Genomic DNA, 57671 nt, shown 5'->3' with positions numbered 1-57671 from the left:
ACCCTCTATTCATCATCTGTATCCGCCACTGGGAAGGAGTTCTAGTCAAGCCATGCTTGTTGGTAATCCGCCTCCGCCTTGATTCACGGGATGACGCTGGCTGAACAAGGGATTAAACTATGGATAATGTCAAGCAATTGTTGCTTTTAACACCACTTACATAAATTTAATTGTTAAACCTAACATCTCATCCTGCTATATAAAATACCAGTTATGTCAGCGTATCAAGGAAGTTGTGGGGAGACCACCGATTTGATTATTGGTGTTCACAACCAAGAAAACCGCGAATTACCAGTAAATTCTGCTCCTGTGGGTGCTCTTGCCACAAGACAAGGAACCTTTTCTACGTTTCTTGCTCCCCTGACTCAGGATACTTTTAAACAGGTGGTTCAGGATGTCGAGCAAAAATTACAGATTGTCCATCAAACCCTGTCAATGCTGGATTCTCATGGGTTTGAAACTATTCTGCAAGAAATGTTGCATTCCATTACCTTAAAAACCGGGGAATTACTGGGGGCGGATCGAACAACGATATTTTTATTGGATGAAGAAAAACAAGAACTCTGGTCAATTCTCGCTGAGGGTGAGGGCGGTCGCTCTTTAGAAATTCGCATCCCCGCCAATAAAGGTATTGGGGGTGAAGTCGCTACTTTCAAGGAAGTGATCAATATTCCCTTTGATTTTTATAACGATCCGCGATCGCACTTTGCCCAAGAACAAGAAAAAAGAACTGGCTACCGTACTTACACCATGCTGGCTTTGCCACTCTTAAATGAACATGGGCAATTAGTTGCAGTAGTACAATTACTGAATAAATTAAAATCTGGAAATAATCACGACGCTCTACTTGCACAACGGATTGATACCAAAGGTTTTACCTGTGCTGACGAACAATTATTTCAAGAATTTGCCCCTTCAATTCGCCTGATTTTAGAATCCTCGCGCTCTTTTTACGTAGCTACCCAAAAGCAAAGAGCAGTGGCGGCGCTAATGAAGGCGATTAAGTCCCTCTCTCAAAGCAGTCTCGACTTAGAAGACACCCTAAAGCGGGTGATGGATGAAGCCAAAGAACTGATGAATGCCGATCGCAGTACACTATGGTTAATAGACCGCGATCGCCATGAATTGTGGACGAAAATCACCCAAGATGATGGTTCAACCAAAGAGTTACGAGTCCCCGTAGGTAAAGGCTTTGCTGGGATAGTAGCGGCTTCTGGCAAAAAGCTAAATATTGGCTTTGATTTGTACTACGATCCTGACTCAGAGACAGCCCAAAAACTAGACCAGCAAAATGGCTATCGTACCTGTAGCTTACTTTGTATGCCAGTATTTAACGCCGATCAACAACTGATTGGTGTTACCCAACTTGTAAATAAAAAGAAAACTGGTGATTTTCCACCTTATAATCCAGCTGATTGGCCCAAAGCTCCTGACTGCTTCCAAGCTAGCTTTGACCGCAACGATGAAGAGTTCATGGAAGCTTTTAATATTCAAGCCGGAGTGGCGCTGCAAAATGCCCAGTTATTTGCCACAGTCAAGCAACAAGAACAAATGCAACGGGACATTTTGCGTAGTCTTTCCAATGGAGTGGTCTCCACTGATAAAACTGGGTTAATTATCGCCGCCAATGAAAGCGCCCAACGTTTGCTAGGACTGGGAGTAGATGAACGATTAGAAGGTAAATTAGTTAATGATGTCATTGCCATCAAAGAAGGTGACTTTAGCAAGTGGTATCAGGATGCTTTACATGCAGTTGACTTAAAAGGCCGCCAGCAATATTACCCCGATCGCACACTCATAACCACTGGTACACAACAGCACAGTATTAATTTATCAATTAACACAATTGCCGATGCTAGCGACCAAGAACAAGTCCGGGGGGCGCTGGTGGTGATGGAAGATATTAGTGATGAAAAGCGGCTCAAGAGTACGATGTACCGCTACATGACCCAGGAATTAGCCGAAGAATTGCTGAAATTAGATGATGCTAAACTAGGAGGCGATCGCAAAGAAGTTTCGATATTATTTTCGGATATTCGCGGTTACACCACTTTGACAGAAAACTTGGAAGCAGAAGAAGTGGTGAGTATGCTCAATGAATATTTTGAATCAATGGTGGAGGCAGTCTTTAAACATAAAGGCACCCTTGACAAATATATCGGCGATGCCATCATGGCTGTCTTTGGTTCTCCCCTACCATTAGAAGAACACGCTTGGATGGCAGTACAAACAGCCTTAGAAATGCGCGTTCGCTTGCACGAATTTAATCAACGTCGCTATGTAGATGATAAGCCCAGAATTAAAATCGGCATTGGCATCAATTCTGATACCGTGATTAGTGGGAATATTGGCTCTAGTAAGCGAATGGAATTTACCGCCATTGGCGATGGCGTTAATCTTGGTTCTCGATTAGAAAGTGTTAGTAAACAGTATGGTTGCGACATTATTATTAGCCATAACACTTTTAAACCGTGCCAAGATCATATTTGGGCTAGAGAATTAGATTACATTCGTGTCAAGGGCAGAAATGAGCCAGTAGCCATATATGAATTACTGGGTTTGCGTTCTAATGCCATTGAAAGCGAAAAATTGCAAGTGATTGAGCATTATCATAAAGGGCGCGAATATTATCTCAATCGGCAGTTTTCTCGTGCCAGAGCTGAGTTTGCTAATGTTTTGGCAGCAGACAGCCAAGACAAAGCGGCGATGTTGCATCTGTTACGTTGTCAGCATTGGTTACAATCACCCCCAACAGAATCAGATTGGGATGATGGAGTTTGGACATTTCTGGAAAAATAATTGACGTGTCATAATATCCATTCTGAAGAGCGATCGCCCAAATCTAGAGGAATACTCACAGCTTTGCCGAGGCGGGGGCGATCGCGTGTTTGGACAATAAAAGTTTGTACCTGTATTGACCCACCCAAGGCATGAAGATAATTGGCAATGCTGTCGAGATGCTCTTGGTACTCCACCTCGCTCAAGGGAAAAGAAGCTTGCTCTAGATACTTCCACATTACTTGCAAAAATATCTTTCCCTGTGCCCGCCGCAACTGGACATCGTAAGAATATCCCCACTTATCAAGCAACATCTGGCGTAATTCCTGTCCTGTCATAGCTTTTCTCAGTCAGATTTTACATTTAGTTATGATGTTAAGTTCCGTGACTCCAGTATGATAAGGATATAAAGAAATGTAATGCTAACAGAAAAGATGCTTGATATATCTTGCAACAAAGAAGTATAGCATCGTTGTGAGCGCTAGCATTTCGACTTAGACAAGAGTTGCTCAAGTACTAGTACTTTTGTCAAAATGCTTAACAAAATACACAAAGAGCGCGTAGATTATGGCTCAATTTTCTGAATCAGCAGACGTGCCCGATATGGGGCGTCGTCAGTTCATGAATCTGCTCACTTTTGGGACTGTCACTGGAGTAGCTCTGGGTGCATTGTATCCCGTTGTCAACTACTTTATTCCACCTGCTAGTGGTGGTGCTGGTGGCGGTGCAACGGCAAAAGACGAGCTAGGTAACGATGTTAGCGTCAGTAAATTTCTCGAAACCCGCAATGAAGGCGATCGCAACCTAGTCCAAGGACTCAAGGGAGATCCCACCTATATTGTGGTAGAGAGCAAAGAGGCGATCAAAGATTATGGCATTAACGCCATCTGCACCCACTTAGGTTGTGTCGTCCCCTGGAACATTGCTGAGAACAAATTCAAGTGTCCTTGTCATGGTTCCCAGTATGACGAAACTGGTAAAGTTATTCGGGGGCCAGCACCACTGTCTTTGGCTTTAGCCCACACGAAAGTAAACGACGACAAAATCGTTTTGACCCCTTGGACTGAAACCGACTTCCGCACAGGTGATTCGCCTTGGTGGTCTTAATAATTTTGTCCTTTGTCCTTAGTCATTTGTCCTTTGTTCAGGGCTTAATGACTAATGACTAATACTTCGACTACGCGGTAGTTGAGCGCAGTCGAAACTCAGTACAAGTGACCAATACTTCGGCTCCGCTCAGTACAAGTGACTAATGACTAATTCAATCGTCGCCCTTATAGAGATGAGAAATGTTTTCTTAACAGCGAGGTTAACTCGCAGTGCTAGAGTAATTGTCAAAACATTGCTCATAGCGATCGCTACTGTGACATTTTACTTCACCAGCGATCTAGCTCTTCCCCAATCTGCTGCCGCCTACCCTTTTTGGGCACAGCAAACCTATCCCGAAACCCCCCGCGAACCAACAGGGCGAATTGTTTGTGCCAACTGTCACCTAGCCGCTAAGGTTACAGAAGTGGAAGTTCCCCAATCGGTGCTACCTGACACTGTATTCAAAGCCGTGGTGAAAATCCCTTACGATCTAAGCGCCCAGCAAGTTGGTGCCGATGGTTCTAAGGTTGGCTTGAACGTCGGTGCTGTACTGATGCTACCCGAAGGCTTTAAGATTGCTCCTGAAGACCGTCTTTCCGAGGAACTTAAAGAAGAAGTTGGCGACACTACCTTCCAACCCTACAGCGAAGATAAAGAAAACGTCGTCATCGTCGGCCCTTTACCTGGTGAACAGTATCAGGAAATCGTCTTCCCAATTCTTTCTCCCAACCCCGCAACCGACAAAAATATCCACTTCGGTAAATATTCAGTTCATGTAGGTGGTAATCGGGGACGCGGACAAGTTTATCCCACTGGCGAAAAGAGCAACAACACTGTTTACAACGCTTCCGCTACTGGCACAATTACCAAGATTGCCAAAGAGGAAGATGCAGATGGTAACGTCAAATATCTAGTAAACATCCAACCTGAGTCTGGTGATGTTGTCGTTGATACGATTCCTTTAGGGCCAGAACTGCTTGTTTCCGAAGGGCAAACAGTTAAAACTGGTGATGCTTTGACCACCAACCCGAACGTCGGTGGATTCGGTCAAAAAGATGCAGAAATCGTATTACAAGACGCCTCTAGAGTCAAGTGGATGATTGCGTTCACCGCTCTTGTAATGTTAGCTCAAGTTATGCTGGTGCTCAAGAAGAAGCAGGTTGAGAAAGTTCAAGCTGCTGAGATGAATTTCTAAATTCTCTGCTAAATCATTACTTCCGAGACAGGCAAGTTGCCTGTCTTTTTTATATGTTATGGTTCTAAATCTGTATATAAAACTCAGAAAATGATATTCAATTTTCTTTAGAAATATATCTACTTAATCGTAATCGACTATGGGGCGATCGCTACCTTAATTCGATTAATTTTATATCTTACAGTTTACAAGTCTCAACGCGAGAGAAGAGATCCAGTCCCACCCATGAAGATTACCCCAATCCACCCCACCAGCATAGGGGCTATTAAAATTAGCTACAGAATGAATATATAATGTCCACTTCCACACTGGGAGGTGTCCTTTTGGTGCTTTTATGTCAAAAGTAATAGCAGTGTAATTAACCCACCCACATCTCCATAACCCGCTTCTTTTCTTCCAACCTACAGCCTCGCCAAAAGCATTCCAAATCTCAAATGAGTGCGTCCTGGTTCCACCCAAACCTTGATAAATTTGCTTTTGCACAGAGAAACCAAAGCGCCCGTTGCTGTATTCTACCCATAGCTGGTTAATAGTGCGGAGGTCTCCACAGAGAAAGTTGTTAATATCTTGAACACGCAACCAACCTTCTTCTTCTCTTTTCGCTACTATGAACATCACTCGTTCTGTTTCTTGATTAGCTAATTTCCACTTCCCGCTTGCCAGTAAGTCTCGTAATCGGCTATAGTCCATCCCCACAGCTGATTTTAATTGCATCCCTCGCTGTGTTGATGCTGATACAGATAATTGCAGTGGTGATGATAGCTGTTGAGCAGCCAAGTCATTGATAACTTTATCCGCAAAAGTTATGGCGATCGCATCTTAGTTACTTAACCATAGTCAAATGTTAAATTAAACTTAGCCCTAGTTGAGGTATTTGGCCATGACAGCCTCAGTAGAATATATCCCCGTTACTCCGATTGAGTACCCAGATGAGGACGGTAAGCCGATGGCTGAAGGTGATTTACAATGCAGTTACTTGACTTATGCAAGAAATGCGCTAAGAATTTATTTTCAAAATCACCAAGATGTATACGTCGCTGGTAATCTATTTATTTACTACGAAAAAGGTTATCCAGAATCGGTTGTCGCCCCAGATGTATTTGTGGTCTTTGGAGTGGAAAACCGTGACAGACGCTCTTACAAAACCTGGGAAGAAAATAATCAAACCCCTAATTTTGTTCTAGAGATTACCTCAAAAACTACCCGCAGCAAAGACCAAGGTGCAAAAAAAGGAATCTACGCCTTTCTGGGAGTGCGTGAATATTTCCAATATGATCCCACAGGCGATTATCTCAATCCCCAACTCCAGGGTTTACACTTGGTCGAAGGTAATTATTTCCCAGTGGCAACCAATACCCTGACAGATGGTACAGTGTCCCTAGCGAGTCAAGTTTTGGGGCTAGAGTTGCGTCTGGAGGCGGGAAAACTGCGTTTTTACAATGCAGTTACGGGTAAAATACTCCTAACTCATGAAGAAGAAGCATTTGCACGACAAGCCGCAGAAGAGAAAACACAAAGATTAGCTGCTAAACTTCGAGAATTAAATATTGATCCAGATAACCTTTAGAGCGCTCATGTTGCCCACCCCACAAAATAGATAATTTATTTCTTGTCAGTCCCTAGAGTACTAGCTGAAATTGCTACTTTTGATCTCGTTGACAAAAGTCTGTGAGGGAACTGACTTTTTTGGTTGATTACTTTGTCCTAGTATCACAGACTTGATTGCAAGATTGATGGTAGTTTATTTTTGGACAAACTTCTTGATCCCAATTGCGATACTAGCTATGACACTCAATTTATATTTACTGCGACATGGAGAAACTACTTTTAGTCAAAGTGGTAATTTCTGCGGTGAAACTGATGCGGAGTTGACAACAGAAGGGATGCAGATGGCATCTGGTTTTGCCGATGTTTATCAAAAATTGAAGTGGGAAGCTGTTTATGTTAGCCCGATGAAGCGGACAATTGCAACTGCCAAGCCATTTTGTGATGCTATCGGTATGGATATGCAGTTGCGTGAGGGACTTAGAGAAGGTAGTTACGGCGAATGGGAAAGGAAGAGTAAATCGTTTGCCCAAGAGAATTACGCAGAAAACTATGTAAAATGGTTGACAGAACCCGCTTGGAATGCACCACTAGGTGGAGAAACTGCGGTAGATATTGCTAACCGTTCTATGCCTGTAATTGCTGAAATTCAAGAAAAACATCTCCAAGGTAATGTTTTAGTAGTTTCCCATAAAGCCACGATTCGGATTATGCTTTGCAGCTTACTGGGAATTGATTTGGGACGCTATCGCTATCGGGTGAATATTTTGGTCGCGTCGGTAAGTATGGTTAAATTTGACGTTAATGGTCCTTTGTTAGAAATATTAGGCGATCGCTATCATATACCCGATCGTATTCGCTCTCGTCCGGGAACATAATAGACATAGGAGTGAAAATCAATGTAGAGACGTAGCAGTGCTACGTCTCTACAAGGGTTATAGGTGATGCATATTTAATTTCTGGAGATGTCTAGTGTAGTTATTTAATTAATTATTTGAGGGCGATGGCTGCGGCGGCAAGCAGGGCGGGTGCATCATATCAATAAGCAAGGTATATTCTCAATAGAGTTAAAAAATGTCATTAACTTTCCATAAAATATACTGACTCTAATTCAAGCTGATTCCTCACGGATGATCGTCAAACCTAAAGCTTTGTAAGAAGCTAGCATTGGCTCAGATACAGTCGGTGCCGTTACCAGGTAAGTTAGTGCATGAATCGACTGCACAACATAAGGAGCAGCAGTATCTAACTTCTCTTCTGTGACTAATCCCACTACCTCCGCAGCTCCAGCAATCATCGCTCGTTTGACATGGGCTTCATCCAAGTTCGGTACACTAATCCCAAATTCTGGATGTAGACTACATACCCCCAACATGCACAAATCTGCGCGAATCATCCGTAATGCCTCAACTGTTGTAGTACCAACGTTTACCAAGGCTTTTTTGTAGAGTTGTCCGCCTAACATGACAACTTCAATATGGGGATGTTCTGCCAAGGCGATCGCAATGGGAGGGCTATTCGTCACAATTGTTGCTTGCAAATCTAAGGGCAAATGACGGGCTACTTGGAGAGTTGTCGTACCTCCATCTAAAATTACTACTTGCCCTGTACAGACTAATTTTGCAGCTGCACGAGCGATCGCTTCTTTTTCTTTCGGTGCTTGTTTTTGGCGATCGGCATAACTTGCAAGAGCTGGAGAAGCCAGAAGCGCCCCTCCATGAACGCGCTGCAAAAAACCGGACTCAGCTAGTTCTCGCAGATCCCGACGAATCGTATCCTCGGAAACCTTGAGAGCAGCGCTAAGTTCAGACGACAGCACCTTTTTGTCACGACGTAGAATTTCCAAGATAAATTGTCGTCGCTCCGCAGTTAGCATAGTTGATTTTCCTGAAGTTGCATATTTAATCTTGAAATTGCGCGTTTGTGAGTTTATACTCATAGCTATGCAGGTTTCTGCATATTTCTGAAAATTCCAGCACATTCACGCAAGCGGGATTTAACAATCTTAGCTGCATTTTCAATTACTTTTCACACCCTGCTTTGTTGAGAGAAAGGCGTTAGATTACTATTGCCCGAATTTCAGATATAGCTTTTTCCAGAGTTTGCAAATGCCGTTGTTCTGTCTAAATCTGACAATTCAGGTCATCTGGAAAACCTCTCTCTAAATCTCTCTCCTAATAGGAGAGAGACTTTGAATTTTCCCCCTTCCCGCGACGAGTTGGGGGTTAGGGGGTTAGGTTTTTGGTGGACTTTTCCACATAAAGTGAAAAGTCAGCTGTCTAAATCGGTTTAAATCCAAGGAATAATTTATGACTGTTACAAAGATTCAATTTCCCATTGATTTGAGTGCTTACAAGCCTCCGGTTCTGAATGCAGCCAATGCAACTCTTACCCCAGAGCAACGAGAGAGCCTAAAAGCAAATATTCAACTTTGCCGTGATGCGATCGTCTTTTTTACAGCCACCGGAGCGGCTAGAGGTGTGGGTGGTCATACTGGAGGGCCTTATGACACAGTACCAGAGGTGGTGATACTTGATGCTTTGTTTCGGTCAGCATCAGATCAATTTGTGCCGATTTTCTTTGATGAAGCCGGACATCGAGTTGCAACCCAGTATCTAATGGCAGCCTTGCATGGTGACTTACCAAGTGAGAAACTTTTACACTATCGAGAAGCCCACTCCGGCTTACCAGGACACCCGGAATTGGGGTTAACTCCTGGTGTAAAATTTAGTTCTGGACGACTAGGGCATCTGTGGCCTTATGTTAATGGTGTAGCGATCGCAAATCCAGGTAAAGTTGTTTTCTGTCTTGGTTCCGATGGTGCCCAGCAGGAAGGCGATGACGCTGAAGCTGCTCGCTTGGCTGTCGCTCAACATCTTAATGTCAAGCTAATCATCGATGATAATGATGTGACAATCGCCGGACATCCTTCAAAATACCTGCCCGGTTTCACCGTCGCCAAAACCTTAGAAGGGCATGGGTTGAAGATACTCCAAGGAGATGGAGAAGACTTAGACGACTTATACCGTCGGATTTGCGAAGCTGTAACTACTCCTGGTCCAATTGCGATTATCAATAAACGCCCCATGTGTCCTGGGATTAAAGGGTTAGAAGGTTCTACCCACGGTCATGATGTGATTTCTGTAGATTTAGCAATTCAATATCTCGAATCACGCCAACAAACTGCTGCTGTTGAATACCTCAAGAGCATTGAAAAACCAAAACAAACCTACACCTTTCTTGGTTCCAGTAGTAACAAATGGGATGCTAACCGCAATGTCTTCGGTGATGCGGTGGTTGCTGTCTTAAGTCGCATCAGTGAAGCAGAGCGCAAGGAAAAGGTCAGAGTCATCGATAGCGATCTTGAAGGTTCCTGCGGTCTGAAGAAGATTCATGATGCATACCCGGAAATTTTTATCTCCTCTGGCATTATGGAGCGGGGTAACTTTTCTGCGGCGGCGGGATTTGGCATGGAGGCAGGAAAGCAAGGTATTTTCGCAACCTTTAGCGCCTTCTTGGAAATGTGTATCTCCGAGATTACAATGGCGCGGCTAAACTACTCCAATGTACTTTGCCACTTTTCTCATTCAGGTATCGACGATATGGCAGATAACACCTGCCACTTCGGTTTAAATAATATGTTCGCTGACAACGGTTTAGATGATGGCTACGAAACACGTCTTTACTTTCCATCTGATGTTAATCAAATGAAAGCCTGTGTAGAATCTGTATTTTTTGATCCAGGATTGCGGTTTATTTTCTCCACCCGTTCTAAAGTACCTAATATTCTTGACAAAAACGGGCAAGACTTTTTTGGCGGCGATTATAAATTTGTCCCAGGCAAAGATGAGGTGATTCGAGAAGGAACCCAAGGCTACATTATCAGTTTTGGTGAATCTCTGTATCGTTCTCTCGATGCTGTTGAGCGTCTCCAGCAAGAAGGGTTGGATGTAGGTTTGATTAATAAACCAACCCTGAACGTTATTGACGAAGAGATAATGGTGAAAATCGGCAATGCTCCTTTTGTACTTGTGGTGGAATCCTTCAACCGTAAAACTGGATTAGGTAGCCGTTTTGGTAGCTGGCTGTTAGAGCGTGGGTTGACTCCCAAATATGCTTATCTTGGTACTCATAAAGAAGGTTGCGGCGGTTTATGGGAACAATTTCCGTATCAAGGTATTGATTCAGTGAGTATTATGAATAAGGTGAAAGATTTAGTTAAATAAATCCCCTTCTATACCTTTCATCCCTGAGTTACAGCTTGAACTACATCTCTCGTAGGGGCAATTCATGAATTGCCCCTACCGCGTGGTCTATTTACCTGAAAATAGTTGTAAAAGACGTTTAATCCTAAAAAGTTTTTGGGTTTTTAGGATTAGATTTCGGGGTTTTCAAGCAACATTATTATAAAATGTAATGATCGAAACTTTCCTATTAAATTCTTTATTATTACTTTCTCAAGCATCCACCCCTGACCGAAAATTTATAGATTTAAAAAATAAATTAGAAAAGTTTGGATTTCAGGTAGTAATTGAGCTACCACCAAGGCGAAGTGCTTATGGTTTATTACAAGAAGCCAACAAAAAAATTTGGATTAATCCAGTAGTTTTTGAGCTAAATATCGGTACTCAAACCCTAATTCATGAAGCTGTTCATGCCGCACAAGTATGTGCAGGAAAGGGGAAAATAAAAACTTTAGGTTTAGACATTCAGCCGATCAATTATGCGCGACCATTTTTTATGCGCTATAACGATTTCCACAGGCAAGATTTGGAGAGAGAAGCTTATGCAGTCCAAACTCAACCTAATAGTTTTGATCTGGCTGTGTCTCTTCTCCAGCAACACTGTAAATAATCTCCAAATGATTCTCTAAAATGGCGTTAGCGCTTCGCATCTGACACAAATATATTGTTTTATAAGCTTTTAAGTAGGTAGACATAATTAAATATAAAATAAACTCCTAGTTTGTAGTGAGCGATTTATCGCTCAGAGCAAGGATTATCAGGACTAAAGTCCTTACTACAAACTTTAAATTTATTTATGCCTAGATACTTATAGATAAATAAGTCTTTGACAAATTTTTATGTAAAGTTGAATTTGTACAAGTATTTATTTAACGAATTATAACAATATTATCTTTGGGAACTTGAAATCAGCGATACACTGAGGAAAATTCCTTGAGGAAGCGTTAATGGTAAAGTCAAACGGGATTACAAGTGAAACGTCTGTAGAGGAATTGCCTACAGTTTCAGACAAAGATACGGTAACAATTGAAAATTCGCCTGAGCCAGTGGAAGATGCCCAAGATATTGATGACATATTGAACTCACTAAAAACTTTACTGAGTACTCTAGAAAAGCTCCAAAAAGTCCGGCAGGAAGTGGGCGATATTAAACCGTTGATTGGGCGGATGCTTGATGGGGAACTGGTTGCTGGTGAAGAACTTGAGCAACTTAAGGCAGGTGTGAGCAGTCTTTCTCGCCTTGTTCGTGCTTATAATGACCATCAAGTAGCGTTGGCTAAAGCCCAACCTGCTAGAAACTTGTTAGATCAAGTCCTGAAAGAGCGGAAAGCGAATTGAGTTGGGATTGGGGATGGTGGGGATAAGGGGGATTGAGGAAGAAATTCTTTGAATATTTGGTTGGAGTGCCAATCCCCGATTTAAGAAGCGATCGCCTTTTTTGAGAGAATGCGATCGCTGTAAACTCAAGGTGTAACTCCAACTTACTGCTATCCATCCAGATAAAAATGGTACTTCTACAAGTGAGAACATTGACCATTGAATCTTGGGTGTAAACCCTACGTAGCTTTTGTATAAGGCAAGTCGCTTAGGCGGCAACCGCCAAAAAGTTCTCAGTCGGGCAAAAATGTATCAAACTTGAATAAGTGAATAAGTATTTAGAGGTTGCTGTAATGCCGACGATTCATTTGGTAGATGGTGAAAAAGGCGGGGTAGGAAAATCTCTCTTTAGCAGGACAATAATTCAGTATTGTCTGGATAAGAAAATCCCGTTTGTAGCAGTGGACACAGATAGATCGAATCCAGATGTAGCAGAAGTGTATAAGGAGATATGTAGGTATGCTGTGTTTAGTGAGAATGAACGACAGGCAGATAAAGCAGATAGAATATTTGAGTGGGCGGTAGAAAAACCAGTAATTGTAAATTTAGCCGCACAATCCCATAGAGCAGTACAAGGGTGGATTGATTCTAATCAATTAATTGAACTAGGGAGTTCCCAGGGAGTGATGTTTTGCAAATGGTTTGTATCTACAGGAGGATACGACAGCATCAACCTGTTTGCTCAGTCAGTGAATACCTATGGTGAGAGAATCCCTCATATTCTGGTAAGGAATTTAGGGCTGTGTGATGACTGGGAGCATATAGAGTCAGACGCAAACTTTCAGGAAATAGTAAATAAATATAAGATAAAAGTCATAGATTTTCCGAAGTTAGCATATAAAGAAAGAAATATAATTGACCAAAATCGCCTCACGTTTGCACAGGCGAGAGAGTATAAAGAATTTGGGATAATTGGGAGACAGAGAGTAATGAATTTTCTGAAGCTTGCTTATGCTGCTTTTGAGAAAGTAGGTATCTGGTATGAAAAAGTTGAATAGCTTTGGAAAATTTTTAACCTCAAATTAAACCATTACAGAAGAAGATTTTAAACCGCTAAAGTAATTAGCGCGTAGGCGTACCCCTCCGGGGAAGCAAGCTACGCGCAGCGTCTCCAAGAGTTGCGCTTACCCTGACATCGCAGTTCTAATTCTCTCAGAAATGCGATCGCCTATTGCAAAGCCGCATTTTACCTATTTATTTTCCAGCGATCGCTTCATAAACAATAATAACTATCCACATGAATCTACAATTAGAATTGCCATTTCAGGAATTTTCTTCTTGCACTTCCCAATCCTTGGACAGTTCATCTACATTCATTAATAACATGAAACTGCCAGTTCATCGCTGGTTTAGATTTAGTGCAGGTTTCTCTGCACAATGGGTAGAAACTATAATTACCCAAGCTAAAGAACGAGGAGAAACTACTGTCTTAGATCCATTCTCTGGTTCTGGTACAACCTTACTCGCATCTGAAAAGCTTGGAGTTGAATGTTTGGGAATTGAGGCTCATCCCTTTGTTGTGCGTATAGCAAGAGCTAAACTTTTATATAAAACTGACGCTGATGCTTATCTTGAACATATAGAAAAAGTTATAAAATGTGCCGAAAATCTTCAGCCCTGTGTAGATACATACCCGAAATTGATTCATGAATGCTTTAGTATATCTTCACTTGAGTCCCTAGATAGATTGCGCCAATCTTGGGAAAAACTTGCTGATGATTCATCTGAATCTCAGTTAGTTTGGTTAACAGTTGTATCAATTCTTCGTCATGTTTCTCATGCTGGAACTGCACCTTGGCAGTACATTTTACCAAATAAAAAGAAACAATATTCTTTAGATGCAATGTCTGCTTTTGGGCTAATGGCAGAGAGTATAGCTACAGACATGAGAATTGCCGGAAAAATGGCGGCTTCTATTGCTACACTTATTCAATCTGATGCTCGGACTTGCCAGGGTGTACCTGATAATTTTGCCAACTTGGTAATCACCTCACCACCCTATGCTAACAACTATGACTATGCAGATGCTACACGTCTAGAAATGTGTTTTATGAAAGAAATTTCCGGTTGGGGTGATTTACAAAGTGCGGTGAGGCAATACTTAATTCGTTCATGTTCGCAGCACGTAACCAATAAGAATGTAAACATCGATGAAGTTCTAGCATCTCATGAACTATATCCAATCAAGGCTAGTATTATTGAAATTTGTGACAAATTGTCCCAAGAACGACATTTACATGGAGGTAAAAAGAATTATCATTTGATGATAGCCTGCTATTTTTTGGATATGGCTAGAGTTTGGATAGCACTTCGCAGAGTATGCAAAAGTCCTGCAAAAGTTTGCTTTATGATTGGCGATTCTGCCCCCTATGGTGTTTATATTCCGGTGATTGAATGGATGGGTTTATTAGCACAAGCCGCAGGGTTTAAATCTTTTAATTTTGAAAAAGTTCGTGACCGAAATGTGAAGTGGAAAAATCGCAAGCATAGAGTTCCTCTTTGCGAAGGTTGTTTGTGGGTTTACGGATAGGGTAATCACAACACAAATTATTTTTGCACAAATGTAATGGCAGAGTCGTTTTCACATAAATGGGGTCAGATTTTAGGGCATTTCATCCAAGAATTTATTCGTGAGACACTTCAACAAGTGGCTGATGAGCATGGTTTTTACTTAGATTCTCAGAGAAAGCGCAAAGCACGAATCACTAAAAAGGTATCATGGCAAGATCGCTACGGTAACTATCATGACCTTGACTATGTACTGGAACGAGGAGGTACAGAAGATTCTCTTGGTCTTCCAGTAGCATTTATTGAGACTGCGTGGCGGCGTTACACCAAGCATTCTAGAAACAAGGTTCAAGAAATTGAAGGAGCGCTTATTCCTTTGGCAGACACCTATAGTCACCTTAACCCATTTTTAGGAGCTATTCTAGCAGGTGTGTTTACTCAAGGAGCGCTTGATCAATTAGAATCTAAGGGCTTTAAAATTCTTTATCTTAAGTATGAAAACATCGTTAAATCATTTACATCTGTTGGTATAAATGCATCTTTCAATGAAAGTACGTTAGAAGCAGACTTTCAAAATAAGATTGAGCAATGGAAAAAATTATCAGCGCCGGATATTACTAACATTAAAAATCAAATGCTAAGTCTTGAAAAATTCCAGATAGATAAATTTATTAATACCTTAGAGCAGTCATTTGCTAGACTAGTCCAACAGGTAAATGTCATTGTCTTACATGGGCTATCTCAACAAACTGCCACTGTCGAAAATGCTATTGAATATATTCACAACTATCCAGATAATCAACCTACATTAGCTCCACCATTAAAATACGAGATTGATATTCGTTATAATAATGGTGACTTAATTCACGCCATATTTAACAATAAAATTGAAGCACTCAAATTTCTCAGAACATTTATTTAAAGTGCTAATCAAATAATTCGTAATTCGTAATTAAGTAATGATGAACGTTGCACCCGCCATTTTAATACTAGGTCAAAATAGCGTCACAGTAGCACGCAAAATCATCACAGTCCTACCGGGGGCGACACTATACGGTCTAGCCGATCGCACATCTGGTGTTGATGTCAGCTTTACTAACTTTGGCGAGACATTGCGCGAGTTATTTGCCCAAGGAACGCCGCTAATTGGCATTTGTGCCGCCGGCATTTTAATTAGGACGCTAGCTCCCATCCTCTCAGATAAACAACAGGAACCACCAGTGCTAGCTGTGGCTGAAGATGGTAGCGCTGTTGTCCCCCTCTTGGGCGGACTTGGTGGGGTGAACGATTTGGCCCGTCGCATTGCTGAGGCGCTGGATGTTAAGCCTGCAATTACCACCACAGGGGATTTACGTTTGGGCACAACCCTGTTATCTCCTCCACCCGGATACCATTTAGCAAACCCAGACGATGCGAAGAAATTTATCTCCGATTTGCTAGCTGGGGCGCAAGTCAAACTAGAAGGCATAGCACCTTGGTTGAGCGATCGCAAATTGCCCATAGATCCAATGGGAGATTTGACCATCAAAGTTACAGAACGCTTGGTAACTCCCACACCCAACTGCCTTGTCTACCACCCAGCAACGATCGCGATCGCAATTAGTGACATGATTATTGATGATGCAGTAGCGTTAGTACACCAGCTACTAGCTGATGCGGCACTAGAAAAAGCATCAGTCGCCGGCATATTTGCACCCATCGCCGCCGCCACCAATCCCGCAATCCATGCCATAGCTAGCACCTTGAGAGTACCCACCCGCTTTTTTACCCCAAATCAGTTAGAAAGTCTACTTTCACAAGGTTATAGCCCCGCCCAAGCTGCTGCGATCGCTGCCACAGGTACATCCCCCTTATCCCCATCTCCTCACATTGCGATCGCCATTGCCCCTCAACCAATTGACCCCAACACCATCGGTCAGCCACGCGGAAGGTTAGCAATTATTGGCACAGGCCCCGGTGGATCGTTATGGATGTCTCCAGAAGTCAAAGAGATACTCAAGTCGGCAACTGACCTAGTGGGTTATAAAACTTATTTAGATTTAATTGGTTCTCTGGCTGATGGTAAAGAACGGCATGAGTCCGACAACCGCGAAGAAGAAGCACGGGCAACTTTTGCACTTGATTTGGCTGCATCTGGGCGATATGTCGCTGTAGTTTCATCTGGCGATCCTGGCATCTATGCAATGGCAACAGCAGTTTTTGAGGTGTGCGATCGCTATCCTAAACCCCAATGGGACACTATCGACATTCATGTAGCCCCAGGCATCTCTGCTATGCAAGCCGCCGCCGCCGCCATTGGTGCGCCCCTGGGACATGACTTTTGTGCAATTTCCCTCTCTGACATTTTGAAACCTTGGTCTGCGATCGCCCAACGAATTACTGCTGCTGCTGAGGCTGATTTCGTCATTGCCTTTTACAATCCTGTTTCCAAAGAGCGTACCTGGCAACTGGCAGAAGCGAGAAATATTTTGTTGCAGCATCGAAGACCCGATACACCAGTAGTATTGGCGCGGAATCTTGGTAGACCAGGACAGATAGTGAAAGCGATCGCCCTTGACCAGTTAGCACCAGCAACCGCCGATATGCGGACAATTATTCTCGTTGGTTCCACAAAAACCCGAACCATCAAACGCAGCGATGGGAGTATCTGGGTTTATACGCCGCGTCGCTATACCAATACCAATTCAGGGTAACTGAAACTTTTATGGGGACTCTAGACAAATTGGGGATTGGGGATTCTAGCTAGCTTTCTGCATCTCAAATGCGCGGAGGGGTAGGTGTACAAATTTCATAGCCTAAAAAAGTGCTTCTATCCCAACTCCAGCAAGGGTTTCAACCCATTATTCACCTAATCCTCATCCGCGCAATCTCTGAAATGCTTATCAAAATAGGGTTTTAGCCTTTAAATTTTCCTGGCACTCTTTCCAAACGAATTCTCTAATGCTATGATTGCCCTTAAATCGCGCAACCGCACCTTGAAAACTAAATATAGCTGGGCTTTCAGGCTCCCGCCATTGCAATTCATCCAAATCCCTATTAGGGATTGAAACTAGATTTGAGGCTTTGGATATATACTTCCGTGCCTAAAATTGCAATTCATCCAAATCCCTATTAGGGATTGAAACGAAAATCAGGGTAGATACAGCAGATTTCAAGTTGGGTGTTGTATACAAGCTAAGAGGATGTCTGAGAAGTATCAAATATTTGTTTATCCCCTTCAAAAGGGAGGAATAAGAGTCTCAAAGTCCCCCTTTTTAAGGGGGATTTAGGGGGATCTCCAAGGGTTAAGTGTATATAAAAAAACTTTTCAGACATCCTCTTAGTCTCAAAGCGAGGTATAAAACCTGTTTTGCTTCTGAATTCTGCTGTAAGTTAATTTTTGCTCAATTATTGAGTAATTTTATCCTTAAAATTGCGATAATTCAGCTTAATATTACTAACCCTTTGGTTCAGAAAACTTTTAGTGGTATTTTGTAACCGTGTGAGCAGAGTCGGACGCTTAAAGTTTTGAGGTCTATCTGCTGAAGATTTTAAATACCGATAATGTAAAAACAAGTCTCGGTAGGCAAAACTAACATCTTCACCACTACAAAGTTTAGTAAAACTTGATGAACTTATGCTCATATAGTGTAAATATGTCAACCTTCGCCCTTCGTCGTAGAGGATATTATCTACTTCCTCAAATTGAGAACTCCAGTGATTACCAGTTGCTTGTTCGCAGTCCTGAAAAGCAAAGTTATAATAGGAAATTCCACTTTTCAACACCATATAATTAAATAAAGATTGGTCAGGTGCTAAAAAAGCCATAACATCAGCTTCACCCGCTATTAATTTGTCAATTAATTCGGCTCTTAGGGCTGGAGAAAAAATATTTTTCTTAGTGGCAAACCAACCAGCACAAAATACTTTAGATTGCAAATTATCTAAGTTAAAAACTTGCTGCCTAAGCTCTGGCGAACCATCAAAAATAAATTTTACATCAGACTTATATTGAAAATCATTGACTACCCAATCATAGACATCTAACTTTTCATATACATAATCTACAGGTCCCATTAACAAAGTATCTGCATCAAAATAAATAAATCTATCAAATGGACCATCAATAGCACAAAATTTGCGGTGCATTGGTAACTCATAGAGTTCTGGAAAGCCCCATTCTCGCCAAGTTTTTTGCGCTCTAGGGTAATTTTTCCATATCTTAATAGCAAAGTTATCCCAATAAGCTATGGAATCAGAATCTTCAAATAAGCTGATATTCTCTCTAGATGCAATCTCTGCTTTTACCTTGTCTAATCGCTCATTATATGGAAGTATACAAATAGGAATTTTCCTACCAGCATTAGCTTCTATACTGTTGAGCAAAGCAACTAATTGGTCATAGACAACATCATTGGCTAAGATATAAATGCCATCAATCATTGGGATACTCCTAATATTAAGTACGAGCAGCAACAAAGGGAAATAAACGGCGAGTCAGTTTGGGAATGAAGGCGAATTTACCCTCATGGAGATAACGATAGTGTTCCCACAATTGCCAATAGGGACTACCAGTTTTCATCCGCGTCCCAGCCCAGTGGAGATATTTTAGGCGTTGTCCTCGGTCATAGAGGGCGTAGTCCTGCTGTTGGAAATTTTGCGAACCCGCCCAACTACCGGGTCCTCCCCCAGGAATTTTGACGAGATTACCACGTTTGGAAATTAGTTTGAGAACAAGATAATTTAAAATTGGTTGGTCTGTAACTCCTTCAGAGAAATCAAAATATTCGCGGTGTGCCGCACATTCGCGCAAAGCTTCATCCATTTGTTGTTCGGTAATAATTCCTTTTCTCGAAGCCCAAAAACCACTGTTGAAAACATCTTGAAGTTGGGCATCAGAGAAAATTTGCTGCTCTTTCACAAATGGGGAAAAGATATTTCGCAGCTTGTCATTGGCATGATGGTAATCACAACAGAAGAAATCAACTTCTGAAAGTTTGTCTAAATTGTCGGCGATTTTTTCAAAAACGACAATATCTGTATCAATATAAATAAATTCATCTAAAGGGCCAAACCACGCCACCAGTTTACGCATTTTGTTAGGTAAGGCGAGGAAATCTCGATCAAAAATTTCTCCGATACCTTTGGTAAATGTCTCAATAAGTTCTAAATCTGGGAAAATTTTGACGTTGTGTAAGGTAGCAAGCTGTTCTGCTACTTTGTGGTAATTCTCATTAAAAGGTATGAGATAAATGGGAACTTCTCGGTCATAGTAACGAATGCTATTGAGTAAAGCAATAGCATTATCGATAACGCGGTCATTGGCAACTATATAAATGCCCCTAGTCATAAATTATCCTTGGTTAATTAACTTAAGTTTTCGTAAAGCTCTGGTAAGTAAATTTGGTACTGGAGCGTCATCATAACTCTTAGGAGGATTTTGAAATACTGGGCGCTTCTCTGGTTCGTGTAAATAACGATAATAGAGAAACAAATCTCGATAGGGAAACTCAATATTCTCTCCAGCACAGACGGCTTGATTGATATTAGGAGGAATACCAATGTAATGAAGATAAGTTAGTCGATTACCTTTGTCATAAAGAAGATTTTCTCGTTCCTCAAAGTGCTTAGAGGTGGCAGAACATCCTGTTTTTTCGTTATCTGGCAGTTGGCGAGCAAAGTTATAAATAGAAAGGTTAGACCTCATTACCATGTAGTTGATTAATGGTTGTTCGCCAGCACCTTCATACAAAAGTTCTGCTTCACCATTTTGCAAATTGGATATCAGCCAATCTCTTTGTTCTGAGTTAAATATTCCCTGTTTTGCGCCATAGAAACCTGAGCAAAATATTTCGGAATCAATGCGTTTTTGCTCGAAAACTTCTAGTAATTTGGGTGAATTAACATTATATATTTTACTAACATCTTTAAATTGGAAATCGTAGACAACGAAATCATAACTATCTAGCTTTTCAAACACTGGCGCGAGTGAATTCATTACCAAGGTGTCTGCATCTAAATAGATAAACTTATCAAAAGGCCCATCAAAAGCGCAAAAACGACGGTGAGCGCCATACAAACGCGATTTACTCCGATTCAATCGTTCTGGTGCTGCTGTGAGCATAAATTGATCCCAGCGATTGATTGATTCCTGATTATCGTAAATAAATACATTCGGGCGTTTAGCTATTTCGTCAGCAATTCGTTGTGTCTGATCGTCGAAAGGATAGATACAAACAGGAGTTTCTGAGCCTAAAATCACATCAATACTGTTGAGCAAAGCCACCAGTTGATCGAAAACATAATCATTGCCAAGGGTACAAATACCATTCATAATTTATGAGTGTTGATCAACAAAGTTTGACAACCAGTTAAGTAGGTTTAATTTGTGTAAGATAATTTGACGTGCTTCTGCGATCGCATCTTTGGCAGCATACCAAGCATCAGGTGTAGCTGTCACTTCTTGGATGTAGGCTATGCCTTTTTCGTCTAAACTGGGCAATCTTAAAAAACTACCCGGCGGCAATAATTTATCAGCAGCCGGTCCACCATAGTAAATTGGCAGACACCAAGCAAGTAAACTATCCCAAAGTTTCTCACTTACATACCAATTATTATCAGCATAATTTTCAATTGACAGATTGTAATAGTATGGTGCCATGCCATACCACTTATTACCCAATTCTCCCGACTTGTTAGCCCATTCTGGTAAGTTACGCCCATACAAATCAAACTTCATACCACTAGATTGTAGTGACTGCAAAAAGTCTAAACGTTGGCGATGTTTAGCAGTGCGGCTAATACCCGAAGTAATCCAACTACATGGGGCAACCTTTTCGGGTGGTGGCATTTCATTTAAATCTTGAAATGAATTTGAGTGATACCAAATAGCAGGCATATAGTCAGGAATTGGAGCAAAATCATCGGGGCCAGAAATGTAGCCGCAATACTTCTGGGCTTGTTGATAATTCTGATTAGTTATTTCTACAATTTCATCTAAAGGCGGTTCTCGTAGTAAATAAATAATCCGCTCTTTACTCACACCACGCAGTAGAGAATCAACATTGACTACTGGTTTTTGCTGCCCTTTGCGAAAACTATCTAACCAAGATTTTTGTGGCGATGCTTGGGGAAAATCAAATTGATACATCAGCAGAAAATCTGGTTTTGTTGCTAGTGCCTGCATTTGCATATTGCCCCAAGTTCCAAATTGATGCGGGGTTTGTTGCCATAGCCAATCGGCTCTGGTTTCTAAACCTCGATAGCTGCTAATCATTCCTACAGTTTTAAGAGTCATTTTAGTTATTAGTTATTTGTCATTTTAATTTCTTCCATTCTTCCTTATGCGATAAATAGGGGTAGCAGAGATTCATCAACATAACTAAGGATTTTTGCTGCTCGATTTTCCCAAGAAAACTGCTTAACAAACTCGATACTATCTGGATAACCTTCGATCTTTCTGGGATGAGTTTCTAAAACCCGCTTTAGACTTTCGGCAAATTTGCTGGGGTTATCTGGCTCACACCAAGCAGCGATCGCTCTAGTATCTTGAAATTCAACTAATGATGGAATTTCTGTCGAGACAATGGGAGTTCCAGAGGCGAAGTAGTCAAACAGCTTTAGGGGAGATGTAAAAGTTGCTGCCTTTCCTGAACAATGAGGGTGAGCTAAAACATCGGCTGCTTGTAGCAAAGATGCTAACTCATTATGCAAAACATAACCCAAAAATTTAATATTACTAATCTGTTTTTCTTTGACGAATTGTTGATAATATTCGACTTCTGGCGGCTTACCACCGGCACAAGCAAATTGCACATTAGGCATTTCTTTCGCCACATCAATTAATACATCAATGCCTTTAAATTGCTGTAGCGCCCCCGCATAAACTACTAATTTTTGGCTGTCGTCTGGCAATAGTTTTTTACGCCATTCTGCGGCTTTTTCTGGTTGTCTTTCCATAAATAAGCGATTAAAACCATTGTGCAGCGTAATTACTTTTTCTGGGGGCATCCCATTTTTAATCATGCTGTCACGGATCGTGTCTACAACAGTTACAGCAATTTGCAAAAGCGGATTTTTGACAATTTCTGTCTCAAATGGCTTGTCTTCGTGGTGGTGGTGTTCGTAAATTGCCGGAGTACCATTTTTGATGGCAGCTTTCACAAAATTCCAGTTGCGACTGTGGACAAGTTTGGCAGTTGGAAGTATGTGAAATGGTAAATAATATTTGCTAGCAATGGTATTAGAGTCAGTAAATTTGCTCTGAAAATGGTCAATTGGCCAAGGCATTGGTAAGGGAGCAACTTTTAATTTGTCATGGAGGTTGTAATATTTAATCAGTTCTGTTGGGGTTTGTCTTGGTTGAAAAGGACGAGCTAGATTAACTAGGTTCATCGCTTTTGCTCCTTTTTCAGGGTATACCAAAACTGTTGAGTATCCTAAGTTGGCGGCGGCATTAGCTGAATTTGTAGACTGCACTAGGTGAGCTTCGGGCTGGGGTAACTCTTCACCAACGAAAAAAATGTAGTGTTTTTTTAAAGTAGGATTTTTCATAATTTTAAGCATTAATACTATTCTCAAACTTTTCTAAATCGTCGAGTAGATATATAGCAGATTCATAACTTTCAGTAATTAATCCATTTTGTTCTTCGGCGGTGGATGTCGAATTATCAGCTAGAGAGCGGAGAGAGCTAAGTATGAGGTTAATAGAAGTCCGAAACTCAACGGAGATATGATTAAAGGTTTGATAATGGTTACTGATAACATTCTGATTGTGATCAGAAATTGAGAGCATTTGCCCCCGGATTTGTAAGTTAATAACATCCTCAAAAACATCAATGGTGTTGAGAATTCTCAACGCTGATTTATAAGAGTCTTCAATTAATTCGTGCCGTTCTTGGGAATTGTCTACCAAATCATCAAGTAATAAGCGCAGTAACCCAATCATCGAGTTCATCTGTGTCCGAATTTCGTGAGAGATGCGGAGCAAGCTTTGATTGTGTTTGGCAGCAGTTTCTGGACGTTCGGCAAATTGCATGGAGTACAAACGTGAGTAGTAACCACCCTTTTGTAAAAGTTCTTCATGGGTTCCTGTCTCTACTACTTGTCCTTGCTCTAACACAGCTATTTGATTAGCTTTTTGGACTGTGGAAAGGCGGTGAGCAATTATTAGGGTGGTGCGATCGCGGCTCAAGTCATCCAGTGCAGACTGTACTAAACGTTCGGAAACGGTATCTAAAGCGCTAGTGGCTTCATCTAAAATCAGAATTTCCGGATTTTGCAGGAGGGCGCGGGCGATCGCTAATCTCTGCCTTTGTCCACCAGATAACATCACCCCGCGATCGCCAATCAAGGTGTCAAATCCCTGAGGCAATTTGCTAATAAACTCATAAGCATTTGCCCGCTTCGCTGCTGTCAGAATTTCATCATCAGTAGCCTCAGCTCGCCCATAAGCGATGTTATTCTGCACCGAGTCATTGAAAAGAAAGGTATCTTGACTGACAATTCCCATTCGCTTTCGCAGGGATATCACATCAAACTCCCGCAAATCGATGCCGTCAATGGTAATACTGCCAGCGCTCGGGTCATAGAATCTAGGTAAAAGGTCTGCTAAAGTGGATTTACCAGCACCCGAACCGCCTACCAATGCTAAGGTTGTGCCATGCGGTAAATATAAATTTACATCTTTGAGTACCAACTTCTCATGACCAGGGTAGGCAAAGCAAAGAGAATTAAAAGACACTCCCTCTTGTAATTTTGTGTAGGGAAGCTCACCTTTGCTCATGAATGGCTTATCGTGCAAGCTTAAAAACTCATTGCTAATATCCACACTGGCGGCGGTACTAGCAAAGTTGCTGCGAATAGTATTTAGCTGGGAAATCAATGGTAGCACTCGCAGTAGCACTAATAAATATGTCAGGAGTACGGTAGAAAGGGAAGAAACCTGGCTAGCAAAGAAGGTTTTGCTCAAAACTACAATCAGCAGTAAAGCTGTAATACCCATCACCTCACTTAGAGGTCCGATCGCTTCCGAATTAATCTGAGATTGGAAATCTGCTAATTCGCGATCGCGAATTAATTTTTTAATCCGTTGATATTCTTTTTCTTCATTTCCCGTCGCCTTTACCAGCCGAATTCCGCTCAGGGTTTCCAGTACAGAGATTGAGTATGCCCTAGACATCTCACTAAGCTGCTTACCAAAATTTTTAGACCGGGAAATGGCATACTGATTTACTAACGTCACCAACGACAGCAAAAGCGTAGCCACAATTGTCAACTGCCAAGAAATTGACAGCAATAAACCGACAAAAACTAAAATTGTGATTCCCAGAATAACTATCTTAACTGTACTACCTATAGCACTTGCAGCCCGACCAATTTCTCCACCAAGACGGTTAATTAAATCGCCAACCTTTGTCTTGGCATAATAATCTAGATCGATGTCTAGTAACAGCCTTAATCCGGTTTCGCGCATATCTGATGTCAGCTTTCGGGTTAAAGAACTCGATGCTAAGGCGCTGGCATAAGCAGCTAAGTTCTTTAAAAAAATTGTGAAGATAATCGCCCCAGCCATTACTATTATCCGGTAATTTTCTGGAGTACTATCAAATGGAGATATCAGCCTTTTGAGGATGGGAGGGGCAGTCGTTAAATCTACTTCTTGCCCCACAATTTTTAAAACCACCGGCACAATTAAAGCTGTGCTAATCCCATTAAATAAAGCTCCAGAGAATCCTAATAATATTGTCAGCAGAATCAAACCGGGATAGGGTTTAGCGAATCTTAGTAGTAGTTTTTTCGTAGACATTGGATATTTTTATGCCACTTTCATTTATTAATATTATTCACAAATTACTTGTCAAAAAAAAGCTAATCATCAAATAAATACGGCACTCCGGGACTGGGTACTGGGTACTGGGTACTGGGTACTGGGGAAGAAAATATGATTAAGATTTGGTTGGGTTCCCAATCCCTAGTCCCTAGTCCCCAATCCCCAATCAAGATTCACAACCGAGCAATTACTGACTTGAGCGTAAAAGCCATAGCCTCTATGCTGTAGTTTTCCACACATCTTTGTCTTGCCTTGATACCTTGCTGGTTTGCTGACTCTAAATTCTGAAAAATAAATTGAATTTGTTCAGCAAGTTGTTCAGGACAACCAGGCTCAACTAAATAACCAGTATCACCTAAAATTTTGGGAATATCTCCAACGCGTGTTGATAATATAGGTTTAGCCATTGCCATTCCATCTGTCAACTTCAGGGGAAATTGAGCGCGAGTTTCTGGAGTATCTCGTTGGGGAACGACTACAATGTGAGCCGCAGCTACCAAATCAGGCATAACATCAGCTGGATACTTTGGTAATTTGATAATCCAACGTCCCCACTTTTGTTCAAGTTGCTGATCGTAATCATCATAAGGACTACCACCTACAATCACTAGTCTTAAGTCTGGCTGATTAATTTTATCGAGGGCTATAAGAACATCTTCTAGACCTTTATATGGTCTTGGCGCACCAGGAAACATTAAAATACGATATTCAGATAAACCATAACGATTTCTGCTGGACTCAGCATCATATCGAGTGGGATCAAATAAAGAAGTATCCTTACCATTAGGAACAAATGTCCCGCCAAAACGTTGCTGCAAAAATTCAGTATGCACCGTCACCGCATCAGCGCGACTTACCAAACCTTCCATCCATTTCACATACAAAGGATGATAAGGATTTCTGAGTGCGCCGTCTGGTTTCAACAATTCTCTAACTAATTGTTTCGGTGTGGGACGATAATGCCAGTCATCGCCACCATACCAACTGAGTTCCCAATCATCTATATCTAAAATTAACGGTTTTTGGCTAAAAATTTTTTTGAGTAGGGCAACTCCAAAACTCGCTATTTGTGGTTTTATAGCATAAATTATATCTCCATTAATTTTTGGTAACAATTTGCGGATTTCTCCAAAAAACTCTGGGAAATTTTTGCCCGGTAAATTGTAAACGTTTAATTCCGATGGTAAATTTCGATATAAATTATTTCCAAATAAAAACCCCATGATTTCAACTTCATATTCTAAGTTTCTTAGGGCTGTTGCTATCAAGTATGCACGCAAAATAGCTGCACTTGATAAATCTGAAACCAACAGCGATATCTTGGAAAATTTTTTCACTACTTTTATACTTGTTTTTATTTAGTGCGCCAAGGATTTGTAACTTGATTGGGTAAAAATACTTTAGCGAATCTGTCAAAAACCCTTGTATATAATGAACGAGTAATGTTCTTAGCATATTGAGGTCGATAAGGATAGGTACAGTGAAGAACCTTAATTTGATCCTGAATATCATAATCCTCTTCCCACTTACTGAGATAATTATAGGTAGGTGGTAGGATTTTCATGTAAGGGCGTACAGATGCGATCGCAGATGCAAAAGCTCCTTGATCTTTTAAAAGCAATTTATCTTGGTTATTTTTGACAATCTCAAAATAATTTTTAAATTCTTCAAAAAATACCTTAGTTACTTCGGTTTTCCGAAAAGCCATAAAACCGCCATTATACTGCACACTATCTGCTTGCAATGGTAAACCTACAGATTGCAGAATTTGCAAAACATTTGGTAAAAGGTCTTCTTGCTTTCCACGGAGTAAATTTGTAGCTTTCAGAATAGACGGTTGCACATCTTCAGTTAACAGAAAGTCATATTCATCCAAATACTCAAATACGTCCTTGATCTCCGAAAGTAAGCAAATATCTGAATCTAGATAAATCGTTTTATCAAACTCAGAGGCTGCATATAGAGCCAATTTTGCTTGGCGTGATGCTAAAACAGTATTTTTATTTGCAGGTGCCGGCTTTAAAATTACATTTTTAAAAGCCTTTAATAACGGATAGAGAACTACCGGAACTTGGTCAATTAAAATAATTATCGGCTCTTGATGAAACTTCCTAATGGCCGCTAAAAAATGAATGCAATCTTGAAAAGAGTAAAGTCCGGTCAGAATGGTAATAAATCCTCTTGTTGAATTCATAAAATGGTTCCCATAAACATTTAATATAAAAGGTTTTTCACTTTCAAATAAAGATTAGCCGACTTAAAATTCCACCTTTTTACTGATATTATGTTAAATATCAAAGGCTTGCTCGATCTACTCAATGTAAATTTATTGATATCCTTAAATTCAAAAATAATAAGATAAATGTAACTTTGTATTTGCGGTTATTACCAGAGAAAATTCACTGATAAATTCAGATTTTCTTTGCTTTTTTTAGGTGTATTCACTGTATAATTATACCAGTGCGTTCTTATGCTCAATAGTAGATTACAGTTATACTGAAATAAAGTATAAATACTTGATGTAGCTTATGCAAGTACCCTTCTGACTCGATGAGTCTTAAAATTGTCAATGAATACCAAACATATATGTTGTGAGGGAGGCAGAGGTAATGCAGGTAATCCGTCTGGAAGCGCTGTCAGACAACTACATATTTTTGTTACACGACTACAAGCAAAATATCGCGGCTGTTGTCGATCCAGCAGAAGCTCAACCAGTATTAGAGAAACTGGCAGAATTAAAAGCTGAGTTGGTAGCAATTTTCAACACGCACCACCATAACGATCATGTGGGTGGTAATCAGCAGTTAATAGAAAAATTCCCCAAACTGATAGTTTATGGAGGAGCCGAGGATCGCGGGAGAATTCCCGGACAGCAGGTGTTTTTGCAACAAGGCGATCGCGTCCAGTTTGCAAACCGCATAGCTGAAGTTATCTTCGTTCCCGGACATACCCGCGCTCACATCGCTTACTACTTTCCGCCACAAGAAGCTGGTGAAACAGGCGATTTATTTTGTGGCGATACCTTATTTTCTGGCGGTTGCGGTCGCTTGTTTGAAGGAACACCGACCCAAATGGTAGACTCTTTAAGCAAACTGCGCTCTCTACCGGATGATACACACATCTGGTGTGCCCACGAATACACCTTAAACAATCTGCGATTTGCCCTAACTGTAGATGGCGACAATGCCGACTTACAAAGGCGCTTCAATGAAGTGAAGGCTTACCGTAGTCGGGGAGAAGCTACCATCCCCTCGCTGCTGGGAGTGGAGAAGCTAACCAATCCCTTTTTACGTTGGGATCAGCCATCATTACAATTAAACGTTAAGAGTAGTGATGGAGTGCAAACTTTTGCACGGATACGGGAAATGAAGAATAACTTTTAAATATTGGGCATTAGTCATTAGTCATTAGTCATTAGGCATAGGTTATTCTCTTTGCCCCCATTCCCCATTCCCCATTCCCCATTCCCCAGTCCCCAGTCCCCAGTCCCCAGTCCCCAGTCCCCAGTCCCCAGTCCCCAGTCGCCATTCCCCAGTCGCCATTCCCCAGTCTGGGAATTTTCTAGCGCTAATAGTTGCGATCGCACCCTTCCTTTCGCTACGATCTGTAAGCTCTAGGGTATTAGGCCAAGAAGCTTGGAATACAGCAATGACATTGTGAGCGACCCAAACCCAAATTAATCAGATTTTACAGGAAAAATCAAAAACGATGGCGAAACGTGTACAGTTAGTTTTAAATCAGGATATCAGCAAGCTGGGAAAATCTGGCGACTTAGTGGAAGTAGCTCCTGGCTACGCTCGTAATTATCTGATTCCCCAAAAATTGGCAACCAATGCCACCCCTGGTATTCTCAAGCAAGTAGAACGGCGTCGTGAGCAAGAGCGTCAACGGCAATTAGAACTCAGACAACAAGCTCTTGAGCAAAAAGAATCTTTAGAAAAAGTTGGCAGCTTGACAATTGCCAAGCCAGTTGGTGAAAACGAAGCAATTTTTGGTACTATCACCACCCAAGACGTTGTAGATGCAATTAAGGCAGCCACCGGTCAAGAAATCGATCGGCGTGGCATTACCATCCCCGATATTAACCACCTTGGTAGTTATAAAGCCGAAATTAAGCTGCATTCTGAAGTAGCGGCGCAAGTCGATATTCAAGTCGTCGCTAGCTAACTCAGCAGAGGGACGCAAAGATGAGGGGGCTGAGGGAGCGTCTCTAGTCCTGTACAGACGCGATTAATCGCGTCTCTAGCAAAATCTCAAAACTAAAATCGTTTATGGCTGAAGAACGGAGTTTTCAAGGCGATGGTAGCGATGCCTACGGCGGTAAACTACGCCTCCCACCCCAAAATATAGAAGCGGAAGAAGCGATTTTGGGGGGGATTTTGCTAGATCCAGAAGCGATTAGTCGAGTTAGCGATCGCCTCCTTCCCGAAGCTTTTTACATTAGCGCTCACAAAGATATTTATCAAGCAGCTGTCAGGCTCCATACTCAAGGTAAAGCCACAGATTTGCTCTCAGTCACAAGTTGGCTGACAGACCATGAAATGCTAACCCGCATTGGTGGCAGAAATAAATTAGCAACTCTGGTAGATCGCACAGTTTCAGCCGTCAACATCGACGCCTTAGCAGGGTTAGTGATGGACAAATACCTGCGGCGGCGCTTAATTAAAGCTGGCAATGAAATTGTACATCTTGGTTACGAAACAGAAACCGAGTTACCACAAGTTTTAGATCAAGCAGAACAGAAAGTCTTTGGTGTTACTCAAGAACGTCCCCAATCGGGTTTAGTCCACATTTCTGATACTCTAATTAATAATTTTCAGGATATTGAAGATCGAAATCAAGGCATTGCCTTACCTGGAATTCCCTGCGGATTTTACGATTTAGATGCCATGACTAGCGGCTTTCAGCGTTCTGATTTAATTATTGTCGCAGGTCGTCCATCAATGGGGAAAACGGCCTTTTGCTTAAACCTAGCTCATAACATCGCCGCTTCTTATAAATTACCAGTTGCTATTTTCAGCTTGGAAATGTCAAAAGAGCAACTGACGCAACGGTTATTAGCTAGCGAAGCCCAAATTGAAAGTAGTTATTTGCGAACTGGCCGCCTCAGTCAAACACAGTGGGAACCTTTAAGCCGTGCTATTGGTATCCTTTCCGAGATACCGATTTATATTGACGACACGCCGAATATTACAGTTACACAAATACGTAGTCAGGCTAGAAGACTGCAAGCAGAACAAGGAACTGAATTAGGATTAATTGTAATAGATTACTTGCAATTGATGGAAGGAGCCGGTGATAATCGCGTCCAAGAATTATCAAAAATTACCCGTCAACTCAAAGGTTTAGCGCGGGAATTATCTGTACCAGTTATTGCTTTATCTCAGTTGAGTCGAGGTGTAGAAGCGCGTACTAACAAACGCCCGATGTTATCAGATTTGAGAGAGTCTGGTTGTTTAGCAGGCGATAGTCTGGTGACATTAGCTTCGGGCGGACTGCAAGTACCAATTAGAGAATTAGTAGGTAAATCTGGTTTTGCAGTTTGGGCGTTGAACGAAGCTACAATGCAGCTAGAAAAGGCAATTGTTAGCAATGCTTTTTCTACCGGTATCAAGCCCATATTTACTTTAACAACTCGATTGGGTAGAAAAATCCGTGCCACAGGTAATCACAAGTTTTTAACAATTAATGGCTGGAAAAGACTTGATGAATTAACTCCTAAAGAACATCTATGTTTACCAAGACATCTGCCCAGTCGTGGTAAACAAACTATGACTTATGCCGAAGTTGCATTATTAGGGCATTTAATTGGCGACGGTTGTACATTGCCAAGTCATGCCATACAGTACACTACCAAAGAGATAGATTTAGCTGAGAATGTTGCTTTCTTGGCAACAGAAGTTTTTGGAGATTCAATTGCTCTTGCCAAAAGTGCCAAAAGTGATATTTATTCGGATGAGATACTTTCAATTGAATATAGTGGCGAGGAAGAAGTCTTTGATCTTACGGTTCCTAGTTTACATAATTTTGTTGCAAATAATATTATTGTTCACAATTCCATTGAACAAGATGCCGACTTAGTAATAATGTTGTACCGCGATGAATATTACTCGCCCGATACTCCCGATCGCGGCATTGCAGAAGTGATTATAGCTAAACACCGCAACGGACCTACAGGTACTGCGAAACTTTTGTTCAATCCCCAGTTTACAAAGTTTCAAAATTTAAAAATTTAGCCAGACCAAATAATTGCTGATAACTGGTACTTAGAGAAAGTTATCTATAACCTATGTTACCTAAGGGACTTCCAACAAATAAATTACCCAATCTTGTGGGGTGGGCGCTCATGTTGCCCACCCCACAAGAAGTAGTTGAGTATTTTTTTATTTGTCAGTCCCTAATGTAAAATTAATTGAATTAGTTTGTAGTAAGCGGCTCTAGCGCTATTTTAAGGACTGAAGTCCTTACTACAAACCTTTAATTATTCACCTGACTTTTCACGGTATCTGAGAAACCTCACTTCTATTTCTCTCTCCTAAAAGGAGAGAGACTTTGAATTTTCCCCCAACACTAGTAGGGAAGGGGGTTAGGGGGTTAGGTTTTTCATCTTACTGGGATGAGATAGAAACTGCTGCCCACTTTGGGGAAGTACGGCGTAAAACCGATGGCGACCAACTTACTGATAAATTTGCGTCGCTTTCAGCATGTGGTAGGTAATTATTAACTGGGTGAGTGCGAGGGGATAACTCTGGATTGTCTCACCAGTTGTACCAGCAATTTTACCCAGTTCTGGATTGCTTTCGCGATCGCAAATATTTCGTAAATGGGGCATATCAGAACAAATAATATGCTCTAGCTTATTCACCTGTTCTAAGGTGGCATGACCATCAACTTCTAAGACATCTACAGGCTTACTCATATCCCTATCTAGCCCCAGGCGAATCGCTGAGTCAGAATTACCATAGCCAGAGCTGATAATCTCAGTAAAATCTGGGTGGGGAATTGTCGGACGTAATACCAGACGGACATTTAAATGTCCATTGGTTTCATCATCGTCCTCGGTGGGTGGATAGAAACTAATGACTATATCAGACCATTGGCGTTGGGGACGAATAAATTGTGCTGAGTCTGATTCGCGCTTTTCTAGTTCCGCTATTACCTGTTCAGCAGTGTAGCCCCGCTTTTGCGTATCCCGCTTAACTTTCCACTTAGTGCGTAATGTTTCTGGGGGTGCAAGGTAAACTTTTACGTCGTAGGAATCACGGGCAGCACGGGTAGAATAACCGAGTAATCCCTCAATAATCACAAATTTATTGGGCTTGATATACTGCGGTGGATCGAATGTGCCGGTTTTATGGCTGTAAACTGGTTTGAGAATTGGCTGCCCTGTGCGTAGCAACGACAGGTGTTGCTGCATAATATCTAAGTGGTTGCAGTCTGGGTGGAGGGCAGTGATCCCAATTTCTGCTCGTTGTTGGCGATCGTAACGGTGATAATCATCTGTACATATCAGCGTGACGTTTTCTGGGCCGAGTACCTGAGCGATTCCTCGAGTTAGTGTTGTTTTACCAGCAGCGCTGTCACCGACAATACCAAGAATTATTGGACGGCTCATCATACCTCCCAGAATAAAAGTAAGTTTATTAATAAAATTTCCCGCAGTAGTTTCAATTCTAGAAGGCTTTAGGCAAGTAACTCAAGCAAAGACTTGGTGTGCAATATAAAAACACATAGAATGTTTGTGCGTAGGCGCAGCCCGCACTCAGTGACCGTCGTAGACATCGCTTCTTGCATAAGGCACTTCCAAAAAAAAATACTCAACTATTTGTTGGGGAGTGGGTGTCTCGCCCGCCTTTAGCTACGAGTATCAAAGACTCAACTCCTATTCTCCATGCCCAATGCCCCAATCTCATGACAACTAAAACACTAGGACTCGAACAAAACCTCTATGACTATTTACTGTCAGTGTCTCTCCGAGAACCGGAAATTTTAACCCAACTCAGGCAGGAAACATCCCAGTATCCAATAGGGAGAATGCAGATTGCTCCTGAACAGGGGCAATTTTTGGCCTTACTGGTGCAGTTGTTGGGAGCTAAGAAAACTTTGGATATTGGGGTATTTACAGGTTATAGTTCCCTGGTGGTGGCATTGGCGTTACCGAGTGACGGTCAGGTGGTAGCCTGTGATATTAGTGAGGAATTTACAACGATCGCTCGGCGCTATTGGCAGCAAGCAGGAGTGGCGGATAAAATCCAACTGCACATTGCCCCAGCTTTGGAGACTTTAGATCAGTTAATCGCTAGTGGAGAAGTGGAAACTTTTGATTTTGCCTTCATTGATGCAGACAAGAGCAACTATGATGGCTATTATGAGCGATCGCTGCAATTAGTGCGTCCGGGGGGACTGATTGCCATCGATAATGTCCTCTGGTCAGGTAAGGTTGCCGACCCCCAAGTGCAGGATAATAGAACTAAAAGAATTCGTGCCTTTAATCAAAAACTGCATCAAGACGAGCGAGTTAATCTTAGTGTAGTCGCGATCGCAGATGGCTTAACTCTGGCACTGAAGAAGTACAGGAATTAAGATACAAAAACCATACCTTTAACTGAAAATTTTGCATAGATCCAATAAATAATGAGAATTGCTGGATGTGGATGCGTTTACACAACAAGAAAAATTTCTTTCTCCCTCACTCCCTACCTTCACCAAGGATTGCCAACCATTGTGAATCCAGCCCAATAATAAGGATGCATAAGCGATTCATCAGCACTATCAGCAGGTAAAGGTAAATTCCCCACTACTCCCAAACCTTGCACTTGACCATCCTTTACGTAAATCTGCCCTTTAGCCATAGCTACCTGAGCCTGTCTGAGAGCTTCTGCCTTAATCGGAGCTGTCTTTAAGTTCTCATAAAATTTCGTCATCAACGCTGCTGTACCAGCATCATTAACCGACCAAAGAGTAGCAACAGTAGTTTTCACACCTGCCAGCACCGCTAAACCCGCAAATCCTAGTTCGGACTCTTCATCCCCCAAGGCTGTTCTACAAGCACTTAGCACCAGCATTTCAACTTGGGGTTCATTCAACCGCAACTGTCGTAATTGGTTCAAGCGTAACTTGTCTTCCCATAGTTGAATATAGGAATTACTCAAAGCACCAGTGGCAAAATCGGCATGGGTTGCCATGTGAATAATCCCAAAAGGTTGTTGGCGGCGGATAGTTTTGAGATTTTCTAAAGTGGCTTGCTTGTCTAACAATAATTTGCCTTGCCAAAGTTTAGACACTAGTCTTGATAACTCAAGGGGAACTGCCGGTAAAGGTTCTTGTCCCTGAGTACTCTGAGAAACCCCTAACGCTAAAACTTGAGATTTTCTAATGTCTTTATAAAGGGTGTTAGTCAAACTGAGACTGGGCATCAAGCCAATACTGTATTTTTCTACTAGAAACCTCTTACCATCATGAAGTGCTGCCATTGGGGTTGAACGTAAACCGATGTCTGGTAAAAAAACCAGATTGTTGATTCCTTTCGTCTGTAAATCGGCTTCTAGTGGTGCAATAATCCAGCGATAAAGTTGTTGAGATGAACGCAAATAACCGGTGCGGCGACGGTTTTGTGGACTAACGATTTGGTCACGAAATTCTTGAGCTACTTGGAGAACTTTGGCTCTGGTAGTTTCTGGGATGCGCTTGCGGATTGGATCACCTTTTCCTGTTACCACCACTATTTCCAGTTGATCGCTACCCTGTTCTGCTACGGTATTTAACTGTTTAGTAGATTTTTGAGCTTTCCCTAAATTTCCCCCTGGGAGAATCTCCACAGGAACAAAACTGATGTAGATAAATGCAGGTTTTGCACCAGTGGCTTCTTCAATTTTGCGAGCAATATCTTTGGCATCATCCAGTGTTTTAATTCTAGGAGTGGGTACGCCTAAATGGTTGGCAAAATCATCTGTGAAACCACCTTCAGGAGTGGTGGTGAGATCAATACCACCGCTAACCTTACCCTGCTCTGGTGGTGTTAGTGGTGGTACTGAGGTGCAAGAAAGAGGTGGGCATATTATATCTGGCTTGCTGACACCGATTGCTACCTGTACAGGTGTTGAGGATGAAAGAACGTTAGGGCCTCCATTCTTGACATCGTTAGCTTTGACTGTGAAAGCATTGATTAGCCCTATGGTATTAGTTGGTGGCGTATAATTTAATGTTTCACCGATAGTTAATGTGTCTCCCGCAGCTAAAACAGTATTGCCTCGTTTCAGGGTTCCTGATTGGATGGCATCAATGACAACGGTGGTATTATCGAGATTCACATCACTAGTGCTGGCAGCAAATGTGAAAGAAAAGGGTTGATTGGGTTGGGCGCTGGATGAGAGGAGTGTGTTTGTTGTTATTGTCGGCGGGGTGTTCACAGATGTAATAGTGATGCCGATTGGAGTACCAGTTGCATTTCCGCCATTAGGCAAAACTGGAAAATTAGTGGAAGCAGTGATTGAATTATCGCCTGTATTAATTGCTCCTGCCGTGCCATTGACAGTTGCATTGCCGACGATAAAATCTGCATTGTTTGGGCCACCATCATGTCGAATTGTGACAGTACCTCCCGCAAGAGGTTGAACCGTCGGACTTCCTTCACCAGTAAAAAATCCACCAGTAGCGATCGTTATACCAGTGTCATTAATTGTCCCTATTCCTTGAACTAGTCCATTGGTTAGCACCTGCACATTACCACCTTGAACAGTGTTACCTTCACCAAGGTTTGCTGTGGCCGTTGTGTTGATGCTGGTAAAACCAATTGTGCTGCCAGCAGTATTGGTAGTCTGTAAAGTAACGTTGCCACCTGTAGCGTTGCCACCTCCAGTATTGACTACAGACGAGTCAATTGCCCCTGTGGTAATATTGCTTGCGGCATTGAGAGCTACTGAGCCACCAGTTATATTGTTAAAAAAGGTATTGTTGTTGGTGTTGAGGTTGCCTAAGGTAATTGTACCATTGGTGCTGGTGACACCTATATTGCCAGATGCATAGCCATTTCCACTAGCAATAATGTCGCCTGCACTAATATTGCCACTCGCAAACAAAGTTACATCCCCACTTTTAGGGAAATTACGAGTTGTGTTTAGATTTCCCAGTGATAAGCTGGCTCCTGAAATGCTGATTTGTCTGCCGTTGGTGTTGATGGTGTTGCCTGTACCCATCGTAAATGCGCCGACACCGTTATTGTCTGCATCTGCGGTAAATGTAATTGCTCCTCCAACTATATTATTTACAAAGTTTAAAGATACGCCATTGTCAATTGTGATGTTGTTAGTTGCTTGTAGAGTGATCGCAGCATCCTGACTTTGTAGGGCGTTTTGGGAAATCGTGAAGGTTGCTGGAGTCGCATTTTGGAAGATTACAGGCAAAGAGCCATCCTGCGGTTGTGGAGCAGTAGCCACAATATTGATATCGGTTGGGTCTAATAACAAGTGACCAATAATACCATTTTTAGCAGTCAGATCAGCATTACCACTGTAAATCAGGTTTTGCTTACCCGAAACTTCCACAAAACCACCATTGCCAGAGTTAAGACCTCCACGAGCCGAAATTTTACCAAAATATTGGGTTGTATCGTTACCCCAAACAATTACCCGTCCACCATTTCCATTCAATTTGCTATCGGCTGCAATAACGGAGTTTGAGTCAACATAAGTCTGATTGGCATTGGGTAAAGTCCCCTTACCTTGGTAATCGCCGCCAATTAAGACGGTACCACCGCCATTAATTCCAGAGGCGTTAATATTGCTACCAATCAACGCGACTCGTTCACCCAAAACACTTACCGTACCACCTATTTGACTCGATACATCCACAATGCCCGAAACAATTGTTGTACCTGGATTTGTGGGAATTTTGACATCAGAACCTGTCAATTGCACAGTACCATCAGCATTGGCAGTTAACCCAGTGTTACCAACTGTGAGCAATTCTGGTAAAGATGCAATGGGAATTGTCCAGTTATTGGGTTGGCTGCTACTAGAAGTGAGGGGCTGAATTTCCAAACTTAAAAGATTTCCTGGTTGACTGAGACGCACCCAATTTTGTCCGGGTACGGATGTAATAGTAATCTGCCCTCCCGGTGCTGAAAGTTGCCCGGTGTTGACTACAGTACCGCCCAATAAATTCAAATTCTGCCCCGCACCTACTGCCAAATTTCCCGCATTTGCGATCGCCCCCACCTGGTTACTACTAAAGGCAAATCCGTTAGGGTTTCCAACTAAATTCTTGTAGTCATTAATACCAATAGCGTTAAACCAACTGCTGCCAAAACCTATGCCGTTGGCTGTTGTCACCGTGAAAGCACCAGGCACATTTAAACTGGCATTTCCTCCAAAAATAAATCCGGCTGGATTCATCAAGAAGAGGTTAGCATTGCCACCTGTCACCTGAATTAAGCCATTGATAATAGAAGGATTACCGCCTGTAATTCGACCAAGGACATTTTGCAGCGCCGGACTAGCTTGAAAGTTGGCGATTTGTTCTGGTGAAATCCCAAATTGTTGAAAGCTGTGGAAGAGGTTTGCCCCATCTCTAGAAGTTGTACCGCCGGTGATATCAAGTCGGTTGCCGTTGGGTGTAACAATTGTGTGCGTTCCATCAGCAGCAGGGACAATTGTTTGTCCTTGGGCTAATTCTGCACTCATAGCTATTACCAGAGGGACAATAGCTAACAGCGAAGCGGCGACGGTGGGGAGTAAAGATTTTTTACGCCGCAATGTGAAGCGACCTGTGGCTAATTCTACATCGATTTGTAACTTTTTTGCTAATCCGCGTCGCCAAAGTGCTTGGGCGATCGCTTTACCAGACCAGAGGATTTGTTCTTTTTTTCGATTAACAGAGATGTTTTGAGAATGATTTCGATAAAAATACAGTGGTTCTTTGACTCTGCCTACCTGGGCTAGTTCTGAAAGTCGCAGACATAGGTCATAATCATAAGCAGTGCAAGAGAACGATTCGTTGACACCTCCCACTCGGTCGTAAACCGATCGCCGCATGAGGCGGAAGTGAAAAGTCATGAAGTTCACCAACAGACTTTCTTGGGAGTAAGGAATATCACAACGATGACCGTAGCCGATAACTTTGCCGTCTCGATCAATATTTAAGTAGTCGGTGTAAACAAATCCTGTTTCTGGGTGATGGTTCAGGACTTTAGCAGTTTGGGCAAGGGCGGTAGGGGCGAGGATATCATCACTATCGACGATGCCAATGTAATTGCCGCTAGTTTGGCTAATCGCTGCCTTGCAAGCCGCAGCAACTCCCTGATGGTGTCCTTCGACTACCCGCACTCGCCCATCTTGTTGAGCATAAGCCTTAGCGATCGCCACTGATCCATCTGTAGAGCCATCATCCCAAATTAGTAGCTCAAAGTCTTGCCATGTCTGCTTTAAGACGCTGGCGATCGCTTCTTGAAGGTAAGACTCCCGGTTGTAATTGACGATGACAATGGAGATCAGTGGCGACATCGAAGTATTCCCAAGTTATTCTACCTGTCACCACAATATAATGCTAAGGACTATTACTGAGATGAAATCGCTGTTAATTATAGTTTTAGTTACAAATCTTCTAAAATCTGAATGTCAAAAATATGATATTGAAATACTCATACAGCCATAGCATACTCAAAAATCAAAATCAGCCCAATCATTAGATAAGGCATCCCACTGAGGATAAATGAGAAAAGAAACAAAAACTGGTGTTAAGCCGAGAGCAACGACTCAGCAAAGAATTGTCTATTTATCTCATCAGTTAGACAGTTTGCGGAGTTTGGCAACTACTAAATGGAGTCAGCATAGTTTTCGTTTTCAGTGCGGATTGGTAATTTTACCTACGGTCTGGATTGTAACTACAAATGAACTTAGAGCTACAGCAAATATCTTGACACCAGACTCGGCTGAAAATAGCAGTCAGCCGAAGTCACAAATAGTACAAGAAATAGAACCTCCTCCGGTAACTAACCCCAATCAACCAAAACCGAACCCCCAACCAGAAAAACCCCAACGCATTCGGGTTCGCAAAATCCAGGTTGTAGGTAGCACCGTTTTTAATGAAAATGACTTGAATCGAGTCGTGAAACCCTTTGAAGAACGGGATTTGACTTTAGAAGAAATCAGACAAGCCGCAGATGCCGTTACGCAACTTTACTTAAATAAAGGCTATATAAATTCTAGAGCGATTCCAGAGACTCAGCAACCTAGTAACGCCGATGGTGTTGTGGTAATTCGGGTGTTGGAAGGGCGTTTGACAGAGATTGACATCGAAGGAACGCGACGATTAAACCCATCTTATATTCGTAGTCGCATCCAATTAGGTGCTGGTATTCCTCTGAACACTGCTAAACTCGAAGAACAATTGAAACTGTTGCGACTTGATCCCCTATTTACAAATGTAGAAGCGCGTCTGCGTCCAACGGGTAAGGTTGCTCAAAGTATTCTGGTTGTGAGAGTTGAAGAGGCAAAGCCGATAACTGGTAGCTTGGGTGTAGATAATTATTCCCCTCCCAGTATTGGCGCGGAAAGATTGGGTGTGGAACTGCGCGATCGCAATTTAACCGGTATGGGAGATGAGTTAGCAGGCTCCTATTACCATACACTTTCTGGTGGTTCTGATGCCTTTGATTTTAGCTATCAAGTCCCCGTTAACGCCATGAATGGCAAAGTGCAGATTCGAGCCGCACTTAATCGCAGTGAAATTACTGAGCCACCTTTTAATGCCTTTGGCATTCGGGCAAACCAGGATCTTTATGAAATCAATTATCGTCAACCATTGGTGCGATCGCCCAAAGAAGAATTTGCCCTATCCTTGGGATTTACCTATCAAGATGGTCAAACTTTCCTCTTTGATAACCTGGCAACCCCCTTTGGCATTGGGCCTGATGCCAATGGTGTAAGCCGCACCAGTGTAATTAAATTTGGCCAAGATTATACCAGACGCGAACCTCAAGGAGCCTGGTTTTTGCGATCGCAATTTAATTTTGGCATTGACATATTAGACGCAACTATCAACAGTGACCCCATACCTGATGGTCGCTTTTTCAGTTGGCTAGGTCAAGTACAGCGAGTGCAGCAACTCAGCAACGATCATTTATTACTCATCCAAGCAGACTTACAGCTAACACCAGATAGCCTTTTACCATCACAGCAATTTGTGATTGGCGGTGGACAATCTATAAGGGGGTATCGCCAAAATATCCGTTCTGGGGATAATGGATTTCGGGTAGCGATGGAAGATCGGATCACAGTGCAGCGCGATGAATCGGGATTATCTACAATTCAACTTGCGCCATTTGTGGACATGGGAGCCGTCTGGAATCAGTCTAATAATCCCAATACTTTACCCAATCAAACTTTTTTGGTGGGTGCAGGCTTAGGATTCTTGTGGAATCAGGCATTGGGAATTGATAATCTGTTTATGCGGCTCGATTATGGATTTCCCTTTATCGATCTGAGCGATCGTGGTAATAACGCTCAGGATGATGGCTTTTACTTTAGCCTTCGCTATCAACCATAGTAAAGCGGTGCGTTACGCTTTCAGCTAAGTAGAACGGTGTTATTAAATGAGTAATGAGTAATGAGTAATACCCATTACTTATTTGACTGTGGGAATCATAATTATTTATACGGACATGATATTATATCATGTCCGCTTGATTACTTATTAAACCCGAAGAACCCCACCCCGCCAAAGCTACGCTTTGTCTCCCCTCCCGAAGAGCGGGGAGGGGTTGGGGGTGGGGTGCAATGTCTGTGGGAATCATAACTATTTATGCGGACATCATATTACTTATTAAAAATATCTAGATTTGCAAAACAAAAATTTTTGTTGCATTTCTTTACATAAATCTTATTACTCTATTGAGCTTTGTAAATAATTTGTATTTCTGCAAGGAATATTCCTTTAGACTGAATTTTAACTAGAAAATGTGGGAATAAACACAAATGCATTCCTTAAATATATTTTGTCACGAATCTGTAGTTGCTGTTTCCTTTGTAGCTTGCATTATTGGACTGGTGTTACTGTGGGACGGTAAGCAAGAAACAAATGATGTGGAAGAAACAGAGCGGATTCTATTTAGAATGAGCTTTAGTTACTGGCTAGTTTACTGTGTAGCTTTTGGCATAGAGAAAATAGTTTTACCAGGCTGGGAATCTGTGGTGATGACTTTGAAAATAACTACAGCGCTGTCATATTTCTTAACTTTTTCTTGCATCGTTAGTTTGCCGCTACACAAATTTGCAGTACATCGAGTTGAGGAATAGTAATTTGGGGATTGGGGACTTGTACTGAGCGAAGCCGAAGTATTGGGGACTTGTACTGAGTTTCGACTATGCTCAACTACCGCGACTTGTGCCGAGCCTATCCTGAGCGTAGCCGAAGGGCGAAGTCGAGGTAAGCCGAAGTATTGGGGATTGGGCATGATTAACTAACTATCTCATAGCGATCGCTAATGCCGCTTCTAGTTTATCTTGGGGCAAAATCGTTAAAATAAACACCTCTTGTACCGTCTTTCCCTGTCGGGCGATGACTTTATAGCCGCCGCGAATTGGTACTGAGACGCGCAGTTGCATTTTTGGACAGTGACCTTTTGCCCGTCCAATGACTCCCGGTGTCACGGTTTGGATACCATCGTGTTGACAAAGACGTTCTAAAATGGGAATAAGGCCAGAAAGGTGTGTTGAGTGATTCCAAACCAGTCTGGCAGCTTTTTGCGTTCGCGTAGCGTCTCGTAGAGAAGCCGTGCGGAGGGAATCTGCGGAGGGTTTGCCCATGATGATTAAGCTGCTTCTAGAGGTGCCATTGTCAAACCTGCTCGGCGCAGCTGCTGGTGATAGAGTTCCGCAGGTTCTTGGGGACCAACCCAGACGATCGCTTGACCTTCATAGTGTACCTGATTAGTCAGATCCCACGCGCGATCGCCAGTCATCCCCGGAATATATTTCATCAAACATTCAGCCACATGTGGGAATGTATTAAAGTCATCGTTTAATACAATCACTTTGTAATTCGGATAAGTCTTACGGATAACTTGACTAGACCGTTCAGGAGCGATAGTTGGTGCTGTGGCCATCCCGTAAAAATCTGCTGAAAGTATCATAATGGTAGAACAATTGATCAACAATATTTTACAAAACTAAACTATAAGTAACTAGTTTAGTTCATTGTTTGGGGAGATGAGGGAGTGGGGAGATGAGGGAGATGAGGGAGATGAGGGAGAAATAATTAGTTCCCAGTCCCCAGTCGCCACTCCCCAATCCCCAATCCCCAATCCCCTATTTCCAACTATCCCAGTTTTCGTTAAAAATAGATGTATCGGGAAAAGCGGTAGGGTTGCCATTTTGTTGCAAAAGCTTTTTGAGTGCTTCTAGTTGTGGCTCTTGCTTGGGTAAGTCATTGACTAGTTGGTAAGGTGCGATCGCATTTTTGAGCGCAAAACTAGCCACAGTTCCCGCAGCTGCGCCAGATGACCATTCAAAGGAGTGTACCCGATAGGCAGCCGCAGCAATATGACTAGTAGCAATGCTTTTGCCTCCTACTAGCAAATTGTCGATTTTCTGAGGAATCATTGCCCTCAGAGCAATTTGGAAGGGATAAGCAAGTCCAGCGCCACGTCTTTCGCCTGGACGTTCTGTGTTACCAGGGGCTTCTGGGGGACTATTCACCATGCAAGGATGGAAATCTATGGCGTAGTGACCAATACCCACAGCGTCGGGGAAAATGGTAGAACGAGTGCGTCGCATTGCTTTGTCTGGTGGAATTTTACCATCAATTACTGATACTGCTTCCAAACCTGCAAGGGCTGCTCGTAGCCGACGATACATATCTGCTGGCAAAGTCTTGGAATAATACTCATCATTATAATTTCGACGAGAAATATCAATTTCCCCAATCCTAAAGCCTTCGGGTTGTCCCCAACTGGGGCGGCCAATAATCCGCCGTCCCTCGCGCATATAAGGGTATTTCGATAAACCATGCACTGTCCCCATTGGGGAATTTAAACCGGAAACAAAGCGGTTATTGGGTTGCTGCTGCTTGACACCATCCCCCAGTTTGGAATCTGTAGTCCCAGCTACCAACCAGTAATAGAAAGAGAGGGCATTTTCCTCAGCCTTGCGGAGGCTTTCTGTCCGCAATCCTCCCATCCAACCCCCTGGGTTTAACTGCCCAGTAGTTTGTAACTGTTGACGAGTGTAAATTAGGTTATCATTAGCAGTTCCGGGGCGGTAGTCGTTACCCCAAGTCCAGTTTTGCATGGAGATATCTCCCGGTGTGGGCGCAGTAAAATTTACACCGCCGAATTTTTCTGGCTTCCCTTTGTTTGGACTCAAAATGCGCCGATAGGTGAAAACTAAATCAAAGTTAGCCAGTCGGGTTAATTCATAGCTGAAATATGGGGCGTATTCTAAATAAAATGGGGGCATTGTCTGCGGTTGCGGTTCCTTGGTTGCCTCCATTGCAAAGGTGTAGGTAAAGCCTTGAGGACAATATGGATCGTTGTTGGTACTGGAAGCAGATGGTTCTAGGTAGGAACGGGCATCAATGCCTAATCGGTAGGGAACATCTGCAAGGGCGATAATTTCGCCGGTTTCGCTGGTGTCTACGACATACCATTTAGGAGCATCCCCTTTCGTTGCCTTGGGGATAAAACGGAGAATAGTTTTAGTAAATCGAGATGAGTTTTCGTAGCTATAGTTATCTTCAATAGTTTGAGATAAGGTAAAAGTATTGAGAGGTGGTGCGCCTTTTAGTGGTTGATGTTGGATGGCGATCGCACTATTAATTATTTTGCCATCAGTAGCGATTTCCAAATCCTTAATTACTGTGTTGGGAAACCATTGCAGCTTACCTCTGCCCTGCTTCTCGGCATCTTTCAGCATCTGCGTCAAAATAGCGTGAGCATCGCGGGGAAGAAAGCAAGATTCACTTACCCAACAGTCGCCGGGGTTAAGTTTACCGTATTTGCGCCCAATGCGGTTTCGCAATTCTAGGTAGCCGCGAGAATAGAATTTGAGAGCTCGCTGAGTTGGGCGTTCGTCTAACGCAGATGTCCCTTGAGCAGAAATTTGTCCTCCCAGCCAGTCGGTAATTTCCGTTAGGCAAACTGTTCGCCCTGCTAGTAAGCCCTCGTAAGCTGTGGCGACACCAGATAGTCCACCACCCACAACTAAAATCTCGCAATTAACAGTTTTGTCTGGGGTTCTCGGTACTGTGGCGATCGCCTTTGACGTTGGTGCTGCGTTCGTCGAAGACGTTGGCGCAGCCATCGCACCATCAAATGCAACTAGACTAGATAGTAAATTAAAACTAATCAGCGATGTCAAGCCATACGCTACATTGTGTCTACGCTTCATACTTAAAAAAACCCTTCAATTTCTGTTCCATTTCGTAGACGGTAGCATCTAGCAAATGTTTAACTCAAGCAATTTTTCACAAGGTAATCTACGCAACATAGTGTGGGATTAAAGTTTTTGAAGTGAATGGCACGCTCGACTAGTTGAAAATCTTAAGAAAATAAGTCTGAGCAACCTCTTCAACTCCTCACTTCACACTAATCATGAATATGAGCAGCATTCAGTTATTCAATTGTCAAAGTCTCGTTTAGTTTAAGCAGCCATTGATAACATGGCTCATCAATTGGGGCAGTGTCTCTACGTCGCTGTGCTAAAGATTCTGTGTAAGCTATGAGCCAAGCAGAAGCAAGTTCTTGCTCAGTTGCGGCCTCTTCTGCCAATGTACGAGCAAACTGTAGCTCTACCCATTCCTTAAAAGTAACTATTTCTAGGGATATCCCAAATATTTCTTCAATTTCATTACATCTAGACATCAGTTCATCAATTCGTTCAGCTTCAAGACTTGTAACGAAACCAGCCTTTCTAATGGCAGGATGTACTTCCAGTTTTTCTGATAATTCCTCAATTTCATCTCGCAAGTATGACTTACCATACTTGGCATCCCAAGCTTCCACAATTTGCCTGTCCTCTAAAAGTTCAATATCACCAACATTGCCATGCTTCTTATTGGCTGAACGCATTTGTGAAAGTGGTTTTAGCAAAGTGTGGGGAAAAACTTGGTATTCTTGCATGGACTGCATTAAGCTATGCATAGCTATCTCCATTAAACGAGCCGCATAATCAGATTGATTAATGTGACGCAGTATGAGACTTAATGAAATGCCTTTATCAACAACTGTTGATCCTAGAAATAAGGTCAGATTCTCGATAGTTTGTAAAGCTAATCTTCTAAAGTTATCTGCTTGATTGAGTAGTTGCGAAAGAAGATAGCCTAGTGCTACCTCAGAAACTACTTCGTCTTTCTCAATTGCCTCAACAAGACTTACCCACTCGGAACGTGCGCCTCTCATGTTGGCTTTATATACAGATGAATACGGGTAATTTTCTGCTAAACTGCGTGTCATCATGAAACCATCTGCATTCAATCTTAGTAGTTCGTATTTTCGTAACACAGGTGTAATATATTGTTTATCGAGAGAACGCATAGAGATCCCATCACACCAAGAAAAGTCTCTTGTAGCCGTACTACCTTTGTGTAACCTAATACTCTGCTTTGGCTCAATTGCTTTAACGCACAACTGTAGAATTGACAAACCTACTAATGCTCTACCAACTTCGCTGGTCACTGACTGTACAAGTCTATCTAAAAGATGTTTATGCGCTTGGTTTAAGACCAAGAAATCAAAATTCGATGAGTAATCTCGGCAAAATAAAATCTGTCTTTCCAAGTAACCTATAGATAGTTCTACTGCTATTTTCTTGTACCGTATTTTTGCAGATTGACTCATTCCTCCTTCTTGAAAGTATTGAATTGTTCCATCAGGTAGAACCAACTCACTTCTGTTTGCATAGACTCTCAGGTGTAGCTCATTCATGATCTGTTTATAGATTTTTGCGAAGTTGTATGCTTTTAGGGTTTAGTGTAGGAAAAGCATAAGGAATCAAATACTCACCTTTGGGAATTTGTGGGTTTGTGTTGTGATTTCTAACTTCATAACCCATAGCTCGCAGAGACTGAAGATAGGAAAAGATATCTTCTGCTTTCACACCCCATCGGTCTGCAAGCTCTGTGGTTGAAAGTTGAGCCGCAGTACCAATACACCTCGTCACACATTGAATTACACGCCAAAGTGGTTTAACTTTCAACTGAGGATGAAAAGTTATTATTCCACTAATTCGGGCATTATATTGATAATATCCAGATAACTGAACTAAATCTGCTTTTCCTGTAGCTTCAGTTAACTTTTCTTCAAAAGCTTTCCAAAGAGATGTATATAACTGTGTACCAAGAGCTTTAGCACAAAGCTTAACTGAACACGTTCCCAGAACCCATTCATCATGACCGCAAGAGGGATTAATATCTATCACGAATTGATCTTCTTCTTCGCAATTATCATTAATACCTGCTCTGAACAGCCAGCAGGTATCATTCAAATCGTAGGATATATAAATTTTTACACCTTCAGCAGTTTGTTCTTTTGTCCAAGAAAAATCAGCAGATAAAAATCTGATCATTTTTCCTTTGTCTTCATATTTAAAACGAGGAATAGATAAAAACTTTCCGGCTTGACGTAAATCTATAATTGCAGATTTAGCCTTTTGAGCATAAATTTCCGTTAACTTTCTTTTACGCTGCCGAAAACCTAGTTTTTTATTTTCAGGTAAGCAACTTATAGGGAAAGGTAATTTAAATTTAATTACTTGTTCTAAAATACTAAGAGCCAATATCCGCCCAAGTTGAGGAGGCACTGAATTTCCAATTTGTTCAATGGAAATTTGCCTATTACCAATAAGTTCATAGTCATCAGGAATAGTTTGTAATCTCTTTAACTCGGCAATCGAGAATTTCCGATTTTCCCAACTGAAAGGTCCGGTGTACTGTCCTCCTTGCGCTTTAATTGTTCGTAGTGGATTTGTGGGATCTGCTTTGTACAGAAAATCTGAAAACTTTGATCTCCAGCTAAATATTGGGTTAGGATAACCCATTTCTTTTGTATAAAAACTATAGTTAAGTCCAGGTGGAATATGTTCGAGTAGATGTCCAAAACGTCCACCTAGACCTATTTCCATTTCAGAAATATCAGCGCCTTCTACAGCCTCTCCTGCTGAATAATAAGAACTTTGATTCAGAGAATCTGGGCCATGAGTAGGATAGGGAAATAAATATTCGCCTTCTTTTAATCCAACAATAAATAAACGTTCTCGATGTTGCGGTACTCCATAATCGGCAGCATCAAGAATCCGAAAATAAATATTATAGCCAACTTCTCTAAAAGCTTTTTGAATTTTTTGCCAAGCTTCTCCTCCATTGGCACCAGTTATTCCATATACATTTTCAAATAAGAATCCTTTTGGCTTAAGTACATTGAGAATACGAACATATTCTTGAAATAGTGTACCTCTAGCATCAGTTGTTCCAGACACTCCAGCCGCTCTACGTCCAGCAGCAGAGAAAGTTTGACAAGGGGGACCTCCAATAATAAAGTCTACTGTCAAATGAGATTCAGGTAAATAATCTCTAATATCAATACAGACAGCTTCAGAGCCTTCTAGCCATTTATCTGGTAAAGAATTCCTTTGTAAGGTCTGAACATATTTAGCTTCAAGCTCTACCATTTGAATGATTTCAAAGCCAGCATCATGAAATGCAATGTCTAATCCACCACCACCAGAAAATAAGCTGAGTGTTTTAATGGGAGTATGTCCTTGTTGGATCAGGCATTGGCGGAGAGATTTACCAAAATTGTCAGTCCATGCTGGTTCTTGCGTGACTCTAAGAAGGGCTAAAATATCTTGAAACCAAGTTGTATTAATTGGCTCGGAGCTAGACAAATCAAAAGGAAGAGACAACTGTCGCATTACGTAACCTAAATATAACGCTTGTCGGTTGTGTAAAATACACTTTGGTAAAGGAAAGGGACTAAGAAATTAAGGATTAGAGTAGTGTATTCCATCCATCTGAAAACCACTATATATAATAAAATCCCCCCTTCCTACACGCCCCTAAAACGGGAGAATAAGGTGAGAGGGGATAACTCAGGTTAATATTAGCTTTCGGAAGTTTCCTGGGAGAACTTCTTATGAATAGTTCTAGTTGATTCCCCATCAGCAGCTACCGTGATGAGATAGTCCATTAAACCATCCGAAAAGGGGAGACGTAAGTGGAAAGTACCATCGGGTTTGGTTTTGATGCTATGTCCGCTAATGTTTACGGTTGTATTTGGTTGGGTTGCTCCGTGAATAATTAACTCTGCATCTGCTACAAACCAAAAATCCCCGTTGGAACGACTGAAGACTCGAACATTAGCTGAACGGGCGATGAGTAACCAATGTAGTTTACCGCCGTCGGCATCGCCATCAGCAATATAGCCAATTTCAACCATGTAGTCGCGATCGCTCACGGGAATGGCCACAAAGCGATCGCGTGCTACCTCTTCACATTCATACTGCTGGATCAGTTGGGGACTTTGATAACTCAAGTCAACGCCAGTTACATCATACAGCCGCACTACTAATTGAGAGCCGCCTTGTTGTTGCAGCGCTTCGTTCTGAGTCGGGGAAATGTACCAAGAGACATAAGCCCATTTGGGAGTTCGAGGCGTAAGGGTAATACTGCTTTCTTCTTGGGAATCTACCAAGCCAATAGCTGTTTCGCTTGTTGACGCGACATTTTCAACTGTGGGATCTGGATGCACAGGAGTGAAGACAGTTTCGCTTGTTAACGCGACATTTTCAGCTGTGGGATCTGGATGCACAGGAGTAAAGACACGAACGATCGCAGAATGGGCGATAAATAACCAGCGTTCGCCATCTGCGATATAACCGATTTCCGCCATATAGTCCCGATTGGTAACAGGAATTTCCACCTGGCGATCGCGTGCTGTCTCCTCACATTCGTACTGCTGGACAATCTGGGGATTTTGATAACTCAAGTCCATCTCAGTTGCATCATAGAGCCGCACTACTAATTTGGAGCCACCCTGTTGGCGCATCGCTGCTTTCTTGGTTTCGGAAATCTCCCAAGTTACATCAGCCGATGTCGAAGTGCGGAGTGTGAGGACAATACTACTATCTTCATCTGTATTTACTGAGTCAATAGCTGTTTCGGCGGCAATTGGCAGATTTTCAACGATGGGATCTGGATGGATCGGACTGAAGACACGAACGATCGCAGAATGGGCGATGAATAACCAGTGTTCGCCATAAGCGATATAGCCAATTTCAGCGAGGTAATCGCGATCGCTGGCGGGAATTTCGACAAAGCGATCGTGTGCTGTCTCTTCACATTCATACTGCTGTACGAGCTGGGGACTTTGATAACTCAAGTCAATGCCAGTCACATCATACAGCCGCACTACCAATTGAGAGCCACCTTGTTGCCACGCTGCTGCTTTCTTGGCTGCGGAAATCTCCCAAGATACATGAGCCGATGTATGAGTATGTGGTGTGAGAACAATACTGCTCTCTTCATCTGCATCTACCGAGCCAATAGCTGTTTCGGCTGTGATTGGCAGATTTTCAACGATGGGATCTGGATGGATGCGACTGAAAACGCGAACGATCGCAGAACGGGCGATTAATAACCAGCCATCGCCATCAGCGATATAGCCAATTTCTGCCATGTAGTCCCGATTAGTGATGGGAATTTCTACAAAGCGATCGTGTGCTGTCTCTTCACATTCATACTGCTGGACAAATTGAGGATTTTGATAACTCAAATCTATTCCAGTGACATCATAGAGCCGCACTACCAATTTCGAGCCACCTTGTTGGCGCAGCGCTGCTTTCTTGGTTTCGGAAATCTCCCAAGAGACATCAGCCCAATGGGAACTGCGGACTATAGTTTTCCAAGAGACATCAGCCGATGTGTAAGTATGCGGTGTGAGGACAATACTGCTCTCTTCATCCAAATCAATAGCTGTTTCGGCGGCGATATCAGTTTTTCCTGGGGCATCAGCTGCCCAAGTAGTAGCTTGGGCTACCATTCCCGCCCCTGCTGCTAAAGCCGCAGCCGCGCCCAAATCTGTGGAGTTAACACCTTCCTCAACATTCGGCGCTCCTTGAGATTGCAAATTGATCGTCGGTTCGGCTGCATCGGCCACCACATTCAAGGCATCTTCTGGCAATTCTGGCAGTGAGGATGTTTGTGGCGCTGAGGGTTCTCTATCGCCAGACTGTGGTAAAGGCAATTCATCTACTGGGGCTATATCTTCAGTTGAGGTGATACTCTCTAGCCAGTTCAATTCTGCCTGAAGTTCCTGATCTATCTGATCTTCACCAATTTCTGTGTCCCAATATTCAAACTCAGATGTGCCAGAAGTCACATCTGGTAATTCTGGGAGTGGAGCTGTCACTTCATCAGAAGGCAGTTCCACATCAGATACATCTTCTGGAATATTAGCCAGGTGAGGATATAAAGTATTTACTACAGCTGCCGGGGCTTCTGTGTCCCAGGCAACTTCATCAGACTCAGGATGGCTTGCCTCAGTATAATTATTTAGCTCGACTGTCTGATCAATCGCATCTGTTTCTTTGTTGGTAAAGGCAGACCAGGTAGCCGCACCCATGCCCGTTGCTAGAGCTGCACCACCGGTTAAAGCTGCGGCTCCCAAATTGTTATTTTCTGAGCCATGAGCTACATCTGAGGTTCTGCCTTCATAGAGGTTAGAGGTGCCATTTGTTGCCTCTGGGACTAGATTTGATGACCCCTGAGTAGCATTCTCGGTTAGGTCAGATTGTCTTTGATCGTAGATGGTGAAAGGAGTGCGATCGCGGGTTTCTTGCTCTTGAAAGTCTGGATCTGGCTGCTCTTCAAGCATCACTCCGTTCGGGGAGGGATCTGTGCTGCCATTGGGCACCACCATTTCTCCATCTTCTGGGCTGGGTAGATGAGGATTTGATTTTGGTAAGTCGTCTGTTTTCTCGGTGGACGATGGGCGTTTCCCCAGAACCCACCATAGGGATGCTCCACCTACACTAATAAAAAATAAAGGTAGCAGCAACCACAATGGGGTTTGCTTGTTTACAACCGGACTCTTTTGTGCTGGAGCCGCCACAAAAGGCTGTTCTCCAAAAGCAGAACTAGTGGCACTAGGGGAAGGTGTAGCAGTTGGTGTCGTCTCAACAGTGGGAGAAGCCGTAACAATAGGTTGTAATACGCTGGCGGCGATCGCCTCGGCTTCAGTAGTTCTACCTTGTTGTATAGCCTTCTGTCCTGGGGATGCCAAGGTAAAGCCGAGAAAATTTTGTACGCCTAAACTCGGATTTTTTTTGTAAACGTAAACTAAAGGTTGCGAGAAGGGATATTTAGGATCATCAGGCAAGGTTTGATTTAATTGCAGAACTCGCACACCTTGTAACTTCGACACTTGATTAGCTAACACATAGCTGATACCGTCTTTGCCCAGTTGTTTGATAATTTCTGCGGTATTATCGTCAGTCAGTTGGGTGGCATTTGGCCCTGTAGCAAACTCAGCATTCTTGAAGGCTGGATAAGTCCGAAAAGTATTGCGAGTTTCACTCGTATTCGGGTGATCGATTAAGCGAATCTTCTCTGGCGATCCTCCCAGTTGTGACCAATTTGTAATTTGTCCCCGGAAAATCCGGGCGAATTGCCTATTAGTCAAGCTTCCTTTGAAAGGATTATCTGCACCAACCACGATGGCAATCTTTTCACGGCGCAGGCGAACTTGCTCTAGTCCTTGGGCTTTTTCTGCTGGTGTCAAGCCACGCCCCATTGCTACTATATCGATTTTGCCATCTAGCAAATCTTTCAGTGCTGTACTGCTACCGTTAGCAGCAACTTCAACCTTTGTGCCGGCAAACTGTTTTTCAAAACTTTCTTTCAGGCTTTGGTTAATTGCACCCAAGCTACTGGAACCGTCAATCCGCACTGTCGTCCCATTCTGCACTATTTCCGGCAGTGGAAAAGAGGTAGCTTCAGGTGTAGATTGTGCCAGCATCGGTGCTGATACCACCAGAGTTGCTGCCATCGGGGTTGTAGCTAGGGCAACCCATAATACCAGCCTGACTATCGAAGTATCTTTTTTTTCTTGTTGCCACATATACACCTTATTAAAGTAAAAAATAGAAAGTCTGCCAGTCCTAAACCGCGATCTTTGGATGATGGAGGAGACGCGCTAATTATACATCTGAGTTATCTTTACTTCTAATTACTTCAGCGCACTCATGTTGATTTATACTTCGCTGTAGCTGGTATAGCATGATAATTTATACTTGTAATTGCCAAAGTCCGTTTACTATAAATTTTTCTAAGTTAGATTGCAACTTATCCAAGTTGGTAGTTTATGGCCACAATTATGAATTATTGAATTATTAAAGCTGGTAAAGTGTACCAAATTAAATATTATTTAACAATATTATTTTCAGTAGTGCTGAGTACTGAGTATCCTACTGTCTTAACTCAGTATTCATTGTTCAGGACTTAGAAGAATCTACTACATCTTTGAGATAACAATGACAATCTGGCTTATCAATCAGTGACTCAACCAAGGCATTTAGGGCAGTTGCAGCTAATGCGCCACCTCCCAAAGTTCCTTCAACTGTAATATAAGGTATCCCTTGTTGCATCAGTTGTCGCTTGGCTGCGGGAGCATGGCTAAAGCCAATGGGCATTCCAATTACTAGTGCAGGCTGAATTTTCTGGTTGGCCATCGCTTCACAAGCTTCCAGAAGTACTGAGGGAGCATAACCAACTACCAGGATGCAACCATTACTTACTTGCGGCAATTTTGATCGCCATTCTCCATGTTGCCAAAAGGCGAGTTCTGCTTCTGTGGCAGTGGTAATATGGGGATTATCAATCAAGGTTTCGGTGTGGCATCCCAAGTGAAGTAATCGGGTTTGATCTAAAGCAGCAGCAACCGTTTGGGTATCGACAACAATTTCACACCTTGAAGATAAAGCTTCTCGACTAGCGGCGATCGCATCTCGACTCAATTTGATAAAGGATACCAAACTCACATCGCCACAAGCCAAAACCAACTGAGAAATTAAGTGTTGTTCAATTTCCGAACGCTCAGACAAATCAGGTAATAAGAGTTGTAGCGATTCGGTAAAAGCTTCCGAATGGGTATGAATTTCTCCATCCAAGCCATTCCAGAGATTTTCCAATCCGCCCAATCCCGCTTGAGTTTCGACATCGAGTAACTTCAGTTGTGCCAAAACTTCCGCCTGGATAATTTGACAATGGCGATCGCGCCCCAATAATCCTTCTAATGCTGATGCAGTTTGTCGCAATTGAGAAATTTGTTGCATCACCGCCCGATATTGCTGCTGAAGTTGTCCCATCAGGTTAACAGTTGTATCGGCTTCTGGTTCCACTTCTAAAATATTGCGGATGTGGTTTAGCTGAAACCCTTGCTGCTTCAGTGCGACAATCCGTTGCAACCGAAGGACATCTTTTTGGGTATAGAGACGGTAATTGCTGCGCGATCGCACTGGTTGCGGTAGCAGTCCCAATTGATGGTAATGTCTGACCATCCGCGGAGTTAAACCGCCTCCTACCAAGTGCGTTAACTGCTTAATTGTCAGATCGTTGGTCTTGATTTCCACAAATTATGGTCTTAAAGGGGGTGTTTAGGAAAGGCGATCGCCTTTAACCTAGGTTAGATCAACTATCTGCTAGCCAATAATTTTTTCTGTCTATTAGCTTCTTGGATGACGTAGTTGTTGCTCGTAAATACCTGAATATCTGGAACAACAGCATAATCCATGTCATGTGTGATAATTTTAATTTTCCCTGCTCCTGCTCTGCTAATAGCTTCGAGAAGTAGTAGATCGTAGCCATCAACAGCTTGAGTTTGGAATCTGTTTAGTGCTGCATCAGTTGTTGCGTCATCTACTGTCAGATTAAGAGGAACAGCAAGCGCCTTAACCTGACTCCAAGCTGACTGAACTTCGGCAACAACATTCATTCGTACATTTGGATCATTATGGCGGTATTCCTTAAGTGGCAGATGACCATGAGACTCCATATAAATCTTATATTCAGTTCTCTCAATGATATGAGCAAGCTCCGCCAATATAAGTCCAGAGTAGGTTAGTGTGGCTCCATTTACAAGAGCTTGGTTGAGATATGTTAGATAAATACTGAATTCGGAAGCGTTAGCACCAAACCCAGCATTTGTATAAGTCTGCCAAAACCAGACGTTGGTATCTACAAGAAAAATATCATCCTGCTGGGGATTGGCAGTTTTGATGTCGATGATCTCAGCTTGAATCTTAAGCTTGACTACCATGCTTTAAAAAGTTGCAGCCTGCTCTGCCATCGCTGCATCAACCGCATTACGAAATTGCTCATCGGAATAGTAATGCTTGGCATTGACAATCACACGCTCAAGAACATTCCACCCCTCAGAACTTATAGCAGTGAACTCAACCAGTCGATTAAGGTTATCTGCTGGAATATCTTTCAACAGATGACCGATCGCAAAGTTGAAAAAGGGAGATGCAAAGACCTGAACTCCTGTAAAATCCAATTCTACAGGGTTGCCAGAAAGCAGAACTGGATGAATCTGGTCATATACCTTCTGTCCACTCTCAGCGCTGATGGCGTATTTCCCGACAACATCAAAAATTTTGTATGCCATTCCTCTATCTCCCTCTTTAAAATAACCGCTTCTTAAGTTGATGAGCTTCAGTTGCTAGGCAGTAGCAAGATTCATCACACCGAATTGCAATATTAATCAGGGTTCCTCTAAAATTAGTACATTTGTTCTCATGTATAATATTATCGCCTATATTGACATATCCGTCATTACTAAAAATTGTAAGGTTTCCATGATTTTTTACAATGAACTCCTGCAATAAATTTAAGCCTGCGCCACGGGAGATACTGTCTTGCTTAGTGCTATTTCCAGGCTCGAACGCCCACTGTAGAGCCTCATTAGCAGTCTTGTCTGAGTTTTGAGGTAGAGAACATTACTAGGGATACCAATACCAAAGTCGATGACGATCGCCCTGATGCCAGAGGCGATTAGTGTCAGAGCATTTTTCAGGCTAAACCTTGACATTAACATCAATGTCAAGGTTTAGCCTGAGAGAGTCCCTGTTAATTCACCTCTCATGCTCTACCCCCAACGTTTCACCCAATTCAGCAGAGAACACGCAGATACCGTAGCAGCCCTTTTGTGCGGCTTACTGCTATTTTTCGGATGGTTCGCCTTGCATCTCGGTTGGTTGGGATTGGCATTCTTGCTACTACCTGCTGCTTATATGATTGGTGGTTACGAAAGTGCGCGGGAAGGATTAACCACCCTCTTCAAAGAAAAAGAACTCGATGTAGATTTGCTGATGATTGTCGCCGCCATTGGTGCTGCTAGCCTCGGCTTATGGCGAAGAGAATATCATCTAATTATTGATGGAGCAATTTTGATTCTGATCTTTGCCATCAGTGGCGCATTAGAAGGCTATGCAATGGCGCAAACTGAGCGGAGTATCCGTAGTTTGATGAGCCTGACACCAGATACAGCAAGGGTTTTGCATCAGGGAAGGGAAGAGGAAATTCCTATCAGTCAGCTAAAGGTGGGTGATGAGATTGTCGTCAAACCCGGAGAGCTAATTCCTACTGATGGAATAATTTTATCTGGTTACAGCACTCTCAATCAAGCTGCAATTACAGGCGAGTCTTTACCTGTAGAGAAGACAGTGGGTGCAGAAGTATTTGCCGGCACACTCAACGGTTATGGTGCATTGCAAATTAAGGTACACAAACCAGCCCAAAGCAGTTTGATTCAGCGTGTGATTCGTTTGGTAGAACAGGCGCAGACGGAAGCACCACCTGATCAAGAGTTTATCGATCGCTTTGAGAAGGGATATGCCAAAATTATTGTAGTCGCCGGGATATTACTGGCAACTTTACCGCCATTTCTCTGGGGTTGGGATTGGGAAACAACGATTTATCGCGCCCTTACCTTCCTGGTGGTGGCTTCTCCCTGTGCGCTGATGGCGGCAATTATGCCCACGCTGCTTTCGGGAATCGCCAATGGTGCTAGACAGGGGATTTTGTTTAAAAATGGGGCGCAATTAGAGAAGATTGGCAAAGTCCGAGCGATCGCATTTGATAAAACTGGTACTCTCACAACAGGACAGTTGCAGGTATTTGAGGTAATTTCAGTTAGTGAATACACTAAAGATGATGTATTAAAAACTGCTGCTAGTGTAGAATCATCTTCCGAACATCCCATCGGTAAGGCAATCGTACAGGCGGCTAGTGATTTAAATTGGGTTGCTGCAATCGAAGTGCAAGCCTTACCTGGACAGGGAATTGTGGGAATTGCTCAAGAACAACAGATAATTGTTGGGAATGCTGTTTTTGTGCAGCAATATGTCAGAAATTTACCTGAAGAATTGCAAAAAATCGCTCAATCTTGGGAGCAACAGGGTAAAACTATGGTTTGGGTTGCACGGGGAGTAGAGGTGATGGGTGTAATTGCGATCGCAGATGAAGTAAGATCGCAAGCAGCCGCAACCATCAGCCGATTAAAGAAACTGGGAGTTGAACAAATTGTCATGTTAACCGGGGATAATCAGGAAACTGCTCAAAGTGTCGCCAAAGCAGTCGGAATTGATCGGGTATATGCCCAACTTCTGCCAGAAGATAAGCTAGATGTTATCCGCCGTCTACAGCAACAATATCAAACTGTGGCAATGGTGGGTGATGGAATCAATGATGCACCAGCTTTAGCCCAAGCATCTGTGGGTATAGCGATGGGAATATCTGGTAGTGATGTGGCATTGGAAACCGCAGATATAGTATTGATGGCAGACAGGTTAGAAAAAATTGCTGTAGCGATGCATTTGGGCAGGCGATCGCAACTCATCGTCAAACAAAATATAGTCGTAGCGTTGGGTTTCATTATGTTGCTTATAGTGGGCAACTTTCTGGGAAATATTAACTTACCCATCGGCGTTATTGGCCATGAAGGTTCTACAGTGTTAGTTACCCTCAGTGGACTAAGATTACTGAATTGACACTCTCAGGTCTAAAGACACTGAGATTCTACAGACAGAGTTAGACTAATTTAGTCTAACTCTCGTTACGACTGCCAAAGATCGCCTACT

The 57671-nt window shown here is 42.4% G+C and carries 44 protein-coding genes; 19 read left to right on the top strand and 25 right to left on the bottom strand.

What is annotated here, in order from left to right:
• The first annotated feature begins 213 nt into the window (after window positions 1–213).
• A complete protein-coding gene (locus tag V7K50_RS27205; protein WP_334965592.1) occupies window positions 214–2799 on the top strand; it encodes a GAF domain-containing protein in 2586 nt (861 codons plus the stop codon).
• A gap of 8 nt (window positions 2800–2807) precedes the next feature.
• Here the strand turns inward: V7K50_RS27205 and V7K50_RS27200 are convergent, their stop codons facing one another.
• Entirely contained in the window at window positions 2808–3116 is a 309-nt protein-coding gene (locus V7K50_RS27200) for a DUF3067 family protein (RefSeq protein ID WP_334965590.1), read from the bottom strand.
• Window positions 3117–3345: 229 nt separating this feature from the next.
• Between V7K50_RS27200 and petC the strand changes: the two genes are divergently transcribed.
• Together petC and petA are read left to right on the top strand one after the other, a co-directional pair.
• Window positions 3346–3885, top strand: coding sequence for a cytochrome b6-f complex iron-sulfur subunit (petC, locus tag V7K50_RS27195; protein ID WP_334965589.1), 540 nt, complete (start codon window positions 3346–3348; stop codon window positions 3883–3885).
• Between the two features lie 175 nt (window positions 3886–4060).
• Window positions 4061–5062, top strand: a complete 1002-nt coding sequence (gene petA, locus V7K50_RS27190; RefSeq protein ID WP_334965675.1) for a cytochrome f — start codon at window positions 4061–4063, stop codon at window positions 5060–5062.
• 171 nt (window positions 5063–5233) lie between these two features.
• On the opposite strand, the gene V7K50_RS27185 is transcribed toward petA, so the two are convergent.
• Window positions 5234–5839: a GUN4 domain-containing protein gene (locus V7K50_RS27185; RefSeq protein WP_334965587.1), complete on the bottom strand. Its 606-nt coding sequence runs from the start codon at window positions 5837–5839 to the stop codon at window positions 5234–5236.
• 103 nt (window positions 5840–5942) lie between these two features.
• Here V7K50_RS27185 and V7K50_RS27180 point away from each other — a divergent pair, with 103 nt between their 5' ends.
• The gene (locus V7K50_RS27180) at window positions 5943–6629 is read left to right on the top strand and encodes a Uma2 family endonuclease (protein ID WP_334965585.1); all 687 of its coding nucleotides are present in this window, start codon (window positions 5943–5945) and stop codon (window positions 6627–6629) included.
• A gap of 217 nt (window positions 6630–6846) precedes the next feature.
• Window positions 6847–7485, top strand: coding sequence for a histidine phosphatase family protein (locus V7K50_RS27175; protein ID WP_334965583.1), 639 nt, complete (start codon window positions 6847–6849; stop codon window positions 7483–7485).
• A gap of 233 nt (window positions 7486–7718) precedes the next feature.
• On the opposite strand, the gene V7K50_RS27170 is transcribed toward V7K50_RS27175, so the two are convergent.
• Window positions 7719–8483 (bottom strand): DeoR/GlpR family DNA-binding transcription regulator, encoded by a 765-nt coding sequence (locus V7K50_RS27170; protein ID WP_334965581.1) that lies wholly within the window; start codon window positions 8481–8483, stop codon window positions 7719–7721.
• A gap of 433 nt (window positions 8484–8916) precedes the next feature.
• Here V7K50_RS27170 and V7K50_RS27165 point away from each other — a divergent pair, with 433 nt between their 5' ends.
• From V7K50_RS27165 to V7K50_RS27155, 3 genes are all read left to right on the top strand, one after another.
• On the top strand, window positions 8917–10833 hold the full coding sequence (locus V7K50_RS27165) for a transketolase C-terminal domain-containing protein (RefSeq protein ID WP_334965579.1): 1917 nt from the start codon (window positions 8917–8919) through the stop codon (window positions 10831–10833).
• A gap of 190 nt (window positions 10834–11023) precedes the next feature.
• Window positions 11024–11461, top strand: coding sequence for a hypothetical protein (locus V7K50_RS27160; protein ID WP_334965577.1), 438 nt, complete (start codon window positions 11024–11026; stop codon window positions 11459–11461).
• 337 nt (window positions 11462–11798) lie between these two features.
• Window positions 11799–12188, top strand: coding sequence for a hypothetical protein (locus V7K50_RS27155; RefSeq protein ID WP_334800532.1), 390 nt, complete (start codon window positions 11799–11801; stop codon window positions 12186–12188).
• Here V7K50_RS27155 and V7K50_RS27150 read toward each other — a convergent pair.
• Window positions 12153–12380 (bottom strand): hypothetical protein, encoded by a 228-nt coding sequence (locus V7K50_RS27150; RefSeq protein WP_334965575.1) that lies wholly within the window; start codon window positions 12378–12380, stop codon window positions 12153–12155. The two genes, V7K50_RS27155 and V7K50_RS27150, sit on opposite strands and share 36 nt — an antisense overlap.
• A gap of 140 nt (window positions 12381–12520) precedes the next feature.
• Between V7K50_RS27150 and V7K50_RS27145 the strand changes: the two genes are divergently transcribed.
• The 4 genes from V7K50_RS27145 to cobJ all read left to right on the top strand — a co-directional run bounded on the left by V7K50_RS27145 (window position 12521) and on the right by cobJ (window position 17428).
• Window positions 12521–13225, top strand: coding sequence for a mobilization protein (locus V7K50_RS27145; protein ID WP_334965573.1), 705 nt, complete (start codon window positions 12521–12523; stop codon window positions 13223–13225).
• Between the two features lie 326 nt (window positions 13226–13551).
• Window positions 13552–14757, top strand: a complete 1206-nt coding sequence (locus V7K50_RS27140; RefSeq protein WP_334965571.1) for a DNA methyltransferase — start codon at window positions 13552–13554, stop codon at window positions 14755–14757.
• 36 nt (window positions 14758–14793) lie between these two features.
• Window positions 14794–15657, top strand: a complete 864-nt coding sequence (locus tag V7K50_RS27135; RefSeq protein WP_334965569.1) for a hypothetical protein — start codon at window positions 14794–14796, stop codon at window positions 15655–15657.
• A gap of 37 nt (window positions 15658–15694) precedes the next feature.
• Complete coding sequence (gene cobJ, locus V7K50_RS27130; RefSeq protein WP_334965567.1) at window positions 15695–17428, top strand: precorrin-3B C(17)-methyltransferase; 1734 nt, start codon at window positions 15695–15697, stop codon at window positions 17426–17428.
• Between the two features lie 694 nt (window positions 17429–18122).
• Here the strand turns inward: cobJ and V7K50_RS27125 are convergent.
• From V7K50_RS27125 to V7K50_RS27090, 8 genes are all read right to left on the bottom strand, one after another.
• On the bottom strand, window positions 18123–19157 hold the full coding sequence (locus V7K50_RS27125) for an Npun_R2821/Npun_R2822 family protein (protein ID WP_334965565.1): 1035 nt from the start codon (window positions 19155–19157) through the stop codon (window positions 18123–18125).
• A 16-nt stretch (window positions 19158–19173) separates the two neighbouring features.
• Window positions 19174–20064, bottom strand: a complete 891-nt coding sequence (locus V7K50_RS27120; protein WP_334965563.1) for an Npun_R2821/Npun_R2822 family protein — start codon at window positions 20062–20064, stop codon at window positions 19174–19176.
• A 3-nt stretch (window positions 20065–20067) separates the two neighbouring features.
• Window positions 20068–21048, bottom strand: coding sequence for an Npun_R2821/Npun_R2822 family protein (locus V7K50_RS27115; protein WP_334965561.1), 981 nt, complete (start codon window positions 21046–21048; stop codon window positions 20068–20070).
• A gap of 3 nt (window positions 21049–21051) precedes the next feature.
• A complete protein-coding gene (locus V7K50_RS27110) occupies window positions 21052–22011 on the bottom strand; it encodes a glycosyltransferase family 10 domain-containing protein (protein WP_334965559.1) in 960 nt (319 codons plus the stop codon).
• Between the two features lie 44 nt (window positions 22012–22055).
• The gene (locus tag V7K50_RS27105) at window positions 22056–23267 is read right to left on the bottom strand and encodes a glycosyltransferase (protein WP_334965557.1); all 1212 of its coding nucleotides are present in this window, start codon (window positions 23265–23267) and stop codon (window positions 22056–22058) included.
• A gap of 4 nt (window positions 23268–23271) precedes the next feature.
• Window positions 23272–25521 carry an ATP-binding cassette domain-containing protein gene (locus V7K50_RS27100; protein WP_334965555.1) on the bottom strand — a complete coding sequence of 750 codons (2250 nt, stop codon included), beginning with the start codon at window positions 25519–25521 and terminating at the stop codon, window positions 23272–23274.
• Window positions 25522–25718: 197 nt separating this feature from the next.
• A complete protein-coding gene (locus tag V7K50_RS27095; RefSeq protein WP_334965552.1) occupies window positions 25719–26882 on the bottom strand; it encodes a glycosyltransferase family 4 protein in 1164 nt (387 codons plus the stop codon).
• Between the two features lie 17 nt (window positions 26883–26899).
• Window positions 26900–27739, bottom strand: coding sequence for a hypothetical protein (locus V7K50_RS27090; RefSeq protein ID WP_334965550.1), 840 nt, complete (start codon window positions 27737–27739; stop codon window positions 26900–26902).
• Between the two features lie 415 nt (window positions 27740–28154).
• On the opposite strand from V7K50_RS27090, the gene gloB reads away from it, so the two are divergent.
• Complete coding sequence (gene gloB / locus V7K50_RS27085; RefSeq protein ID WP_334965548.1) at window positions 28155–28928, top strand: hydroxyacylglutathione hydrolase; 774 nt, start codon at window positions 28155–28157, stop codon at window positions 28926–28928.
• A gap of 17 nt (window positions 28929–28945) precedes the next feature.
• Here gloB and V7K50_RS27080 read toward each other — a convergent pair whose 3' ends face one another.
• Window positions 28946–29131 carry a hypothetical protein gene (locus tag V7K50_RS27080; RefSeq protein ID WP_334965546.1) on the bottom strand — a complete coding sequence of 62 codons (186 nt, stop codon included), beginning with the start codon at window positions 29129–29131 and terminating at the stop codon, window positions 28946–28948.
• A 122-nt stretch (window positions 29132–29253) separates the two neighbouring features.
• On the opposite strand from V7K50_RS27080, the gene rplI reads away from it, so the two are divergent.
• Both rplI and V7K50_RS27070 read left to right on the top strand, forming a co-directional pair.
• A complete protein-coding gene (rplI, locus tag V7K50_RS27075; RefSeq protein WP_334965544.1) occupies window positions 29254–29712 on the top strand; it encodes a 50S ribosomal protein L9 in 459 nt (152 codons plus the stop codon).
• A gap of 104 nt (window positions 29713–29816) precedes the next feature.
• Window positions 29817–31781 (top strand): replicative DNA helicase, encoded by a 1965-nt coding sequence (locus V7K50_RS27070; RefSeq protein ID WP_334965542.1) that lies wholly within the window; start codon window positions 29817–29819, stop codon window positions 31779–31781.
• Between the two features lie 440 nt (window positions 31782–32221).
• Here the strand turns inward: V7K50_RS27070 and V7K50_RS27065 are convergent, their stop codons facing one another.
• Window positions 32222–33160, bottom strand: coding sequence for a phosphoribulokinase (locus V7K50_RS27065; protein WP_334965673.1), 939 nt, complete (start codon window positions 33158–33160; stop codon window positions 32222–32224).
• 296 nt (window positions 33161–33456) lie between these two features.
• Between V7K50_RS27065 and V7K50_RS27060 the strand changes: the two genes are divergently transcribed.
• Window positions 33457–34128, top strand: a complete 672-nt coding sequence (locus tag V7K50_RS27060) for a class I SAM-dependent methyltransferase (protein ID WP_334965540.1) — start codon at window positions 33457–33459, stop codon at window positions 34126–34128.
• Window positions 34129–34247: 119 nt separating this feature from the next.
• Here the strand turns inward: V7K50_RS27060 and V7K50_RS27055 are convergent, their stop codons facing one another.
• Complete coding sequence (locus V7K50_RS27055) at window positions 34248–39044, bottom strand: CHAT domain-containing protein (RefSeq protein ID WP_334965538.1); 4797 nt, start codon at window positions 39042–39044, stop codon at window positions 34248–34250.
• Between the two features lie 208 nt (window positions 39045–39252).
• Between V7K50_RS27055 and V7K50_RS27050 the strand changes: the two genes are divergently transcribed.
• Together V7K50_RS27050 and V7K50_RS27045 are read left to right on the top strand one after the other, a co-directional pair.
• Window positions 39253–41088, top strand: a complete 1836-nt coding sequence (locus tag V7K50_RS27050) for a ShlB/FhaC/HecB family hemolysin secretion/activation protein (protein ID WP_334965536.1) — start codon at window positions 39253–39255, stop codon at window positions 41086–41088.
• A gap of 428 nt (window positions 41089–41516) precedes the next feature.
• Window positions 41517–41837: a hypothetical protein gene (locus V7K50_RS27045; protein WP_334965534.1), complete on the top strand. Its 321-nt coding sequence runs from the start codon at window positions 41517–41519 to the stop codon at window positions 41835–41837.
• A 168-nt stretch (window positions 41838–42005) separates the two neighbouring features.
• Here the strand turns inward: V7K50_RS27045 and V7K50_RS27040 are convergent, their stop codons facing one another.
• From V7K50_RS27040 to V7K50_RS26995, 10 genes are all read right to left on the bottom strand, one after another.
• A complete protein-coding gene (locus tag V7K50_RS27040) occupies window positions 42006–42347 on the bottom strand; it encodes a DUF2103 domain-containing protein (protein WP_334965532.1) in 342 nt (113 codons plus the stop codon).
• Window positions 42348–42352: 5 nt separating this feature from the next.
• Window positions 42353–42673, bottom strand: a complete 321-nt coding sequence (clpS, locus tag V7K50_RS27035) for an ATP-dependent Clp protease adapter ClpS (protein ID WP_334801657.1) — start codon at window positions 42671–42673, stop codon at window positions 42353–42355.
• Between the two features lie 175 nt (window positions 42674–42848).
• Window positions 42849–44927, bottom strand: a complete 2079-nt coding sequence (locus tag V7K50_RS27030; protein ID WP_334965530.1) for an FAD-dependent oxidoreductase — start codon at window positions 44925–44927, stop codon at window positions 42849–42851.
• Window positions 44928–45151: 224 nt separating this feature from the next.
• On the bottom strand, window positions 45152–46462 hold the full coding sequence (locus tag V7K50_RS27025; protein WP_334965528.1) for a hypothetical protein: 1311 nt from the start codon (window positions 46460–46462) through the stop codon (window positions 45152–45154).
• A 7-nt stretch (window positions 46463–46469) separates the two neighbouring features.
• A complete protein-coding gene (locus V7K50_RS27020) occupies window positions 46470–48446 on the bottom strand; it encodes a DNA cytosine methyltransferase (protein ID WP_334965526.1) in 1977 nt (658 codons plus the stop codon).
• Between the two features lie 188 nt (window positions 48447–48634).
• Entirely contained in the window at window positions 48635–52651 is a 4017-nt protein-coding gene (locus V7K50_RS27015; protein WP_334965524.1) for a DUF4912 domain-containing protein, read from the bottom strand.
• Window positions 52652–53024: 373 nt separating this feature from the next.
• Entirely contained in the window at window positions 53025–54155 is a 1131-nt protein-coding gene (locus V7K50_RS27010) for a precorrin-8X methylmutase (protein WP_334965671.1), read from the bottom strand.
• 68 nt (window positions 54156–54223) lie between these two features.
• Window positions 54224–54847 (bottom strand): hypothetical protein, encoded by a 624-nt coding sequence (locus V7K50_RS27005; protein WP_334965521.1) that lies wholly within the window; start codon window positions 54845–54847, stop codon window positions 54224–54226.
• A 3-nt stretch (window positions 54848–54850) separates the two neighbouring features.
• A complete protein-coding gene (locus tag V7K50_RS27000) occupies window positions 54851–55198 on the bottom strand; it encodes an STAS-like domain-containing protein (protein WP_334965519.1) in 348 nt (115 codons plus the stop codon).
• Window positions 55199–55420: 222 nt separating this feature from the next.
• Window positions 55421–55636, bottom strand: a complete 216-nt coding sequence (locus V7K50_RS26995) for a hypothetical protein (RefSeq protein WP_334965517.1) — start codon at window positions 55634–55636, stop codon at window positions 55421–55423.
• A 37-nt stretch (window positions 55637–55673) separates the two neighbouring features.
• Here V7K50_RS26995 and V7K50_RS26990 point away from each other — a divergent pair, with 37 nt between their 5' ends.
• Window positions 55674–57581, top strand: a complete 1908-nt coding sequence (locus V7K50_RS26990; protein ID WP_334965515.1) for a heavy metal translocating P-type ATPase — start codon at window positions 55674–55676, stop codon at window positions 57579–57581.
• Window positions 57582–57671: the final 90 nt, after the last annotated feature.

This window comes from Nostoc sp. (assembly GCF_036917135.1).
Taxonomy (GTDB): domain Bacteria; phylum Cyanobacteriota; class Cyanobacteriia; order Cyanobacteriales; family Nostocaceae; genus Nostoc.
Note: the sequence above shows the minus strand (reverse complement) of the source record. Positions and strands in the feature narration are given on the sequence as shown.

What these genes read in the sequence shown, in the direction of transcription:
- V7K50_RS27205 (WP_334965592.1), top strand. Translation starts at nt 214, where the DNA reads ATGTCAGCGTATCAAGGAAGTTGTGGGGAGACCACCGATTTGATTATT.
- V7K50_RS27200 (WP_334965590.1), bottom strand. Translation starts at nt 3,116, where the DNA reads ATGACAGGACAGGAATTACGCCAGATGTTGCTTGATAAGTGGGGATAT.
- petC (WP_334965589.1), top strand. Translation starts at nt 3,346, where the DNA reads ATGGCTCAATTTTCTGAATCAGCAGACGTGCCCGATATGGGGCGTCGT.
- petA (WP_334965675.1), top strand. Translation starts at nt 4,061, where the DNA reads ATGAGAAATGTTTTCTTAACAGCGAGGTTAACTCGCAGTGCTAGAGTA.
- V7K50_RS27180 (WP_334965585.1), top strand. Translation starts at nt 5,943, where the DNA reads ATGACAGCCTCAGTAGAATATATCCCCGTTACTCCGATTGAGTACCCA.
- V7K50_RS27175 (WP_334965583.1), top strand. Translation starts at nt 6,847, where the DNA reads ATGACACTCAATTTATATTTACTGCGACATGGAGAAACTACTTTTAGT.
- V7K50_RS27170 (WP_334965581.1), bottom strand. Translation starts at nt 8,483, where the DNA reads ATGCTAACTGCGGAGCGACGACAATTTATCTTGGAAATTCTACGTCGT.
- V7K50_RS27165 (WP_334965579.1), top strand. Translation starts at nt 8,917, where the DNA reads ATGACTGTTACAAAGATTCAATTTCCCATTGATTTGAGTGCTTACAAG.
- V7K50_RS27160 (WP_334965577.1), top strand. Translation starts at nt 11,024, where the DNA reads ATGATCGAAACTTTCCTATTAAATTCTTTATTATTACTTTCTCAAGCA.
- V7K50_RS27155 (WP_334800532.1), top strand. Translation starts at nt 11,799, where the DNA reads ATGGTAAAGTCAAACGGGATTACAAGTGAAACGTCTGTAGAGGAATTG.
- V7K50_RS27150 (WP_334965575.1), bottom strand. Translation starts at nt 12,380, where the DNA reads ATGTTCTCACTTGTAGAAGTACCATTTTTATCTGGATGGATAGCAGTA.
- V7K50_RS27145 (WP_334965573.1), top strand. Translation starts at nt 12,521, where the DNA reads ATGCCGACGATTCATTTGGTAGATGGTGAAAAAGGCGGGGTAGGAAAA.
- V7K50_RS27140 (WP_334965571.1), top strand. Translation starts at nt 13,552, where the DNA reads ATGAAACTGCCAGTTCATCGCTGGTTTAGATTTAGTGCAGGTTTCTCT.
- V7K50_RS27135 (WP_334965569.1), top strand. Translation starts at nt 14,794, where the DNA reads ATGGCAGAGTCGTTTTCACATAAATGGGGTCAGATTTTAGGGCATTTC.
- cobJ (WP_334965567.1), top strand. Translation starts at nt 15,695, where the DNA reads ATGATGAACGTTGCACCCGCCATTTTAATACTAGGTCAAAATAGCGTC.
- V7K50_RS27125 (WP_334965565.1), bottom strand. Translation starts at nt 19,157, where the DNA reads ATGATTGATGGCATTTATATCTTAGCCAATGATGTTGTCTATGACCAA.
- V7K50_RS27120 (WP_334965563.1), bottom strand. Translation starts at nt 20,064, where the DNA reads ATGACTAGGGGCATTTATATAGTTGCCAATGACCGCGTTATCGATAAT.
- V7K50_RS27115 (WP_334965561.1), bottom strand. Translation starts at nt 21,048, where the DNA reads ATGAATGGTATTTGTACCCTTGGCAATGATTATGTTTTCGATCAACTG.
- V7K50_RS27110 (WP_334965559.1), bottom strand. Translation starts at nt 22,011, where the DNA reads ATGACTCTTAAAACTGTAGGAATGATTAGCAGCTATCGAGGTTTAGAA.
- V7K50_RS27105 (WP_334965557.1), bottom strand. Translation starts at nt 23,267, where the DNA reads ATGAAAAATCCTACTTTAAAAAAACACTACATTTTTTTCGTTGGTGAA.
- V7K50_RS27100 (WP_334965555.1), bottom strand. Translation starts at nt 25,521, where the DNA reads ATGTCTACGAAAAAACTACTACTAAGATTCGCTAAACCCTATCCCGGT.
- V7K50_RS27090 (WP_334965550.1), bottom strand. Translation starts at nt 27,739, where the DNA reads ATGAATTCAACAAGAGGATTTATTACCATTCTGACCGGACTTTACTCT.
- gloB (WP_334965548.1), top strand. Translation starts at nt 28,155, where the DNA reads ATGCAGGTAATCCGTCTGGAAGCGCTGTCAGACAACTACATATTTTTG.
- rplI (WP_334965544.1), top strand. Translation starts at nt 29,254, where the DNA reads ATGGCGAAACGTGTACAGTTAGTTTTAAATCAGGATATCAGCAAGCTG.
- V7K50_RS27070 (WP_334965542.1), top strand. Translation starts at nt 29,817, where the DNA reads ATGGCTGAAGAACGGAGTTTTCAAGGCGATGGTAGCGATGCCTACGGC.
- V7K50_RS27065 (WP_334965673.1), bottom strand. Translation starts at nt 33,160, where the DNA reads ATGAGCCGTCCAATAATTCTTGGTATTGTCGGTGACAGCGCTGCTGGT.
- V7K50_RS27060 (WP_334965540.1), top strand. Translation starts at nt 33,457, where the DNA reads ATGACAACTAAAACACTAGGACTCGAACAAAACCTCTATGACTATTTA.
- V7K50_RS27055 (WP_334965538.1), bottom strand. Translation starts at nt 39,044, where the DNA reads ATGTCGCCACTGATCTCCATTGTCATCGTCAATTACAACCGGGAGTCT.
- V7K50_RS27050 (WP_334965536.1), top strand. Translation starts at nt 39,253, where the DNA reads ATGAGAAAAGAAACAAAAACTGGTGTTAAGCCGAGAGCAACGACTCAG.
- V7K50_RS27045 (WP_334965534.1), top strand. Translation starts at nt 41,517, where the DNA reads ATGCATTCCTTAAATATATTTTGTCACGAATCTGTAGTTGCTGTTTCC.
- V7K50_RS27040 (WP_334965532.1), bottom strand. Translation starts at nt 42,347, where the DNA reads ATGGGCAAACCCTCCGCAGATTCCCTCCGCACGGCTTCTCTACGAGAC.
- clpS (WP_334801657.1), bottom strand. Translation starts at nt 42,673, where the DNA reads ATGATACTTTCAGCAGATTTTTACGGGATGGCCACAGCACCAACTATC.
- V7K50_RS27030 (WP_334965530.1), bottom strand. Translation starts at nt 44,927, where the DNA reads ATGAAGCGTAGACACAATGTAGCGTATGGCTTGACATCGCTGATTAGT.
- V7K50_RS27025 (WP_334965528.1), bottom strand. Translation starts at nt 46,462, where the DNA reads ATGAATGAGCTACACCTGAGAGTCTATGCAAACAGAAGTGAGTTGGTT.
- V7K50_RS27020 (WP_334965526.1), bottom strand. Translation starts at nt 48,446, where the DNA reads ATGCGACAGTTGTCTCTTCCTTTTGATTTGTCTAGCTCCGAGCCAATT.
- V7K50_RS27015 (WP_334965524.1), bottom strand. Translation starts at nt 52,651, where the DNA reads ATGTGGCAACAAGAAAAAAAAGATACTTCGATAGTCAGGCTGGTATTA.
- V7K50_RS27005 (WP_334965521.1), bottom strand. Translation starts at nt 54,847, where the DNA reads ATGGTAGTCAAGCTTAAGATTCAAGCTGAGATCATCGACATCAAAACT.
- V7K50_RS27000 (WP_334965519.1), bottom strand. Translation starts at nt 55,198, where the DNA reads ATGGCATACAAAATTTTTGATGTTGTCGGGAAATACGCCATCAGCGCT.
- V7K50_RS26990 (WP_334965515.1), top strand. Translation starts at nt 55,674, where the DNA reads ATGCTCTACCCCCAACGTTTCACCCAATTCAGCAGAGAACACGCAGAT.